We start from the raw sequence: 56511 nt of genomic DNA, 5'->3' as shown, positions 1-56511 counted from the left end.
GAGGGTACCGCGGATCAGTTGCACGTCACCGGCCATCGTCGGCGCAGCGCTCGTGCCGCCGACGGTGAAGTTCGCCTTCCATTCGGATTCGAGCCCCATGCCCGAAACGTAGAGCTTTTCGGGTGCCCGCATGCGCAAGTCGAGACGCAGGCTTGAGAACATGGATGAGATCGGCTCGGCGGGCTCGTCGCCAGTGATGCGTTCCGGGCCGCGCCGCGGCTTGAAGCGCACGCCGGTCAGCCGCGGCACTTCGGCCGATCCTTCGCGCACGATCTGGTAGCGTGTTTCGGGAAGGCGCAGGTCGCCGGAAAGCAGTGCATCCTCACCGTCCTGCTTGCTCAGGCGCAAGGAGCCCGTGGCGCTGGCGTAGATCGAATTGCTGCGGGCCAGACGCGCCTGATCGAGCTCAACCGAAATGTCCATCGGATAGCCCTGATCGGCGGCCAGGCTGGCATAGCCGTTGGCGCTCAGGGTCCCTCCGCCCGCCTTCGCGGTGAGCGACTGCAGTTCCATCCGGCTCCCGTCGAACTTGCCTGCAAAATTGAGCTTGGATAGCCGCGTGCCGTACGTCTGGTTCTCGTAGACGAGGTCCTTGCCGCGAACGATGCCATTCAGGCACGGCTCGGAGAGCTTGCACGAGAAGTCGGCAGCCAGCCCCATCGGACCGCTGAGGGTCTGTCCCGACATCCCCGCGAACGAGAACAGGGTCTCGGCCGGGCCGTTGTAGCGGATACCACCTCCCAGCGGCGCATCGAGCAAGCGCTCGGTCCACGGACCACTACCGGGCGGCAGGGGGCGCAGGCTGGCGACCATGCGGCCGATGACGGAGCCGCTGCGCCGGAACACCGCCCTCGCCTCGCCGCCATCGGCCAGAAGCTTGCCGACGAAGTTGATGTCGACGGGCTGGCTGACGATGTCCGAACTGGTGCGGGTGAAGTTGTTGAGCGTCAGGCGTGCATCGGCGCGGGGAAACGCACCGGGATCGGCCTGCGCAAAATCGAGGCTGCCGCTTGCCGAGCCACCGAAGCCATATCCGGGCAGGAAGGCGTTAAGCATGGCCATGTCGATGTTCTCGAGGCGGCTCTGCAGTTTCATGCCGGTGCCAAAGGTACCCGCGATCCTTGCCGAACCGCCGCCGAAGGCCAGCTTGGTAGGCAGCAGTTCGTATCCGTCTTCCCGGGGCAGTATCCGCGCCGGTGCGGTCGTCTTCACACTCTGGCCGCGCACCTTGCCGTCGAGCGCGATGCGCCAGACCTCGGGTTGCAGGTCTCCGTTCAGCGCCAGCTTGAAGGGTACCCCGCTGTAGCCTTCGAGCATGGCCTTCGCCTTGCCCCGGCCGTTGCGGTAATCGATCAGCGCACGGGCCACGGCAATCCGGAGCGTGCCCAGGCGCGTCCCGGATATCTGCGCATCGGCCACCAGACTGGGCTTGTCGTAAAGCACCGCGCGCCCGTCGATGACGGCAGAACGGATCGTCAGGTTCGCAGGACCGGCGAAGGTCGAATCCTGCGCGCGCAGGTTGAAGTCTATGGCCTGGTACTTCTCCTCGGCCGATAGGGTGAGCACCCCGTTCACGCCGTTGCCGGAAGCGGTCAGTTCACCGGCAAACGGGCCGGTGCGCGTCTGGCCGAGCTTGCCCGCGAACGCGACGCCCGAAAGATTGGCGTCGTTGATCTGCAGGGACATGGCCTGCCCCATGCCGAGGGTGACATCGGCCTTGAGCGGGCCGTAGTCGGTGTCACCGGTCAGGGCGAGATTGTAGCCGCCCTTTGCCCCGGTCACCCGCGCGTCGAGCTTGGCCAGACCGATGCCGAAATCGGGCCTGTCCGCAGTGATGTGGGCGTCGGGATCGGCAATCGATCCCGCCACGCGAACGCCGATCATGCCATAACGATCCGAGGTACCGTCGGCGACGAGGGAAATGCGCCCGTCGGGCGACCAGAAGCCGCGACCGCCGCGAACCTTCAGGTCCGGTGCGGTCATCTGCAGGTTCGAGAAACGCACCACGCCATCGGTGCCGTAGTTTACGCGGGAAGAGGCTGCGAAGTTACCGCCGAGATAGCTTTCCAGGCTGTCGTTCAGCAGACGGGTCGACTGCGCCCGCACCGTGCCTTCGAGCGCAAAGCCGTTCCCCTTGCCCTTGAGGTCCATGTTGGTGCGGATGTTGAAGATGCCGACACTGGCGAGGCGGTAGTTGTCGATCTTGCCGTCGATGGCGCCGGTATAGAGCCCCTCGCTGACGTCGGCGACGAGGATCAGCCCGGCGTCGATGCGGTCGGACCGCAGGCGCATGTTGTCGGACAGAATGCGCGGCCCGTCGATGGCGAGATCGCCGTTGAGGCGAACATTGGGCAATGTCCCGCCGGCCACCGTATCGAGGCCGGTGATCCGCTCGACCCGCGCTGAAACCGGGATCATGATCTTGCCGGCGTCCACTCGCGCGGCGCCCTCGGCAAGCAAGCCCTGCAGCCCCATGTCGTTCATCACCAGCCGGTTCGCGCTGATCCGATAGCCCACCTTGGGGGTCGTAAATGCCCCGTCCAGCGTCAGGATGGCGCGCAAGCCTGCACCGCTCAGGTTCTCGGCCAGCGCGGAAGGCTTGAGCAGCACGAAAGCCAGCTTGAAGCCCTCGAAACTGTTGTCGGACAGATCGACGAGGCCGTTTGGCACAAGATTGAAGGCATCGCTGGAAATCATGCCCGTCACGGTCGCGCGCCTGTCAGCCAGCGCCGCGGTCACGTCGATTTTGGTGACCGGACCGAGCAGGTTTGCTGTCGGCCCGCTGAACATTCGCGCAAAGCGGGTCGGCCCCTTGATCGCGAAAGTTCCGTCGCGCGCCGTCAGGTCCAGCCGGGCCAGATCGCCCGCACCATAGTTCGCGGCGAGCTTGCCGTTCCAGGCGGACCATGTGCCCTTGCCGTTGACCTTGAGTGTCAGCGGCTGCGTCAGACCACCGAGAGAGGCGATCACGCCTCCCGTCGGCGCGTCAAGATCGAGGTCGATACCCAGCCGGTTCTGCCGAGGAACGGCATCGAGCATCAGATTAAAGCGGTCGCCCCCTTCCTTCCCGGCGATGGCGATCGTCCCGCCCTTTGCGTCCACTTGCGCGCGGCCGTCGGCGATGTGCACCTTGCCGGCAAACGACATGATCCGCCGCTCGCCCGATACCGCCGGCTCGAAGACGAAATTGTCCACCCGCATCGCGCCGACGTCGATATCGAGATCCGGCAGGAGCGGCGCATCGCTGGGCGGCGTTTCCCGGAAATGCGGCGCCCGGCGCAGGATCATACGCTCCGCCGTCGCGCTGCGCACATTCACGTGATTGCTGAAATAGTCGAAGGGACTCCAGTCCACGTGGATTTCGGGAGAAAACAGAAATTCGCCTTCGGGATCGCGCACCGACAGGTCGTGCAGGGTCATCTTGCCGTAGAGCGATCCCTCGATCCGCCCGACCGAGATCTTCATCCCGTTCTCGAATTGGAGAGCCGCGATCTGGTCGGCCACGAAGCGCCGTCCCGGCCCGGTGTCGATGCCGAATATGACGAGGACCGCAAGAGCGACGATGCCGATGCCGATGAGCGCAACGGTCTTGAGCGCGCGCACCTTGGCACGCTGCAGCAACGAAGGCCGTTCGATCACGACGGTTTCTTCCGGCTTCGGCTCGGACGTCCCGGCGGGAATGTCTTCGTTCTCCGCCATCAGAATGCCTGCCCGATCGAAACGTAAATGTTGATCCGTGCTTCTCCGGAACGGCGCGCCAGCGGCGTGGCGACGTCGAGGCGGAGCGGACCGAAGTTCGTATAGAAGCGGCCGCCGATACCGACGCCGTACCGCAAGTCGGAGAACTGGGGCATTGTCTCGCGATAAGCCTGCCCGGCATCGACGAAACCGACAATGCCGTAATTGCCGAAACGGTAGCGCAGTTCGGCAGATGCCTCATTCAGGCTGCGCCCGCCGACCGGATCTCCGTCCGGCGCCAGTTCACCCAGCTTCTGGTACGCAAAGCCGCGTACCGAACCGCCGCCGCCTGCATAGAGGCGCCGCGAAGGTGCAATGTCAAAAAGACCGACACCCTGAATGGTACCGAGACGCATGCGCCCGGCAAGGACCAACTGGTCCGAAATCGGGTAATAGGCCGACGCATCGAGGCGCGCACGAACGTAAGGGTTGAAGCCCTTGTTCACGGTCGTCTCGGGCTGGACCAATGCGGTCAGGCGATAACCTTTGGTCGGATCGAGGAGGCTGTCGGTCTGGTCGAAACCGACCTGTCCATTGACCCCGGCGATGTAGAAGGTGCGGCGGGAACGATCGCCGGTCGCGTAGTCGAAATCGGTCTCCGCCGTGGCGAGAAGTTCGACGCCGAAGGCGTAGGTGTATTTCTTCTGCCAGATCGGCGTGGAATCGCGGCCGATCTTGGCGGCGAGACGGCCTGTATAGGCGCTGTATGCATCATAGTTGTTGTGGAAGGCTTCCGCGACGATTTCGAGTGTGCGGTCGCGCTTGCCAGCATTGGAACGGCGGAAGGTGACGCCAACGCCTTGCTGGCGCGTACCCGCGATGGCGTTGGCGATCAGTGCACCTTCCGGCGGGAAGAAATTGCGGTGGGTCCAACTCGCCTTGGCAGTTATGCCCTCGCCCGCCGCGAAACCGAGCGAGCCGGCGATGGTGCGCGGTGGGCCCGCATCCTGCTTCACATAGAGGTCAACGTACTCTGTGCCGTCCGGGGAAGCCTCGCCGGTCTTCTTCGGCTCTACCGAAACGGTCGAAAACAGGCTTGTCGCGACCAGCGCCTTGCGCAAATCGTCGACCTTGCGACTGTCGTAGAGATCCCCGCGCTTGAAGCGTCCTAGGACCTGGATGTGATCGGCATCGAAGGCCTGGTCGCCGTCGGTCGTGATCCCCCCGAAGCGCCCCCGCGGCCCGATATCGACGGGAAGTGTATAAACGCCTTCTCCAGTCTGCCGGTCGAGCAGGATGTCACGCTCTCCCACTTCCGCGAAGGGATAGCCGTTTTCGGGCAGGGCCACGGCAATCTGGGCCTCTGAGCCCTGAACGCGTTCGGCCACGATCGGCTCACCCGGCTTGAGCGCGACATTGTCCTCGATCAGGTTCGGCGGCACGGTCGGGTCCGCCCTGATAACGATGTCGGAGAAGACGTAGCGCTTGCCCGGACGAACCGTCAGGACAGCCTGGAGCGGCTGTCCGTCGCCCTGCGCCCCGCGATCGATGCGCGTGCGTACGCGGGCCGAATACCAGCCCTCGGCCGCGAGAATGGCCTGCAGAAGTTCACTGTCCTCGGTCAGTCGCGCCGAGACCATCGCAATATTGGCTGCCTTGCCATCGCCCTTCCTGAGCGCGGAAAGACCGTTGAACTGGCTCTTGAGATTGACAGCTGTCTGGTCGTCCGCCGCCTCGAGACCCTCGATACTGACCTTGTAGGCAACCTCGACGTCCTGCCTGTCCTCCTCGGCCGACTGCTCGAACTCGACTGGCGTCACTTCGAACTGGTCAAGCGGCGGCAGCGGCGCGGCCAGTTCGGCATCGCGCACAGGCGCGTCGCCGATTTCCTCGGTCCGATCCCGATCGCCAAGGGCCGGGTCGCCCAGCGGGGGTTCCTGTCCTTCCTTCGGTTCGGCGTCGGCTTCGTCCGCAGCCAGACGGCGTTCGAAAGCCTCGATCGATTCCAGCGGCTTGTCGAGTTCCGGATCGTCGCTCTCGTCAAGTTCGGGGATCGCGGAATTGAACTCGTCGTTGCTGATCACCGCATCGAGCTGGGGCAAGATGGCATCGGCAGGAGGCGCCGGAACGGGAACCTTTCCGGCTTCCAGATCGATATCGGCTTCGGAGGCGCGCGCTTCGGCAGGTTGCGCAGGGGCCTGACCTGCACCCGGTGCGGCCTGTGCATGCGCGACGCCCGTCGCCATGACCAGCGCCACCGAGAGGGTTCCAAGGCTCGGCGCGGAAAGGAAACGTCGATCGCGCAGCCGCCGGGAACAAGGCGAATTGCGATCCATTAGCCAAGGCATGAACTTTACGACGAATCTTCCCCTCTTGAAGCCGGATCGGACGGCTTTTCCTGAAATTCCCTATCGCATTGCAACAGGGAAAGTTCCCCGTAAGATTCGACAAGATCATGGAAACTAGCACGACGCCCCCTGCAACGCAGCCCGGAGCTGACGCAAACTCCCCCTGGGGGCTGCCGCTCTCGGCCTGGGGACGCGTGTTCAAGCGGGTCTGGATCATGAGCGGGTTTCACGAACTGGGCCTGCTCTCGGCGGGCCTGGCCTTCTATTCCTTCCTTGCCCTCACGCCGCTGATCGCGGCGACGGTCATGATCTATGGGCTGATCGGCGACGTCGAGACTGTGCAGGGCCAGATGGAACGCATTGCCCGGGTGGTCCCGCCGGAAGTCGCGCACGTTCTCGAGCAGCAGTTGCTGCAGATCGTCTCGACCAGTTCGGGCGTGACCGGGCTGGCCCTGTTCATCGCCCTGCTTTTCGCGATCTTCGGCGGCATGCGCGCGGCCAACGGCATGATCAGCGCGCTCAACATCATCAACGAAGAGCATGAAACGCGCGGCATCCTCACCACGATGCTGCGCGCCGCCTCGCTCACTTTCGCCGCGGTCCTGATCGCGCTGACCGGAATACTGGCCGGGGGCGTCTTCGCCTGGCTGCAGACCCAGACGAAAGTGTACCTCGGGGCATCCACGCAGATGCTGTTCAAGACCCTGACCTGGTCGGTCGCCGTGGCCCTTGGCAGCGCCGGCTTTGCCCTGATCATGCGCTATGGACCCGATCGGCGCCCGGCCAAGTGGCGCTGGCTGACACCGGGCGCCCTGCTGGCCACGCTTCTGTGGATCGCGGTGTCCTTCGGCTTCTCGCTCTATGTCGCGTACATCAGCGACTATAACGCGACATACGGATCGCTGTCGGCCATCGTCGTATTCCTGATGTGGCTGTTCCTGTCGGCACATGGAGCGCTGGTCGGTGCCTTGCTCAATGCCGAAATCGAACGGCAAACCTTTCGCGACACGACCATCGGACCGGACCGCCCGCCCGGTCAGCGCGGTGCAATTCTTGCCGACGTGATCGACAGCACCATTCCCTCTGTAAGCGAACTGGAAGGACGCAAGCGCCGACGCGGCGATATCGCCCGCCATCAGGCCGACTGATTTGTCCTGATGGAGATCGGATGACGCTGTTCGTCCATCTGAATGACCAAGTCCGCGCGCGCCGGCATTTCCTGCAGGATGTAGCGGGTCAGCCGCTCGTAGTGGCTGATGAACCGCGCGATCCCCGCTTCGTCCATGACTGCGGCTCCGGACGCCGCACTCCGTGCCAGATCGCGCTCCTGTTCCAGACGCCAGCCGTGCACGACCTCGAACCCCGGGGCCGCGAGCAGGACAAGGCGATCGAGCCTTGCGAACAGTGCCGCATAACTGCCCGCCAAGGCAGCGTTGACATAACGGCGCCAGCGTCCGTCTCCGTCCTCGCGTTCCTCCAGAGCGTTCACCGGCGCAGCCAGATCCGCTTCGCTCTGAGGGACCGCGCCGACGCACCAGCCCTCGAATATCAGCACCTCGCATCCTTCGGGCGCTCGCGGCCAATCGGCTCTTGCCGCCCGGTCGTCCTGCGCCTTGTCGAATCGCGGCAATGCCGCAGCCTCGCCCCTCGCCAGTGCATCCATGACCTCTTGGCCGAGCGTCACGTCATGCGTCCCGGGGACGCCCCGCGTTGCAAGCAGCGGATGAACGGTGCGCGCAAGCTCTTCGCGCGCTCCCCGCGTCAGATAGATGTCATCGATGGAAAACCCGGCACAGCGCAGTCCCTCTCCCGTACAGGTCGCGATCACGGCCTCGGCCAGCGTGGTCTTCCCGCTGCCTTGCGCCCCGCACAGGCCGATAACGACCGGGCGATGCTCCACCGCAAGCAAAGCCGCATGGACCTGATCCATTACTGCGCCGACCAGGCTTGGATTTGCCTTGCTCATGGAACGAATGTCGCCGCTTGCCCCTGAACGCACCCTTGCGCATCGATCAGGTTCCAGACCACCGCCGGACCGATCCGAAAGCGCTTTCCTGTCGCCGTGATGCGCACGCCGGCATAGTCATCGATAAAGCCTTGCGTCTTCACCCGGTCGAGCAGGGCCTGCCGCTCCTCGCGCAACGGGGCCTCGGCAGAAAGGCGCGAAGGCATGGCGGTAAAACTGGCAACATCACTTTCAAAGACGGCGATGGCGCAGGCATTGCCGAAAAAGAAGACAGGATCCGGTTCGGTCCCGTGCGCCAAGAGGGCGAAACGTGCATTCCACAGGCCGGCAACGATATCGTCGCACTGCGGGATCAACGGCTTGCCGATCAGGCGATGGTAGCTCGATGCCAGCAGCGCGATCCGTTCCGCCCGCGCGGGTTCGCGAAAGAGCGCGGGCACTTCATCCGTCTTCGACACTGACACTTTGAACTTCCCGATCTTTCCTGCCACCGTCCGGTCTGGCAGAGCAAGCATGACGGCGATGGTCATGCAACCCTCTCCGACAGCCATGCCAACGATCACGGCATCGCACATCATAATCACACTTGAATTACGATGTGAAAAGTTCATATCATCCGCACATCATAATGTGACAAACGGTGATTCCCATGTCTGGCAACATAATCGAACAAGTCCGCAAGCTCGTGACGGAGGGCGGAATGAGCAAGGCCGGTCTCGCCCGTGCCGCCGGCCTCCACGCAAATACCCTGCGCGATTGCACCGAGCCGGACTGGAACCCCACCGCCGACACCCTCGGCAAGCTCGAACGCGCCCTTTTCTCGAACGACGACCGCCAGGTCCTCGTATCGATCGAGGAAATCATCGAAGAAGCGCGCAACGGCCGCATGTTCATCCTCGTCGACAATGAGGACCGCGAGAATGAAGGCGATCTCGTCATTCCCGCGCAAATGGCAACTCCGTCAGCGATCAACTTCATGGCCACCCATGGCCGCGGCCTGATCTGCCTTTCGCTCACCAGCGAACGCGTCTCCCAGCTCGGCCTCAACCTGATGAGCCAGAACAACGGCACCCGTCACGAGACCGCATTCACCACCTCGATCGAGGCGCGCGAAGGCGTCACCACCGGTATTTCCGCCGGCGACCGCGCCCGCACCATCAGCGTTGCCATCGACGGCACCAAGACCAAGGACGATATCGTCACCCCCGGCCATGTCTTCCCGCTGCGCGCCCGCGATGGCGGCGTTCTCGTACGCGCCGGCCACACCGAGGCAGCCGTCGACATCTCGCGCCTTGCCGGTCTCAACCCCTCGGGTGTGATTTGCGAGATAATGCGCGACGACGGGACGATGGCGCGCATGGATGACCTCATGACCTTCGCGCGCATGCACGATCTCAAGATCGGCACGATCCGCGACCTCATCGCCTATCGCCGCAAGCATGACCGCCTTGTCGAAACCAAGAACGAAGTGACGTTCGAAAGCCGCTACGGCGGACACTGGATCGCGCGCAGCTACAACAACAAGGCAACCGGCGATGAAACCATCGCCCTGATCAAGGGCCGCATCGACCCCACCAAGCCGACGCTCGTGCGCATGCACACGCTCTCGGTCTTCTCCGATGTCCTTGGCGAGACTTCGGAGGAACGCGGAGAGCTGCTGCACCGCTCGATGGAAATGATTGCCGAGGAAGGTGCCGGCGTTATCGTCATCATCAACCGTCCGATGAACCGCCTGATGTCGCGCATCATGGAAATCAGGAAGCAGGCGCACGCCGGACAGACGCCGGACCTCGAGGAACTGCGCGACTACGGCGTAGGCGCACAGATCCTTGCCGAACTCGGCATCCACGACATGATCCTGCTTACCAACACCCACCATTCGCTCGTCGCGCTGGAAGGCTATGGCCTCAACATCGTGAGCGAACGCGCCATTCCTGCGCATGCAACCGAAGGAGCGAAGTGAAATGGCCCGTTTCCTGATCGTCGAAGCCCGCTTTTACGACCACCTCAACGACATGCTCGTCGCCGGCGCCAGCGAGGCGCTCAAGGCGGCCGGGCACAAGGCCGACGTCATCACCGTCCCCGGCGCGCTGGAAATCCCCGGCGCGATCTCGCTGGCAGATGCCGCGGGCGACTATGACGGCTACGTTGCGATCGGCGTCGTCATCCGCGGCGAAACCTACCACTTCGAAATCGTCGCCGGCGAAAGCGCGCGCGGCATCATGGCACTGACGATGGACGGCATTGCCATCGGCAACGGCATCCTGACTGTAGAGAACGAGGAGCAGGCGCTGGTCAGAGCCGACCCGGCACAGAAGGACAAGGGCGGCGAAGCGGCCAAGGCTGCCATTGCCCTGCTCGAACTGCGCGAGCGTTTCGGCAGCTGATCTTGCAGGCGAAGTTCCGACGCCGTCCTCAGGCGTCGGAACTTCGTCAAACGCTTCACCTGCCCCCAAATGCCATTCCCGCCAGACTCAGCGTCTATTGACTGGTGTTTTCACTTATAAAAAAACAATACCGAGAGAACATCCAAGCGAATTTATCGCAAATTTGAGGTCAATAGGGAAACAGACCTACCTCTTACAATCTGTTCACTAATGGAACATTGCAATATATACTGTTTCAACTTGGATGGTTTGCTGTAGTCGACCCGAAGATCACGATGAATTAAGATCCTGATCGGAGCCATCTGGCAAAGGAGTCGAACCACGCGGAAAAGCGCCTCGACTGTCCGCCCTTCGGCGTCGTTCAGGTCTGCGAGGCAAGTGCCTTGTTCCACGGAGGTCGCTGAGTTGAACAGGAAAACTTGCGCTGCAGGACTCATCCCCGCGCTGGAAGACATGCTTGTCGAACTGGACCAGTTGGACGTCCCGGTCGCCGCAGCCCATCTCGATACAGCCATCGCGCTGCTCGCCAGATCCTTCAATATCGAAAGAAGTCCGTCCAAATTGGACGAAGCTGCGCGAGACGATCTCGCCACGGCGTGACATTGATCACCCCGGGTTGCGGCACCGAGAAAGAAAACCGAGCCGGAACAAGTTTTTGGCACGGCTGATCCTGGGTTCCGCAAACGTGGGTTCAATCGCCGCGGATCACGGTATCGCAAGGACCATTGGCTCCTTGCGCGATCCCGGCAGGCAATGGGTGATCGCCGTCGATGGACATGTCAGACCAGCTGATGCGCAATCGCGCCAAGGCCATTCGACTGATCGGCATAGCCAACGAACTCCTGGCCATGGCGCGCGAACTGGAAATCGGGCAGCCGATAGCCGGGGATCCTTTCGCGACGGACAGCCTGGAGGGCGCGCCCGGGCGCTTCAGGGAAGTCGCCAGCAAGGACCACCCCATCTGGGTGGAACTTGCCCGACAGGCCTATGAAGACAGGCGGCGCAGATCGAAGATCTTCCAGGCGGACGCTCTCTTCGGAGAACCGGCGTGGGACATACTGCTCGACCTGTTCATCGCCGCAAAGGAACGCCGCCGCGTCTCGGTGACAAGCGCCTGCATCGGCTCCGCCGTCCCATCGACCACGGCCCTGCGCTGGATCACCATTCTTGAAAAGCACCAGCTCCTGCAGCGCGAAGCCGATCCCGGCGATGCGCGCAGGGTATACGTCCGCCTCAGCGCCCGCGGTTATGCGGCCATGCTGGAGTATTTTGCAGCTTCATCACGCTCGGTCGTGCTGCTGGACGATCCGAGCCCCCACTTCGCTGCCGCGCGATAGAAAAAGCAGGCACCCCCGCCCTTTCCGCCCCCCTTGGAAGGGAGAACCTGTACGCGCCCGGCAGCGCCGGGCGACTGCTCCAGCCCATGTGGAGCAGTCGCCCGGACCTACCTTATCCGCCTATCAGAAGTTCAGGCGACCGAATGCAGCGGCACCGGCATAGCGGGCCGCATTACCCAGCTCTTCCTCGATGCGGATGAGCTGGTTGTACTTGGCAAGCCGGTCAGAACGGGCCAGCGAACCGGTCTTGATCTGACCGCAGTTGGTGGCAACCGCGAGATCGGCAATGGTCGAATCCTCGGTCTCGCCCGAACGGTGCGACATGACCGCGGTGTAACCTGCGCGGTTCGCGATCGACACGGCTTCAAGCGTCTCGGTCAGCGAGCCGATCTGGTTCACCTTGACCAGCAGCGAGTTGGCAAGGCCCTGCTCGATACCCATGCTCAGCCGCTTGGGGTTGGTCACGAAAAGGTCGTCACCGACGAGCTGGACCTTGTGGCCGACCTTTTCGGTCAAGGCCTTCCAGCCTTCGAAATCGTCCTCGCTCATGCCGTCCTCGACCGAGATGATCGGGTAGGCGTCGCACAGGTCGGCCAGGTAGTCCGCAAAGGCGACCGGGTCGAGCGAGAGGCCCTCGCCGCTGATCTCGTACTTGCCGTTCTTGAAGAACTCGGTCGAAGCGCAGTCCAACGCGAGCTGGATGTCGGTGCCGGGCTTGAAGCCGGCCTTCTCGATCGAGGCCATCACGAAGTCGAGCGCGTCGCGGGTGCTGGCAAGGTTGGGCGCGAAACCGCCTTCATCGCCGACCGCCGTGGCGAGGCCCTTTTCCGAAAGGCCTTTCTTGAGCGTGTGGAACACCTCTGCGCCCCAGCGCACGGCCTCGGCGATCGAGTCCGCGCCGACCGGCATGATCATGAATTCCTGGAAGTCGATCGGGTTGTCGGCATGTTCGCCGCCATTGATGATGTTCATCATCGGCACCGGCAGGACATGCGCCGACACGCCGCCGACATAGGAATAGAGCGGCAGGCCGCGGGCGTTGGCGGCGGCCTTGGCAGCGGCAAGGCTGGTCCCGAGGATGGCGTTGGCGCCAAGGCGGGCCTTGTTCTCGGTGCCGTCGAGAGCGATCATCGTCAGGTCGAGATCGCGCTGGTCTTCGGCATCGAGACCGACGAGCGCTTCGGCGATTTCGCCATTCACCGCATCAACGGCCTTGAGCACGCCCTTGCCGAGGTAACGGCCCTTGTCGCCGTCGCGCAGTTCGACCGCTTCGTGGGCACCGGTCGACGCGCCCGAAGGTACCGCCGCGCGGCCGAAGCTGCCGTCTTCGAGCAGGACGTCGACTTCCACGGTCGGATTGCCGCGGCTGTCCAGGATTTCACGGCCATGAATATCGATGATCGCGGTCATTTGAGCTGAACTCCTCCTTGTGGCGCCTCACTGCGCCTTTGGCCGGCGTCTTAGCAGGGGAACTCCGCCTGACAAGTTGCGTTGGGGATGTATAGGCAAGATGTGTTACTCTGTATGCGCACCGCCTATATGGGGATAGTCCCGGCGAACGGGAAACGAAGGAAGGATAGACGTATGGCCGAACCTACCGCTACCACCGGAAACGAAGCCGAATCCGCCAGGAATCACTTTGCCAAGGCCATGGAAGAGGCCAAGGCCGGCGCACAGGCTCTCGGCAAGGAAGCCCAGGCGCGCGCCGAGGAATATCGCGGAAAGCTGACCCAGGCGACGAATGAATGGTCAAGCGAGGCAAAGACGCGTTCGGACGAAGCGCGGACCAAGGCCAATGACTATGCCGCCGAAGCACGCGAGAAAGCCAGCGCCTATGCCGCTGACGCAAAGGTCAAGGCCGCCGACCTTGCCAATGAAGGCAAGGCCCGCACCAGCCAGGCCATGGTCGGCCTGTCGAAGATGATCGACGAGAACGTCCACCTGATCGACGAGAAAGTCGGCCCCAAGTATGGTGACTATGCCCGCACCGCTTCGAAGTCGATGCAGGATGCCGCCACGAAGCTCGATGAAAAGTCGCTCGACGACCTGGGTGAAGATGCCAAGGAATTCGTGCGCACCAGCCCGGGACTTGCCGTTGGCATGGCCGTGGCCGCCGGTTTCCTGTTCGGGCGCATGTTCAAGAAGAGCAAGTGACGGCGCCGGGCAAGACTGACTGATCAGAATGGCCGAAGCCCAATCCGAACTCGTTGCTCCACCCGATGAGGTGGAGACGGTGACACTTACCGAAGATCTGCGCCAACTGGCGCAGGATGCCCGGATGCTGGCCGAGGCGGAATTCGCCTTCCAGAAGACCCGCGCAGCCTATGCCAGTTCCGAGGCCAAGGGTATCGCCCTGCTAGGCTTGATCGCGCTCGTGTTGCTGTTCTTTGCGGTCATGGCCCTGGTCGTTGGCGCTGTGATTGCCCTCGGGCCAGTTCTGGGTCCGTGGGGCGCCATGGTGGCGGTCACCGGAGCACTGGTGCTGATCTCCGCCATCTGCGCACTTTCCGCCAAGGCGCGGCTCAGGAACATGCTGACCGCCATTTCCGACAGCAGGGGATAGACTGATGGGCAACCTAGCCCGCAAGCTTGAGGCGGACAGGGCCGTCCGCGATGCCGCGCGCGCAACATTCGATGCACGCTACGGTGCGATCAAGGCCGACATGGAGGAGCGCGGCATCGCCGGGCGCGTGATCGATGAGACGCTCGAGCAAGCCAGGGACATGTTCGACGAAGCGGTCGACGTGGCCGAGAGCAATCCGGGCGTAGTCGGGGGAACCTTGGCCGCCCTCATGCTTTGGTTTTTGAGGAACCCGATCAAGGCCTGGTTCGACACCCTGCTCGGCCCGGAAGCGAAATGGAAGAAGGAAGCGGACAATGACTGACAGCGATCCCAACACCCCGGAGATCCCGACCAGTGCAACTGGTGCGAACAACGTCGTTCCGCTTACTCCGGCAAAGGCAGATCCCAGTCCGCGTGAGAAGGTCGTGGGCTTCGTCAAGAAGCACCCGGTAATCACCGTGGCTGGCGGCCTTGCCCTGGGCGTAGCTGCAAGCGCCCTGCTGCCCCGCAAGGCAGGCCGCAAACTTGTGGGCCGCGCCGCAAAGCTCGCCGAAGCAGCCGGAGCCGCGACGGTCATGTTCGGTCGGGATACCTCGGAAAAGGCACAGGAACTGGGCGCCGACGCCAGGGAAACCGCGGGCAAGCTGGCAAGCACTGCAGAAATGGCGACCAGCGCCACGGCCGCGAGCATCGAAAAGTTTGCACTTGCCGCCATCGCGGCCGCCAGCGCATTCGGCCGCGCCACGGCAAAGAAGGCCGGGAAGGTTGGCGAGGCTGCGGCTGAAAAGGGGCACGAGATTGTCGACCGGGCCGGCGAACTTAAAAAGCGGGCCAAGCGCTGACTTCTGCGTTATTGCTAACGCTTCGCAACTGCAAAGATAGCGCGATCAGCGATGTGATGAAGCCTTGCCCTTGCTCCTGTCCAAAATTATAGGAACGCTCACTCCCAACAGGAAAGCGGTCCTCTCCCATGCAGAAGCTTCACCTTGTCATGGGCGGCCGGGTTTCGGACCCGCGCAGCCTTGAATTCTCCGATCTCAAGAACGTCGACCTCGTCGGCGTCTATCCCGACTATGCCTCGGCCGAGGAAGCCTGGCGCTCGAATGCCCAGCGCACTGTCGACGATGCGGAAATGAAGTACGTGATCGTACACCTGCACCGTCTGCTCGAGCCGAACCTGCCCGAAGGCTGATCCCCTTCGAGCAAAGCTCAAACGAACAAAGGCCGGCGATTTCGCCGGCCTTTTTCGTATCCGTTAGCGGCCGGGACGCTACCGTCCCTGCCCTCAGATGAATTCGATTTTCTGCACGAGGTAGAACTTGTCGCCCGAAGGGACGGTCACTTCCACTTCATCTTCGACCTGACGCCCGATCAGTGCCTTGCCGAGCGGCGAGTTGTAGCTGATGCGCCCGATCTTCGCGTCTGCCTCGTAAGGGCCGACGATCTGGTACTTTACCGGCTTCTCGTCATCGTCGAGCAGGGTCACGGTCGCGCCGAAGATCACCTTGGAGCCCGAGAGGCTCTTGGGATCGACGATCTGCGCGCGGCTGACCTTGTCTTCCAGATCGGCAATGGTCGCCTCGACCTGGCCCTGACGTTCCTTGGCCGCGTGATACTCTGCATTTTCGGAAAGATCGCCATGCGCACGCGCTTCCTCGATGGCATCGACGATCCGCGGACGTTCCTCGCGCAGGGCCTTCAGCTCTGCGGTCAGCCTCTCATACCCTTCGGCGAGCATGGGCAGCTTTTCTATACTGGCCATCAATAATTCCTCCTGTTGCCTCCCTTGCCGCAGACTACTCGCCTGTCCCGTCCCTTCAGGCACGGGGGCCGATCTGCAGCGATGTGGGGAGGCAAGATCGATTTCAGTTATAATAATCCTGCAACGAACGCACTTCAAGCTGGCTCCCGCGAATCGTCGCAATTGCTTCGCTTGCAGCCACGCTTGCAGCAGCCGTGGTGAAGATCGAAACCTTCGCCGTCAGCGCCGATGCGCGGATCGACTGCGAGTCCTTCAGGCTCTGCCAACCTTCGGTGGTGTTGAAGATCAGCGAGATTTCACCATCGATGATCTTGTCGACGATGTGCGGACGACCTTCGGCCACCTTGTTCACCATCTCGACCGGAATACCCGCATCGGCGAGGTACTTTTGCGTGCCGGAGGTAGCGATAATGCGGAAGCCCTCGTCCACCAGTTTGCGCACGGCCGGAAGGATATGCGGCTTGTCGCTGTTCTTCACCGAAACGAAGGCAGTGCCTTCGGTCGGCAGACGCATGCCAGCGCCGAGCTGTGCCTTGGCGAATGCGGTCGGATAATCGGTATCGATACCCATAACTTCGCCGGTCGACTTCATTTCCGGGCTCAGCACGGGGTCGACGCCAGGGAAGCGCGCGAAGGGGAACACCGCTTCCTTCACCGCGACATAGTCCAGCTTGCGCTTGAACGGCGGGAAGTCGGCGAGCTTTTCGCCCGCCATTACGCGCGCGGCGATCTTGGCGACCGGCTGGCCGATGGCCTTGGCGACGAAAGGCACGGTACGCGAAGCACGCGGGTTCACCTCGATCAGGTAGACCTCGCCGTCCTTGACCGCGAACTGCACGTTCATCAGACCGCGCACACCAAGTCCATTGGCAAGAGCCTCGGCCTGGCGCTCCATCTCCTCGATGATCTCGTCGGGCAGACTGTAGGGCGGGATCGTGCAGGCGCTGTCGCCCGAGTGGATGCCCGCTTCCTCGATGTGCTGCATGACGCCGGCAACGACGACCTGGTCACCGTCGCACAGGGCATCGACGTCGCACTCGATCGCGTCGCGCAGGTACTGGTCGATCAGCACCGGGCTATCGCCAGAGACCTGCACGGCCGTGGCGATGTAGTCGTCGAGCTGCTGTTCGCTGTCGACGATCTCCATGGCGCGGCCGCCCAGCACGTAGCTGGGACGGGTCAGGACCGGGTAGCCGATGCGGTTGGCGACTGCCACGGCCTCGTCTCGGCTGCGGGCGATGCCGTTGGCCGGCTGCTTGAGCCCGAGCCTCTCGACCAGAGCGGCGAAACGCTCACGGTCTTCGGCAAGGTCGATCGCATCGGGCGACGTGCCCAGGATCGGAATGCCAGCCTTCTCGAGCGCATCGGCGAGCTTGAGCGGAGTCTGACCGCCGAACTGCACGATGACGCCGACGAGTTCGCCATTCTGCTGCTCGACGCGCAGGATTTCCAGCACGTCCTCAGCCGTCAGCGGCTCGAAATAGAGGCGATCGGAGGTGTCGTAGTCGGTCGAGACGGTCTCGGGATTGCAGTTGACCATGATCGTCTCGAAGCCGGCTTCGGCAAGCGCGAAGCAGGCGTGAACGCAGCAGTAGTCGAACTCGATGCCCTGGCCGATGCGGTTGGGACCGCCGCCGAGAATGACGATCTTCCTGCGATCGGACGGCATTGCCTCGTCCTCGGGCTTACCGAAGAACGGAGCCTCATAGGTCGAGTACATGTAAGGCGTGATCGCCTCGAACTCGGCCGCGCACGAGTCGATGCGCTTGAAGACCGGGTGGACGCCGAGCTTGGTGCGCAGCTGGCGCACTTCGTCCTCGCTGGTCGCACCGGCCATGGCGCGCAGGGCATCGTGAAGCAGGCCCGAACGCTTCGCCTGGGTTTCTCCAAGACCGCCCGCGACATGGACCGAGCGCACCGCAAGGGTGGCAAGGCGCTTGTCCGAGAAGCCCATGGCCTTGAGGTTGCGCAGCCCGGCCGCATCGATCGGCAGGCCGTCCTTCATGATCTTCGCTTCTTCCGCGACGATCTCTTCGATGTGGCGCAGGAACCACTTGTCGTAGAAGGTGATCGCGTGGATCTCTTCCACGGTGAAACCTTCGCGCATCGCCTGGGCAACGTTGAGCAGACGGTCCGGCGTCGCCTTCGAGAGCGCTGCAGTGATCGTGTCGCGCCCGGCGCCTTCAAGCTCCGGCACGCGGTTGAAGCCATCAAGGCCGGTTTCGAGGCCGCGCAGGGCCTTCTGCATCGATTCCTTGATGTTGCGGCCGATCGCCATGACCTCACCGACCGACTTCATCGCCGTGGTCAGTTCGGGCTTGGAGCCCTTGAACTTCTCGAAGGCGAAGCGCGGGATCTTGGTGACGACGTAGTCGATGGTCGGCTCGAACGAAGCCGGTGTGGCGCCGGTGATCTCGTTCATGATCTCGTCGAGCGTATAGCCTACTGCCAGCTTGGCCGCGACGCGCGCGATCGGGAAGCCGGTCGCCTTCGAAGCGAGGGCCGAAGAGCGCGAGACGCGCGGGTTCATCTCGATGACGATGAGGCGGCCGTCCTTCGGGTTCACTGCGAACTGCACGTTCGAGCCGCCGGTTTCGACGCCGATCTCGCGCAGCACCTCGATAGAGGCGGTGCGCATGATCTGGTATTCCTTGTCGGTCAGCGTCAGCGCCGGGGCGACGGTGATCGAGTCGCCTGTGTGGACGCCCATCGGGTCGACGTTCTCGATGGAGCAGATGATGATGCAGTTGTCGTGCCTGTCGCGCACGACCTCCATCTCGTACTCCTTCCAGCCCAGCAGCGATTCCTCGATGAGTACTTCGGTGGTCGGCGAAGCATCGAGGCCCGAACGGACGATCGCTTCGAACTCGGCCTTGTTGTAGGCGACGCCGCCGCCGGTACCGCCGAGCGTGAAGCTGGGGCGGATGATCGAAGGCAGACCGGTGCGCTCCAGAACCGCAAAGGCTTCCTCAAGCGTATGGGCAACGCCCGAGCGCGCGGATTCGAGGCCGATCTTGTCCATCGCCTCGCGGAACCGCTGGCGGTCCTCAGCCTTGTCGATGGCATCGGCGTCGGCGCCGATCATCCTGACGCCGAACTTCTCGAGCGTACCGTCATTGAACAGGGCCAACGCGCAGTTGAGCGCGGTCTGCCCGCCCATCGTCGGCAGCACCGCATCGGGGCGCTCCTTCTCGATGATCTTCGCGACGATCTCGGGCGTGATCGGCTCGACGTAGGTCGCATCGGCCATGTCCGGGTCGGTCATGATCGTGGCGGGGTTCGAGTTCACGAGGATGACTCGGTAGCCCTCTTCCTTGAGCGCCTTGATCGCCTGCGTGCCCGAATAATCGAACTCACACGCCTGGCCGATGATGATGGGACCGGCGCCAATGACGAGGATCGAGGAGATATCTGTGCGCTTGGGCATGGGTTTCCTGCCTTGGAAGTGTGCTTACAGTTAAAGCCGCCCTGAGGCGACCGGGTTGCCGGATGCCGGGACCTGCCAAAGCAGGTCTTCGGCTCCGACCTTGTTTCTTATTCTTGCGACAGCCGGACCGCTTGCCTGTCCGTCATCGCAAGAAATGATCGATTGCGAAACGCCGAGCTTCACGAGATCACTCCGGCAGCCCGGCCGCACCGATCGAGAGGGGCACGCCGGCCTTCAAGCCAGCGAGCCCACGAACTTCTCGAAGAGGTAGAAGCTGTCCTGCGGCCCCGGGCTTGCTTCGGGGTGATACTGGACGCCGAACGCCTTCTTGCCCTTGATCGCGATGCCGCAGTTCGAGCCGTCGAAAAGCGAGACGTGAGTCTCTTCGATGGTGTCGGGCAGCGTCGCATTGTCGACCGCGAAGCCGTGGTTCATCGAGGTGATCTCGACGACGTCGTCGGCAAGGCGCTTGACCGGGTGGTTCGCACCGCGGTGACCCTGGTGCATCTTCGAGGTCTTGGCACCGGCGGCCAGCGCCAGCATCTGGTGACCGAGGCAAATGCCGAAGATCGGCACGTCGCGCTCAAGCAGGCCCTGGATGACGGGAACGGCGTACTTGCCGGTCGCCGCCGGGTCGCCCGGGCCGTTGGAAAGGAACACGCCTTCGGGCTTCAGCTCGAGCACCTGCTCCAGCGTTGCCTCGGCGGGAACCACCGTCACGCGTGCACCGGCCTTCACCAGGTTGCGGAAGATGTTGTCCTTGGCGCCGAAGTCCATGGCCACGACATGCGGGCGCGCGTCACGCGGCGATCGGCCGTAGCCCTGCCCGAGCGTCCAGGTCGAGCCTTCCCAGCCCTCCTGGATTTCGCGGCTGACGATCTTGGCGAGATCCATGCCTTCGAGGCCGGGCCATTCCTGCGCCTTCTTGATCAGAGCAGGGATATCGAACTCGCCCTTGGGATCATGCGCGATCACGGCGTTCGACGCACCCGACAGGCGGATGCGGCGGGTCAGTGCGCGGGTATCGACACCGGCGAGGCCGATCTTGCCCTTGGCTGCGAGCCAGTCGCCAAACTCGCCTTCCGCGCGGAAGTTGGAAGAGGGCGTGACGTCCTCGCGAACGACGCAACCGACGGCGCCGTCGACCTTGGACTCAAGGTCCTCGTCGTTGACGCCGACGTTGCCGATGTGGGGGAACGTGAAAGTGACGATCTGTCCGGCATAGGAAGGATCGGTCATCACTTCCTGGTAACCGGTCATCGAGGTATTGAAGCAAACTTCGCCGACGGCATTGCCGACGGCGCCGAAGCCACGACCCCAGATGACGTGCCCGTCACTCAGTACAAGCACGCCTGTCGCCCCTTCCGGTTTGGGCGCAAGCGAAAATGCGGCGTCGGCCATGGTGGGTCGCTCCGTTTACGGCGTTTCTAACGTTTAGTGCTAAGGCCCACGCGCTAGAGACGCTTGTGCAGCGCGTCAAGGCAGCGGGTGCAAATTGCCGCGCGTCTTGCTAGTTTTATACGCGAAACTAATCGCCAACCTCAGGACAAAAGAAAAACAATGCTTCGTGATTCGATCAAGGCCGCGCAGATTTCCGCGATGAAAGCCGGCGACAAGCCGCGCCTTGCCGCCGTGCGACTCATCCTTGCCAAGATCAAGGACCGCGACATCGAGCTTCGCACCGTCGACAAGAAACCGGACGACGACGACCTCGTGATCGAGGTGCTGCAGAAAATGGTGAAGCAGCGCCGCGAATCGATTCAGCTCTTCGAGGAAGGTGGCCGCCCCGAACGCGCCGCCGACGAACGTGCCGAAATGGTCGTGATCGAAGAGTTCCTTCCCGCCCAGATGTCGGAAGAAGAAACGAAGGCCGCGATCGAATCGATCAAGGCCGAAACCGGAGCGGCAGGCATGAAGGACATGGGCAAGGTCATGGCCGAACTGAAGGCGCGCCACGGCAACCAGCTCGACATGGGCAAGGCCAGCGGCTGGGTGAAGGCGGCGCTGAGCTGACGGTCTTCACAGGAAACGGCGGCACGCTCCGTGCTCACACCGCAATGGCTCGACCAGCTCAGGTCCCGGACGACGCTCTCGGCGTTGATCGGCCGTTCCGTGCGCCTGCAGAAGGCAGGCCGCGAGCACAAGGCGTGCTGCCCGTTCCATAACGAGAAGTCGCCCAGCTTCACCGTCAACGATGAAAAGGGCTTCTATCACTGCTTCGGCTGCGGTGCGCATGGCGATGCGATTCGCTGGATGACCGACCATCAGGGCCTCGCCTTCATGGATGCCGTGAAGGAACTCGCAGCCGAAGCGGGCATGGACGTGCCAGCCCCCGATCCGCGCGCCGCCAAGGCGGCTGAAAAGCGCGACACGCTTCATGACGTGATGCATGCAGCACAGGACTGGTTCGTGCAGAACCTGTCCTCCCCACAGGGCGGGGAAGCCCGCACGTACCTCGCCACGCGCGGGTTCGACGCCCACACCGTCGCCCGCTTCGGCTTCGGCTATGCCCCCGAGGGGCGGCAGGCGATGAAGGAGGCGCTCGGCAAGTTCCCCGAGCCCATGCTGATCGAGGCGGGCCTGCGCATCGCCGTGGAGAACCGCGATCCCTACGATCGCTTCCGCGGGCGCCTGATGCTTCCGATCGAGGACGCGCGCGGCCGGGTCATCGCCTTTGGCGGACGCATTCTCACCAAGGAGAAGACGGACGCCCCCAAGTACCTCAATTCTCCCGACACACCGCTCTTCGACAAGGGCCGCACGCTCTACAACCTGCACCGCGCCGCCCCTGCCGCACGCCAGAGCGGCAGGATGATCGTGGTCGAAGGTTACATGGACGTCATCGCCCTGGCAGCCGCGGGCATCGGCGAATGCGTCGCCCCGCTCGGCACGGCGCTCACCGAACACCAGATCGAAATGCTGTGGCGGCAGGTCGAGACCCCGATCCTGTGCTTCGACGGGGACACCGCAGGCCAGCGTGCGGCCATGCGGGCGATTTCGCGCGCCTTGCCCCTGCTGCGTCCTGCCCATTCCCTGCGCATCGTGCGGCTTCCCGAGGGTCTCGACCCTGACGACCTGATCAAGGCCCGTGGGGTGAAGGCGCTGGAAGAGATTCTCGACAGCGCCCGCAGTCTCGTCGAAGTGCTCTGGGAATTCGAGCGCGATTCGCATCCTCTGGTGACCCCGGAGGACAAGGCGGGCCTGAAGGCACGCCTGATCGAGCATGTCGACGCGATCCAGCACCCCGACATCGCCAGCCTATATCGGCGCGAATTGCTCGACCGCTATTCCGAATTCGCATTCCCCCGCCGCGACAATCGCTGGCAGGGTGGCGGGCAGAAAGGCGGCGGGTTCAACGCCGGCGGATTCAACCGCGGCGGACCGCGCGGCAAATGGAACGAGCGCCCGGCCCCGGCCCCATCCAGCCCCGAATCGATTGAACGGCTCAGACGCCGTTTCGACGCCGGCGCAGGCGGCGGGGCACGCGATGCACTGTCTGCTGCCGTGCTTGCGGGCCTGATCCGCTGGCCCTCGCAGCTGGCCCGCCACGCCGAAGCCCTGGCCCGTACGCCCGGCCTCGACCCCCGGTTCGAGGCCCTGCTTGATTGCTGCGACGCCAAAGACGCGCTTGAAAGCGGCGAGCTTGGCACCATATTGACGGAAAATGGTTTGCAGCCGCCCGGAATCGCGGAATATTCAGGCCTTCGTTTCAGCTTTCTCCATGCAGAAGCAAACGAACAGCAGGCGGTATCCGATCTGGCCCAGGCCATTGATCTCTTGGTAGAGCGTCCGGTTCTGGAGGCGGCTCTGGCTAAAGCAACGGCGCGCTTCGAAAGCGAGTTGTCCGACGAAGCCTTTGCCGAGCAGCAGCGCCTGCTCAAGAGAAAGCTGGAATTTGACAGTCGCCTCAGGCAAATGGCGACAAGACAGGCGGACTCCTGATTGTATAATCGTAGGTGTTCGGCACGAATTAACGGCGGTGGAATGAGCAGAAACGACGACAACAGCGGCGACAAGAACGACGGCACGGACGCCCCGCTGATCGATCTCAACGAGGCTTCGATCAAGAAGCTGATCGCGCGTGCTAAGCGCCGCGGCGTCATCACCTATGACGAATTGAACGAGGCCCTGCCCCAGGACCAGATGTCTTCCGAACAGATCGAGGACATCATGGCCGCCATCTCCGAGATGGGCGTCAACATCGTCGAGAGCGACGAAGACGCCCAGAGCGACGACGACAACGATAACGACAACGATGTCGACGAAGTCGATTCGGACGATTCGGCACCCAAGATGGTCGCCGAGACGAAGAAGAAGGAAACGATCGAGCGCACCGACGACCCGGTGCGCATGTACCTGCGCGAGATGGGCGCGGTCGAACTGCTCAGCCGCGAAGGCGAAATCGCGATCGCCAAGCGCATCGAAGCCGGGCGCGACATGATGATCCTGGGCCTGTGCGAAAGCCCGATCACCTTCCACGCGATCATCCAGTGGTCCGAAGCGCTCAACAACGGTGAAATGCAGCTGCGCGAGATCCTCGATCTCGACGCCATGCTCTCGAAGGAGCCCGCGCCCGAAAGCCTCAACGAGGACGGCGAGAGCGACGACGACGGCGAAATCAGCGAAGCCACCGCAGGTCCCTCGTACAAGGAAGACGACGACGAGGAAGAAGAGTCGGCCGAAGGCGAGGAAGGCGAGGACGGCGAAGGCCGCAGCGAGCGCCAGCGGGACGACGACGAAGAAGACAACACCCTCAGCCTTGCGCAGATGGAAGCTGCCCTCAAGCCCGAAGCGCTTGAGAAGTTCGCGCGAATCACCGAACTGTTCCAGGCTTTCGAGAAGCTGCAGTCGGAGCGTCTCGACGCCCTGGCGCTTGGCATCGACTTCCCGACCGCCAAGGAAGACCACTACCAGCAGTTGCGCGAGGAGCTGACCGCGCAAGTGGAATCGGTACAGTTCCACGCGACCAAGATCGAATACCTGGTCGACAACCTTTACGCCTTCAATCGTCGCCTGACGACGCTGGGCGGCCAGATGCTGCGCCTTGCGGAGCGTCACAAGGTCAAGCGTGCCGACTTCCTGAACACCTACGTCGGCCGCGAACTGGACGACACCTGGCTTCCGGAAATGTCCAAGAAGGACAAGAAGTGGGCCGCCTTCGCCGAGAACGAGGCCGATTCGGTCGAGCGCATCCGTTCGGAAGTTTCGGACATCGCCGCTGCCACCGGCATGGCGCTCCCCGAATTCCGCCGCATCGTCAACATGGTCCAGAAGGGTGAGCGCGAGGCGCGTATCGCCAAGAAGGAAATGGTCGAGGCGAACCTGCGCCTGGTGATCTCGATCGCCAAGAAGTACACGAACCGCGGCCTGCAGTTCCTCGACCTCATCCAGGAAGGCAACATCGGCCTGATGAAGGCGGTCGACAAGTTCGAGTACCGCCGCGGCTACAAGTTCTCGACTTACGCCACGTGGTGGATCCGCCAGGCGATCACGCGCTCGATCGCCGACCAGGCCCGCACGATCCGTATCCCGGTCCACATGATCGAAACGATCAACAAGCTGGTCCGCACCTCGCGCCAGTTCCTCCACGAGCAGGGCCGCGAGCCGACGCCGGAAGAAATGGCCGAGCGTCTCTCGATGCCGCTCGAGAAGGTCCGCAAGGTGATGAAGATCGCCAAGGAACCGATCTCTCTCGAAACGCCGATCGGCGACGAGGAAGATTCGCACCTGGGCGATTTCATCGAGGACAAGAACGCGATCATCCCGGTCGACGCTGCGATCCAGGCGAACCTCAAGGAAACGGTCACCCGTGTTCTTGCCTCGCTCACCCCGCGCGAGGAACGCGTGCTGCGCATGCGCTTCGGCATCGGCATGAACACCGATCACACGCTGGAAGAAGTCGGCCAGCAGTTCTCGGTTACCCGCGAACGTATCCGCCAGATCGAGGCGAAGGCACTGAGGAAACTCAAGCACCCGAGCCGCAGCCGCAAGATGCGCTCGTTCCTCGACCAGTAATGACGGAAAGCCCCGCTTCGGCGGGGTTTTCTTTGTCCGGCATCCAAGACAGACCGGCAGCAGCGGTGCGACGCGATATGGCCGAAGCGCAAGCTTGGCGCTAACCCTTGCCGATGACCGTCTCTGCCAGCCCATCCGCCCTGACACTGCGTCTGACAAAGGCACAGGTTGCAGCGTTCCTTGACGATACCTTTCCGGAAAGCTCCCGACCGCTTCTCGGCCAAGTCGAAAGCCTCGCGCTCAACCACTTGCGCATGCGGCTCGATCCCGATCCGTCCATGCGGCGACCGGGAAACATCGTTTCGGGGCCTTCGCTCATGGCGCTGGTCGACGTGGCCGCCTACGCGGTGATCGCCGCGCACAACGGGCCCGAGGCGATGGCCGTCACCAACGCCCTGTCGATCTCGTTCCTGCGCGCCTGCCAGTTCGAACCAATCTACGCCGATGCGCGCATCCTCAAGCTGGGCAGGCGCCTGGCCAGCGTCGACGTGCGGATCTGGCAGCGCAGCGAGGATCGGCTGGTCGCCCAGTCGACTGTCGGGTATGCGCTGCCCTGAACGAAAAAGCCCCGCCGAAGCGGGGCCTTCCCTTGTTCCGGACGATGTAGGTGCCGACTATTCGGCGGGCTCTTGCTCTGCGATCGCTTCGGCCGAAGCCATTCCCGGCGCCTCGGAATTGCCACCCAGCTTCGCGCGCACGCCCTTTTCGACCCTTTCGCCGGTATCCGCGTCGATCGCCTTCCAATAATCGAACGCACGCCGGAGGATTTTCTCCGATACGCCATCGCAAAGGTGGCCGACGATGTTCGTCACGAGCCTTTCGCGCGCGGCATCGTCCATCACGTCTCGGATGAGCGCGCGCGGCTGGCTGACGTCATCGTCATCCTCGCGAGGGGTATAGGCGGAGCGCACCATCTCCCCGTCGGCGTACCACAGGCCCGCTTCTCCCGAGAGGTCGGGCTGCGCCGCCGGCCCGCCGTAGCTGTTGGGCGCATAGACCGGGTCGGACACGTTTTCGGTCCGTCCGGCACCGTCCTTCGAATAACTGAAGACCGGGCATTGCGGCTTGTTCACCGGGATCTGCCTGTAGTTCACGCCAAGACGCGCGCGATGGGCATCGGCATAGGCAAAGCCGCGTGCGAGCAGCATCTTGTCGGGCGACAGGCCGATGCCGGGCACCATGTTGCTGGGCTCGAAAGCAGCCTGTTCGATCTCGGTATGGAAATCGGTCGGATTGCGGTCGAGCGTGAGCTTGCCGACCTCGATCAGCGGATAGTCCGAGTGCGGCCAGACCTTGGTGAGATCGAAGGGGTTGATACGATAGGTCTTGGCATCCTCGAACGGCATGACCTGCCAGTAGAGCGTCCAGCTCGGATGGTCGCCGCGCGCAATCGCATCGAACAGGTCGCGCCGGTGGAAGTCGCCGTCCTTGCCAGCCATCTCGTCGGCCTCGTCCTGCGAAAGGTAGGCATTGCCGTCGCCAAGATCGGTCTTGAAGTGAAACTTCACCCAGAACTTCTCGCCCGAGGCATTGATCAGGGAGTAAGTGTGGCTGGAATAGCCGTTCATCTCCCGCCACGTCTTCGGCACACCGCGGTCGCCCATCAGGTAGGTCACCTGATGGGCGCTCTCCGGCGACAGGGTCCAGAAATCCCACTGCATGTCGTGATCGCGAAGGCCATTGTCGGCGCGGCGCTTCTGGCTGCGGATGAAGTGCTGGAACTTCATCGGATCGCGAATGAAGAAAATCGGCGTGTTGTTGCCGACCATGTCGAAATTGCCGTCCTCGGTGTAGAACTTCACGGCAAAGCCGCGCGGATCGCGCCAGGTATCGGGGCTGCCACGCTCGCCTGCCACGGTCGAAAAACGGGCCAGGGTCCCCACTTTCGCGCCGGGCTGGAAGACTTTCGCCTTGGTATAGCGCGAGACGTCGTTGGTGACCTCGAAATGCCCGAAGGCACCGCTGCCCTTGGCATGGGGCTGGCGCTCGGGAATGCGCTCCCGATTGAAATTCGCCATCTGCTCAAGAAGATAATGATCGTTGAGAACGATAGGCCCGTCGCGGCCCACGGTCAGGGAATGCTCGTCACTCTGGACGCGGATGCCGGCATCGGTCGTCGTGGGGGGATTGTTTCGTCGGCCAAGGTCGTATCCTCCGGACTGGGTTTGCAGTACCCTTACCCAACACGCCGAACCTGCCGTCAGTTCCGGAGCCGATCCGCAGGAGTACTCATCCCGCCCCGTTCTTGCCAATTGCTGACGCACGCACCATGTCACCGGCGAGGTCTTATTGCGGTGGCCTTCCGAGGCGTATCGCACTAAGGCGCGTTGCGAACCCGATTCCCGGAACTGCCACGGAACGAACATGCGCATCGCTATCGCATCCGACCACGCCGCCGTCGACCTCAAGGCGACGCTGCGCGAGTATCTCATCAATCTTGGCCACGAAGTCGCCGACCTTGGCCCCGAAACAGCCGACCGCGTCGACTATCCCGACTACGGCTACAAGCTTGCCTCGGTCGTTGCCGACGGCACCGCCGAATATGGCGTCGCGCTTTGCGGTTCGGGCATCGGCATCTCGATTGCCGTCAACCGCGACCCCGCGTGCCGCTGCGCACTTGTCTCTGAGCCGCTATCGGCCGCCCTCGCGCGTGAGCACAACAATGCCAACGTCATCGCCATGGGCGCACGCCTGACCGGCGAGGACATGGCCAAGGCCTGCCTAGATGCATTTCTTTCGACCGAGTTCGGCGGTGGTCGCCACGCCGGGCGCGTCGAGAAACTCTCCAACCCCACAAGCTGATCCGAAGAGGTCCAACGAACATGACCGTCGAAACTGCCATCCGTTCCCCCGGCTTCTTCACCGACACGATCGCCCAGAGCGATCCTGCCGTCGCCAAGGCCATCGGCAAGGAACTCAAGCGCGAGCGCAAGCAGATCGAGCTGATCGCCTCGGAGAACATCGTCTCCAAGGCCGTGCTCGAAGCGCAGGGTTCGGTGCTGACGAACAAGTACGCCGAAGGCTATCCGGGCAAGCGCTACTACCAAGGCTGCGAGCCTTCGGACGAAGTCGAAACGCTGGCCATCGAACGCGCCAAGCAGCTGTTCGACTGCGGTTTCGCCAACGTCCAGCCTCACTCGGGCGCACAGGCCAACGGTGCAGTCCTGCTCGCGACGGTCAAGCCGGGCGACACGGTAATGGGCATGAGCCTCGATGCCGGCGGCCACCTCACCCACGGCGCGCGCGCCGCGCTTTCGGGCAAGTGGTTCAACGCGGTCCAGTATGGCGTGACCAAGGACACCCACCTGATCGACTACGACCAGGTCGAAGCCCTTGCCAAGGAGCACCAGCCCAAGCTGATCATCGCAGGCGGCTCGGCCTATCCGCGCGTGATCGACTTCAAGCGCATGCGCGAGATCGCCGACAGCGTGGGCGCGCTGTTCCAGGTCGACATGGCGCACTTCGCCGGCCTCGTGGCTGCTGGCGTGCACCCCTCGCCGTTCCCCTACGCGCACATTGCCACCACCACCACGCACAAGACCCTGCGCGGTCCGCGCGGCGGCATGATCCTCACCAATGACGAGGCGCTGGCCAAGAAGATCAACTCGGCCGTGTTCCCCGGCCTGCAGGGCGGTCCGCTGATGCATGTCATCGCCGCCAAGGCCGTTGCCTTCGGTGAAGCCCTGCGTCCCGAATTCAAGGACTACAGCAAGAAGGTGGTCGAGAACGCCAAGGCCCTTGCCGAAACGCTCAAGGCGCGCGGCGCCGAGATCGTCTCGGGCGGCACCGACACACACCTCGCCCTGATCGACCTCTCGCCGCTCGGCGTGACCGGCAAGGACGCCGACGAAGCGCTCGAACGCGCCGGCATCACCTGCAACAAGAACGGCATTCCGTTCGACCCGCTGCCGCCGATGAAGACCAGCGGCATCCGCGTCGGTTCGCCTGCCGGCACCACCCGCGGCTTCGGGGTCGAGGAATTCCGCGAGATCGGCAACATGGTCGCCGACGTACTCGACGGTCTGGCCAAATGCGGCGAGGAAGGTGACGCGCAAGTGGAACAGAATGTCCGCGCGCGCGTAGAAGCCTTGTGTGACCGCTTCCCGATCTACGAGGACTGATACGATGACCGACCCCCGTCGCCCCCAGGACAATGGCAGCTTCGTCAGCGATGCGCGCCATGAGCTTGCCGGAATGCTCCAGGATGGCCTTGGCCATCCTTCGACCAAGCCGGTACTTGTCTGGGGGGCGATGGGTGCGGTTGCAGGTGCGATGCTGCCTTTCGTATCGATCGGCCTCGGCCTTGCCGCAGGCGCCGGATACAAGTTCTACAAGCGCGTTCGCCCCGACTGAACGCGCCTTTTCCCAAGGAAAGCCCCCTCGTAAATGCGCTGTCCGTTCTGCGCCCACGACGATTCCCAGGTCAAGGACAGCCGCCCGACCGAGGACAACACCGCGATCCGCCGTCGCCGCCAGTGCTCGAGCTGCGGCGCGCGCTTCACGACGTTCGAACGCGTCCAGCTTCGCGAGATCACCGTGGTCAAGACCGGCGGCGATAACGAGGAGCCCCGGCGCGAACCTTTCGACCGCTCGAAGATCGAGCAGTCGGTCACGCTGGCCTGCCGCAAGCGCGGCATCGACCGCGAGAAGATCGACCAGCTCGTTTCCGGCGTCCAACGCCAGATCGAAACCGCGGGCGAGGCGGAAGTGGCCTCCCGCGAAATCGGCGAAATGGTGATGGACGGGCTGCGCCAGCTCGACTCGGTTGCCTACATCCGCTTCGCCTCGGTCTATCGTGCCTTCAACGAGGCCAGGGACTTCGAGGAGTTCGCCGGAACCGTGCGCGATGTTGCCGATGATGAAGGAACTTCCACCAATGGCTGACACCCAGCCCGTCATCGTGCTCGTGCGCCCGCAACTGGGCGAGAATATCGGCAAGGCTGCACGGGCCATGCTGAACTTCGGACTTACCGAAATGCGCCTCGTCTCGCCGCGCGACGGCTGGCCGAACCCTTCTGCTGGGCCTGCCGCCGCCGGGGCCGACCAGGTGCTCGATGGCGCGCAGGTCTATGAGACGCTGGCCGAAGCGGTCGCCGACTGCGCCAATGTCTATGCCACGACGGTGCGCAAGCGCGGCGTCACCAAGCCCGTGGTCACCCCCGAACAGGCCGCGCGCGAAATCCATACCGCCCCGGGCCGCTCCGCCTATGTCTTCGGACCGGAACGCTCTGGCCTGGAAACCGAAGACGTTGCGCTGGCCCGCGCGATCCTGACCGTGCCGATCAATCCGGAATTCGCCTCGCTCAATCTTGCGCAAGCCGTGATCCTTTGCGCCTACGAATGGTCGAAAGGCGCCGATCTTGCGCAGCCGACCGCCGAAGAACTGCTCCCCCCTGCCCCGCAAGACGAACTGGAAGGGCTGATCGGCCATTTCGAGCGGTTCCTGGAGACGAAGAACTACTTCTGGCCCGAGACGCGCGCGGCGGCCAATCGCCTGACCTTGCGCAACCTGCTGACCAAGCCCGGCTGGAATCACCTCGAGGTGCGCACCCTGCGCGGCATTCTCAGCACGCTGGAGGACGCACGGCGCAAGCGCGATTGAGCCGGTTTCAAGACCGAATGCCTCAGCGCGCTTGACATTCCCTGACAACCCCGTAAGGGCCACGCCTTCACATGGCGCCTGCCTGTTTCGGCAGATCCGTCCATTCGGCCCCGCACCCCGGTGAAGCGGCGGCCGCAACCAGCGAAGTACGGCTGGTTGGTGCGCCCCGGGACAACACGGATCGCTGGCCAAGGTGGCCTGGCGACAAGCAGAACGGAGACGACATATGTCGAAGCGCAAGAGCGCCAAGTACAAACTCGACCGCCGCATGGGCGAGAACATCTGGGGTCGCCCCAAGAGCTCGGTTAACCGCCGCAGCTACGGCCCGGGCCAGCACGGCCAGCGCCGCAAGGGCAAGCTTTCGGACTACGGCATCCAGCTGCGCGCCAAGCAGAAGCTCAAGGGCTACTACGGCGACGTGACCGAGAAGCAGTTCAAGCGTACCTACCAGGAAGCCGCCAAGATGAAGGGCGACACCGGTCAGAACCTGATCGGCCTGCTCGAGCAGCGCCTCGACATGATCGTCTACCGCGCCAAGTTCGCGCCGACGATCTTCGCGGCCCGCCAGATCGTTTCGCACGGCCACATCCGCGTCAACGGCGTGAAGTGCAACATCGCCTCGCGTCGCGTGCGCGTCGGTGACGTCATCAGCCTCGGCAACAAGGCCAAGGAAATGGCGCTGATCATCGAAGCGCAGAGCCTGCCCGAGCGCGAAGTTCCCGACTACGTCGCCGCCGACGGCACCGACAAGGTCACCTTCGTTCGCGTCCCGACGCTCGACGAAGTGCCCTACCCGGTGAAGATGGAACCGAACCTGGTCGTCGAGTTCTACTCGCGCTAAGTCACGGTTTTCCGGAGACGGAATTCAGCAAGAGGGCGGTCCTTCCGGGGCCGCCCTTTTCGCATGGGCAAACACCCTCAAAAATACACGATTCGAAGCCCTTGTCAGGAAACTGAAGCAGACTTCGCGCATTTGACCATCGTCATGCAGCGATACCGTTTCATCACCCCCCACCGCACCGGCAAATGGTACCCCGATCTCGATACCGCAAAGCGCTTCGCCTGCGAGATCGGGGCCGGCTTTCTCGATTCCCGCACCGGCCGCTTCGTGGCCTACGTCGGCACCCGGCTCGAGGTCATGAAGCCGCGCAGCGCGAAACCCGGCCACCCCGCCGACCTCCAGAAGGCTCCAGCCTGAAAGGGGCGCAAGAAGCGCCGCGTTTCATTTCAGAGTGATATGGCCCGACGCCCATTTCCACAGGGCGTCGACTTCGCCGGCGGCCTTGCCATCCGGCTCGATCTCACCGGCCACTTCGCCAGTTCCTGACGAGCGGTGGAAGGCAGCCCTTTCGCCGAACTGGACGGGGCAGACCTGCAGGCCCAGCGCCTCGGCCGATTTCGTGGCTTCCTCGATCATGCGGCTGGCCCGCGCCGGAACGGCGTTGAATACGACAAAGGCCGGTTTGCGCGCAAAGGTCATCAGCCCCGCCGTCGCTTCCAGCGCATGAAGGTCGAAGGCACGGGCGCGGGTCGGGATCAGGACGAGATCGGCCACGCGCACCGCTTCACGCGATGCCGTGTCTCCGTGCGGCGGAGTATCGATGACGACCAGTTCGGCGCCGCCACGCCGCGCTTTCTCGATCGTGCTGAACAGGCGTACCGGCGGGCAGGTCATGACTTCCGGCTTGAAATCGCCCCGCCAGTCTCCCCAGGTCGCGGACGTCGCTTGCGGATCCGTGTCGATGACGCAGGTTTCCCGGCCGGCATAGACCGCGCTGGTGGCCAGATGGAGCGCCATGGTCGTCTTGCCCGAGCCGCCCTTCTGGCTGACGATCGCGATGGTCGGCATGAACAACACCCCCTGTCCTGCTGTTCCGGCACCGGAAAATCCGATTCGCTTGGGAAATGCCGGTCAGGGGAATGTCCGGGTGATGCAGCCGCTTGTCCATAGCCGCACGACTTTGTCCCGTGAAACCTGCTCGGGATCGGTCGAAAGCCAATGCGAAAGATCGGTCCCGGTCTGCACCGGGGCCGATCACTTCTTCAGGTAATCACGGCGGAAATCGGCGGCGAAGGCCGCAAAGCGGCTTTCGGCTATGGCATCGCGCATGGCCTGCATGAGCTGCTGGTAGAACGAGACGTTGTGCTCGGTCAGCAACATGGCGCCCAGGATTTCGCCCGAACGGATCAGGTGATGGAGATAGGCGCGGCTGTACGTGCCGCAGGTCGGGCATTTGCAACGCTCATCGATGGGGCCGTTATCTTCGGCATGGCGCGCATTGCGCATGTTGAGAGGACCATTCCAGGTGAAGGCCTGCCCATTACGGCCCGAGCGCGTCGGCAGCACGCAGTCGAACATGTCGACCCCGCGCTCAACCGCGCCAACGAGATCGTCGGGCTTGCCCACGCCCATCAGATAGCGCGGACGGTCGACTGGCAACTGACCGGGGGCAAACTCGAGCGTGGCGAACATCGCTTCCTGTCCTTCACCCACGGCGAGGCCGCCGATCGCATAGCCATCGAAGCCGATATCGACGAGAGCATCGGCGCTGGCCTTGCGCAGACCTTCGTCGAGTGCGCCCTGCTGGATGCCGAAGAGCGCGGAGTTGGCTGCATGTTCGCCGCCGCTGTCAAATCCGTCGCGGCTGCGTTTGGCCCAGCGCATCGACATTTCCATCGACCGGGCAATGACGTCGCGCGGCTGGTCGATCTTCGGGCATTCATCGAAGCACATGACGATGTCCGAGCCGAGCAGACGCTGGATCTCCATCGAGCGTTCGGGGCTGAGCATGTGCCGCGAGCCGTCGAGGTGGCTGGCAAAAGTCACCCCTTCCTCGGTGATCTTGCGCAGGTCCGAAAGGCTCATGACCTGATAGCCGCCGCTGTCGGTAAGGATCGGGCGATCCCAGTTCATGAACTTGTGCAGCCCGCCAAGGCGCGCAACGCGCTCGGCACCGGGGCGCAGCATCAGGTGGTAGGTATTGCCCAGGATGATGTCGGCGCCGGTCGCGCGCACGCATTCGGGCTTCATCGCCTTGACCGTTGCGGCAGTACCCACCGGCATGAAAGCGGGGGTGCGGATTTCGCCGCGACGCATCTTGATGACGCCGGTGCGCGCCTTGCCGTCGGTGGCGTGGATGGAGAATTCGAAACGCGGGTTCATGGCCGCGTCCGTTAGACCGGTCAGAAGCCGTAGACCAGTGAGAACCGCGAAATCGTATCGGTCTTGAGCGAACCGGCCGGCGGCGCGGTTTCATGCTCGATGGAATAGGACAGCTTGGCCTTGAGGCCCTTGGCCATCCCCGCCTCGATCCCGGTGAGCGAGGTGAAGGTGCTGTTGTCGGACCCGATGTAGCTCGAGGCGTCCTGGCTCAGTGCAAGCGTTCCGTTGAGCTTCCAGTCGAAATCGAGCGAAGTCAGGGCGGACCAGGTCGTTTCGGAGGGATCGTCGATGTAGTTCGTGCGGCGAACGGCCGGGCCTGCCTCGACCGAAAGCGTCATGTTGCGGCGCTTAACAAGGCGATAACCCAAACCGCCCGAGAAAGAGAAACGGTCGCGATAGCCCTGGATCTCGTCCTTTTCATACTGGAGGCGACCGTAAGTGAAGACACCATCGTTGATGGTGTAGCGCGGCTGGTAACTGGCCCCGTACTTCTCCCGCGTGACGGTGCCGGAATCCTTCTGGTAATCGGCCGTCGCAAGGATCATGTGCTCCCAGTCGATCCCCTTGCGGTCGAGCTTGAGCGCGCCGGTGAAGCCGAAATTCGTGGTGTTGCCCGTGCTGTGGAAGGCCCCGAGTTCGATCTGGCCCTTCCACAGTTCCAGCACCCCCGATTCGCGAATACGCCGGGTTTCTGCTTCGGTCTTGGCAGCAAGGCGCGCTGCCTTGTCATCGAGATAGGCGCGGTGCATCGCCTTGATCTCGTCCTTGTCGTAAGGCTGCGTCTCGATCGCCATCTTCACGACGGCCGCGACCGTTTCGGATTCGTCGGTCCTGACCGCAGCCTCGATCATCGCCTTGACGTTCTTGGGCAGACTCGGCGGCGGAACTTCGATGAACGGCGTCGGCCAGGGATAGTCCGGCAAGGCCAGACGCAGCGGTTCGGGCGCAAGATCGACAAGCCCTTCGTCGACCGAAAGCCGTGCCTCTTCGAAAGGCTGGGCTTGGGCCGGAACGGCGAGCAATAGCGACGGGAGGGCGACCGGGAGGAACGTCTTCAAAGCCATGACCGAATCGAATCTATGAAATCAGGACCGCAGGCGCCAGCCCGTCTTGAAGATCCATGCGATGAAGGCCACGCAAATCGCGAGGAACGCCAGAGTCATCCCCAGCGAAGTGGCAATCGGGAAGTCCGAACTGCCGTAGAAGCACCAGCGCAGTCCGTTGACGAGATAGACGACCGGGTTGGCCATGGCCACCGAACGCCACGGTTCGGGCAGGACGTCGATCGAATAGAACGTGCCGCCCAGGAAAGTCAGCGGGACGATAAACAGGACCGGCACGATGCCCAGCTTCTCGAAGCTGTCGGCCCAGATCCCGAGGATGAAGCCGAAGAGCGAGAAGCTTGCCGAGACCAGCAGGATGAAGCCGAGCGTGTAGAACGGGTGCAGGATCGTATAGTCGACAAAGAAAGTCGCGGTCCCGAGAATAATAGCGGCCAGGATCAGCGACTTGGTCGCCGCCGCCCCGACGAAGCCAACCAGCGTCTCGGCCGTGCCGACGGGCGCGGAAAGCAGTTCATAGATCGCGCCGGTGAAGCGCGGCATGTAGATGCCGAAGCTGCCGTTGGACGTGCTTTCGCTCAGCAAGGTGAGCAGGAGCAGCCCAGGCACGATGAAGGCACCGTAATTGACCCCGTCCATCGTCTCCATCCGACCGCCGATAGCCGCGCCGAAGACGACAAAATAGAGAACGGTGGTCAGCACCGGACCAAGGATCGACTGCATGGCCGTGCGCAACGCGCGTGCGACTTCGCGCTTGTAAATGGTCCAGGCGCTGCGGGCGTTGAAAGCGATCACTGCGCCTCTCCTTCAAGCAGATTGACGAAGATCTCTTCGAGGCTCGATTCGCGAATGTCGATCGACGTGTAGTCGATTCCGGCCGCGACCAGCGTCTTGGTCAGCTCGGCCACTTCGGCCTTGCCGCCCCCTGCGCCGTCTCCGCCGCGGTAGCAAAGCTCCGCGCCGCCATCGCCAAGCGTGACCGCGAAACGGTCCAGCATCGTGGGTATATCCGCAAGCGGCTGGGCCAGCCTGATATGCGCTTCGGTACGGCCAAGCTGCTTCATCATAACCGAGGTCTGCTCGACCATGCGGATTCGCCCGGCCTGGATGATGCCGACGCGGTCGGCCATTTCCTCGGCCTCTTCGATGTAGTGCGTCGTCAGGATGACCGTGGTGCCAAGGTCGCGCAACTTGGCGATCTGCTGCCACATGTCGCGCCGCAGTTCGACGTCGACGCCCGCCGTCGGCTCGTCGAGGAACAGCAGTTGCGGTTCATGCGCCAGCGCCTTGGCGATCAGCACACGGCGCTTCATCCCCCCTGACAGCGCGCGAATCTGCTCGTTGCGCTTGTCCCAGAGGCTGAGCGCCTTGAGGATCTCCTCGATCTTGCCCGCGTCCGGCGCCAGGCCGAAAAGCCCGCGCGAATAGTTCACGGTGTGCATGACCGTTTCGAACATGTCGGTCGCGAGCTCCTGCGGGACCAATCCGATCCGGGCGCGCAAGCTGCGCCAGTGCGAGCCAAGGTCTTCACCGAAGACTCGGATCGTGCCGGAACTGGGACGCACCAGTCCGCACACGGCACCGATCAGGGTCGTCTTGCCTGCACCATTGGGACCGAGCAAGGCGAAGATCTCGCCCTTGCGAATGTCGAGGTCGACGCCATGAAGCGCCGTGAAGCCGCCCACGTAAGTCTTCGTAAGACCGCGGATTTCGAGAATGGATTCCATCTTGCCTTGATGGGGCATGACGATGGCAGTTCCAAGACCTGGACCGTGAGATTGCGACGCAATTCCCACAAGTTGGTCCAGCTCTGCCGAATCAGGGCAGCAGCAGGCTCGAATCTCCATAGGAATAGAAGCGGTATTCCTCGGCAATGGCGTGGGCATAGACTGCCTGCATCTTCTCCAGCCCCATCAGCGCGCTGACGAGCATGAACAGCGTAGACTTGGGCAGGTGGAAGTTGGTCATCAGGCCGTCGATCGCCTTGAAGCGATAGCCCGGGGTGATGAAGATCGAGGTATCGCCTTCGAACGGCCGGATCACGTTGTCGTCACCCGCCGCACTTTCCAGCAGGCGCAGGCTGGTCGTGCCAACGGCGATCAGGCGGCCACCGGCCATGCGCGCGGCATTGAGACGATCCGCGGTGGCCTGGTCGATGCGTCCCCATTCGGCGTGCATCTTGTGGTCGGCAGTGTCGTCGGCCTTCACCGGCAGGAAAGTCCCCGCCCCGACATGAAGCGTCAGCGTCTCGCGGGCAATACCGGCTTCGTCGAGCCGGTCGACGAGTTCAGGCGTAAAGTGCAGCGCCGCAGTGGGAGCGGCAACCGCGCCCTTCTCGCGCGCGAACATGGTCTGGTAGTCCGAGCGGTCGGCCTCGTCGGTCTCGCGCTTGCCGGCGATGTAGGGCGGCAGCGGCATGCGCCCTGCCCGCTCGAGCAGCACTTCGACCGGCTCGTCGCCCTCAAAGGCTAGCGTCCAGCTGCCGTCGTCGTGCCGTGCCTCGGCAATCGCCGTCACTTCGGCCGGGAATTCGATCCGGTCGCCCACTTTGAGCCGCTTGGCATTGCGCACGAAGGCCTGCCAGCGGCGCAGGTCGATGCGCTTGTGCAAGGTCGCACCGATCCGGGCCTCTCCGCGGCGACCTTCCAGCTGGGCCGGGATCACGCGGGTATCGTTGAAGACCAGCACGTCGCCCTTGCGCAGCCTCTGCGGCAGGTCGCGTACATGGCGGTCGGAGAACGGTGCATCGCCCTCCACCACCAGCATGCGCGCGGCATCGCGCGGCTTGGCCGGACGAAGCGCTATGCGTTCGGTGGGAAGGTCGAAATCGAAGAGGTCAACGCGCATGGCCGCGCGCTAGAGCAGCGCGCGGACTTCGACAAGATCGGGCGTTGCAATAGGGCCCTTTGCGCAGCTCAGTCGGATGTCGAATTGCTGAGCTGGTCCGCGGTAATCGGGGCCGCCGTGGCCGAAGCTGCGACAGTACCCGGTGCAGGCGGCGCCTTGTGATCGGAGGCGAGCGACGCCTGAACGATGCGCGTCGGGTTCTGCGGCGGTTCGCCGCGCTGGATCGCATCGACATACTGCATGCCCGAAATCACGCGGCCGAACACGGTATACTTGTGGTCGAGCGAGAAGCGCGGATAGAACACGATGAAGAACTGGCTGTTCGCGCTGTTCGGATCGTTGGTGCGCGCCATCGAGACGGTCCCGCGCAAGTGCGGCAGCGAATTGAACTCGGCCTGCAGGTCAGGCAGTTGCGAGCCGCCCTGACCGGTTCCCGTCGGGTCGCCGGTCTGCGCCATAAAGCCGTCGATCACGCGGTGGAAGATGACACCGTTGTAGAAGCCTTGCTCGGCAAGCGACTTGATCCGCTCCACGTGGTGGGGCGCCCATTCCGGCATCAGGCGGATCGCCACGCGGCCGCCGTCCGAAAGATCGAGCAACAGGATGTTCTGCGGATCGTGCGACATGTCCGTGTCGACGACCGACGAAAGCGCCGGCGCAGCCGGAGCGGGTACATCCTTTTTCTTCGCCAGGGCCGGTGCAGCCACCAGCGCAAGCCCGATCATCGTCGCGGTGAGAGGAAGGCGAAATTTCATCGATTACTCACAAGCTGAAGCCAGTCATCGTGGGGGCGATAGAGCGCCGGCGATGACGTGACAATGAACGAAACGGACCGATCTGTTCAGTAGTCGCCCTTGAGACCCGTCGCGGCAATGCGATCGACGACGTCGTCGCGCACTGCGGGGCTGACGAACTTGGTGATATCGCCGCCGAACATCGCGATTTCCTTCACGAGCTTGGACGCGATCGGCTGCAGGCTGACATCGGCCATGAGGAAGACGGTCTCGATGTTCGAGTTAAGCTGCTGGTTCATGCCAGCCATCTGGTACTCGTACTCGAAGTCAGCCACGGCGCGCAGGCCGCGCACGATCACCGTTGCGCCCTGCTTTTCGGCGAATTTCATCAGCAGTGCGTTGAAACCCACCACCGAGACGTTCTCGATGCCCAGGCTCGCCACTTCACGCTCCACCATCGCTATACGCTCGTCTGGCGTGAAAAGCGGGTTCTTCGACATGTTGGTGGTGACGCCGATGATCAACCGATCGACCAGCTTGGCCCCGCGCCGGATGATGTCGGCATGACCGCGCGTGATCGGATCGAAAGTACCGGGATAAACGCCGACACGTTCGCCAGCAGACTTCAAGGCCGTCATCAATGATCCCTCTCGATGATGTAGCGCGCCACGGCACGCAGCAGGTCCGCTTCCTTGCCGTAGTGCGCAAGGTACGAGATCGCCTGGTCAACCAGCAGCCGCGCCTGCTCACGCGCGCGTTCGGGCCCGAGCAGCGAAACGAAGGTTTCCTTGCCCGCGCCGGCATCCTTGCCCACGGCCTTGCCCGCCGTGGCGGCATCGCCTTCATAGTCGATCAGGTCGTCGGCGATCTGGAATGCGAGACCGATGTCGCGCGCATAGCCGCGAAGGTGTGTACGCCCTTCCGGCGAAACCCGGCCCAGGATGGCGCCCATCTCGACCGCCGCGCCAAGCAGCGCCCCGGTCTTGAGCTGCTGCAGGCGCGTGACGGTCTGCAGGTCGAACTCGCTCGTCTCGGCGACGAGGTCCATCATCTGGCCGCCGGCCATACCTTGAGCGCCGCTCGCGTGGCCAAGCGCCTGGACCAGTTCGATCCGGGTGAACGGATCGGCACAGGTCGCCGGATCGGCAAGCACCTCGAAAGCGAAAACGTGCAGCGAATCCCCGGCCAGAACCGCCGTCGCCTCGTCGAAAGCGATGTGAACGGTCGGCTTGCCGTGACGCAGGGCGTCATCGTCCATGCACGGCAGATCGTCATGGATAAGGGAATAGACGTGGATCGCCTCGATCGCGACGGCGGCCCGCACTGCGGCCCCGCGGTCGACTCCGTACAATTCGGCGACCGAAGTCAGCAACAGCGGACGCAGCCGCTTGCCGCCGCCGATCGCGGCATAACGCATGGCTTCCACCAGTCGCGCGCGCGCATCTTCGGGTACCGGCAGGAGTGCATCGAATGCGCCGTCGATCTCGGACGCGATGCGCACAAGACCCTCTGCGAGCAGCGAGTCGGCTACGCCCTGGGCCACGACTCAGCGATCCGCAGTATCGAAAGGCTGGGTGCCGGACGGCACTCCATCGGGTCCGGCGACGATCTTCTCGATCCGCGCCTGGGCCGCATCGAGGCGCTTCTGGCAATGCTTGCGCAGTTCTTCACCACGTTCGTAAAGCGTGATCGAATCCTCAAGCGGCACATCGCCGCTTTCCAGCTTGCGCACCACGTCTTCCAGCGCGCGCAGCGCATCCTCAAAGCTCAAGGCGTCGATGTTCGGGGTCTCTCCGTTCATGCCGCAGCAATGGCCGTCTCGTGTCGGACGGTCAAGGTGGGAACCGGAGAAACGCGTTTTGCCATGTTCTTGAGGCCCGGAACGCCGCTTCAGGGCACGATGCGGACCATTCAGCGCGTGAAGCGGACTAGCGCGCGCGCGTTGACATGGCTAAGGCGCGTCGCATGAGCGGAATCACCCCTGAAGTCGTCGAGGCCCACGGCCTCAGCCCCGAGGAATACGAGCGCGTCCTTCATGCGCTCGGCCGAGAGCCGAACCTTGTGGAACTCGGCATCTTTTCGGTCATGTGGTCGGAGCATTGCTCGTACAAGTCGAGTCGCTTCCACCTCAAGAAGTTGCCGACCGAGGCGCCCTGGGTCATCCAAGGCCCCGGCGAGAACGCCGGCGTCATTGACATCGGCGACGGCCAGGCGGCCATCTTCAAGATGGAGAGCCACAACCACCCCAGCTACATCGAGCCCTACCAGGGCGCGGCGACGGGCGTCGGCGGCATCCTGCGCGACGTGTTCACGATGGGCGCGCGCCCGGTCGCGAACATGAACGCGCTGCGTTTCGGCCGCCCCGAGCACCCGAAGATGAAGCATCTCGTCCAGGGCGTGGTCGCGGGAATCGGCGGCTACGGCAACTGCGTGGGCGTCCCCACCGTCGGCGGCGAGACAAACTTCCACAAGGCGTACGACGGCAACATCCTCGTCAACGCGATGACCGTGGGCGTGGCCGAAACCGACAAGATCTTCTACTGCGCCGCCACCGGCCTCGGCAACCCGATCGTCTACGTCGGCTCGAAGACCGGCCGTGATGGCATCCACGGCGCCACCATGGCCTCGGCCGACTTCGACGAGAATTCGGACGAGAAGCGCCCGACCGTGCAGGTCGGCGACCCCTTCACCGAAAAGCTGCTGATCGAGGCCTGCCTCGAGCTGATGGCCACCGACGCGATCGTCGCGATCCAGGACATGGGCGCGGCCGGCCTCACCTCCTCCTCGGTCGAGATGGCCAGCAAGGGCGGCGCCGGCATCCGGCTCGACATGAACAAGGTGCCGTGCCGCGAAGAGGCGATGACGCCTTACGAGATGATGCTTTCGGAGAGCCAGGAGCGCATGCTCATGGTCCTCAAGCCGGGCAAGGAAGCCATGGCCGAAGCGATCTTCAAGAAGTGGGAACTCGACTTCGCGGTGATCGGCGAAGTGACCGACACCGGTCACATGGTCCTCGAATTCGACGGCGAAGTGGTCTGCGACATTCCGCTCGGCCCGCTCGCCGACGATGCGCCGGAATACGAGCGTCCTTACGTCAGCCCCGAAGAATACAAGGCTTGGGCCCAGGTGCCTGCGCTGGTTGACGTGCCGGAAACCACCGATCCGGGAGCCGACCTGCTGAGGCTCATGGGCGGCGCGGACCTCGCCTCGCGCAAGTGGATCTGGGAACAGTACGACAGCCAGGTCGGCGCCGACACCATGCAGAAGTCCGGCGGCGACGCCGCGGTCGTGCGTGTCCACGGCACGCAGAAGGCACTGGCGATCAGCACCGACTGCAGCCCGCGCTACTGCTATGCCGACCCCTATGAGGGCGGCAAGCAGGCTGTCGCCGAGACTTACCGCAACATCTGCGCGGTCGGCGGTCTGCCGCTGGCGATCACCAACTGCCTCAACTTCGCGAACCCGCAGCGTCCGCAGATCATGGCGCAGATCGTTGGCTGCCTTAACGGCATGGGCGATGCCTGCCGCGCGCTCGACTATCCGATCGTGTCCGGCAACGTCTCGCTCTACAACGAATCGAAGGCCACCGGCGGCGGATCGGCCATCCTGCCGACCCCGGCGATCGGCGGCGTCGGCCTGCTCGTCGACCACGACAAGATGGCCACGATCGCCTTCAAGAACGAAGGCGACGCCATCTTCGTGCTGGGCGGTTCGGGCACGCACCTCGGCCAGTCGCTGTGGCTGCGCGAGATTGCCGGCCAGGAAGCGGGCGAAGCGCCGAAGGTCGACCTCGAAGCCGAACGCGCCAACGGCGCAACCGTGCGTGAGTGGATCGGTCAGGACAAGGTTACCGCCGTCCACGACGTCAGCGACGGCGGCCTGCTCGTCGCGCTGGCCGAAATGGCCCTTGCGAGCGGCAAGGGCTGCACGCTCGACACCGACCTCACCACCGCCGAAGCCTTCGGTGAAGACCAGGGCCGTTACGTCGTGACCGCCCCGGCCGGAACCGATCTGCCCGGCGCGGTCAAGATCGGCACCGTCGGCGGAAGCAAGGTCGCCGGCGTCGAAATCGCCGATCTTCGCGAAGCCAACGAGGCATTCTTCCGGGACTGGATGGAGGCGTAAAACGCTCCGCCAGCCTGCGGTTGGCTTCGCTCCCCCGATCATCGCGATGGGGAGGATTTCATTCTGGAAACTCCTCCCTGTCTTGCATGGCAAAATGGGAAGGTGGCGGTCGCGAAATCGACTGACGCAGGGGCAATCTCAGCGCTTCGAGCAAGCGCCTGGGATTGCTTACCCGAATCCCTCTTCGGCGCTACCGCTGGATCAGCAACGACCTCCCCTCATCCTCCCCGCCACTACGCAACATCGAGGATGAGGGCCAGGTCAGGTCATCGCATCAATCGCGAACCCAGTCCTTCTCGGGAATGCCGAGCAGGCGCAAAACCGAAGTCAGGTCACCGCGGTTGATCCAGCCATTGGCGGCAGCGCGCGCCTTGGGCTTGGCGTGATAGGCGATGCCGTACGTGGCCGCTTCAAGCATCGGAATATCGTTGGCGCCATCGCCGGTGGCGAGACTGGTCGCGCCTTCCGCCAGTTCGGCCATGATCGATTGCAGCGTGCCCTTCTTGACCGAGCTGTCGACGATGCCGCCGACAAGGCCACCGGTCAGCTTGCGATCCGCGACCTCCAGGCGATTGCCCACGACCTCTTCGAAGCCCAGCCACTCGGCGACCGGATCGGCAAAGTGGTGGAAGCCACCCGTCACCAGAACGGTACGGCAACCCAACTTCTTGAGCGTCTGCACCAGGACCTTCGATCCCGGCATGGGCTGGATGCGACCGGCAAGGCACTGGTCGATCGCTTCGATCGACAGACCCTCGAGCAGTCCAACGCGTTCACGCAGGGCCTGTTCGAAGTCCAGCTCGCCCTGCATGGCGCGCTCGGTAATGTCGGCAATGCGGTCCTTGAGGCCAGCGAAGTCGGCCAGTTCGTCAATGCATTCCTGCCCGATCATGGTCGAATCCATGTCGGAAATGAACAGCGCGGGCACTTGCGGCTCGCTCTCGCAAACGAGGCCGTCGGTCTCCTCGAAATGGGCATCGAGCGAGGCGCGCATGGCCGAAGCATCGCTGTCGGGCGACTCGATCTGCATCGTCTGTCCGCAGAAATCGAGCATGGAAGCCTCGGCGAGGCGCACACCCCGTTTTTCCATATCGGCCCGGGCCGCGTCGATTCTTGCGGAGAGATGATCCGGTTCTGCTATCAGCCGGGCAATGAGCACTGCGAATATCCTTGATGCATCGTTGAATATTGCAACCGGAGACCGGCCACCGCTGGCGCTCATCGCAGGGCCGACCGCCAGCGGCAAGAGCGATTGTGCGGTCATGCTGGCACAGGAACTCGAGAGGCACGGCCGTCGCTGCGTCGTCGTCAATGCCGACAGCTCGCAGGTCTACGCCGACCTGCAGGTTCTCAGCGCACGGCCGACGCCTGAGGAAATGGGGGGAATCGAGCACCGCCTGTTCGGAGACTGGGACGGGGCGCAAAGCTGCTCGGCAGCAGACTGGGCCGATGCCGCGCGCCGCACGATCAGCCAGATCCACGCCGACGGCGCCCTGCCCATCCTCGTTGGCGGTACCGGCCTATATATAAGGACACTGCTGGAAGGCATCGCGCCGGTACCTGCTATCGAGCCCGGAATTCGCGAGGCGGTTCGCGCGCTGCCCGTCGAAGATGCCTATGCCGCGCTCCGGCAGGAGGACCCGGAACGCGCCGCCCGCCTCGCCCCCGCCGACGCCGCCCGCATCGCCCGCGCACTCGAAGTCGTCAGGTCGAGCGGGAAGACGCTGGCACAATGGCAAACCGAAACCACAGGCGGCATCGCCGATACCGTCACCGTGTTTCCCGCAATTCTCCTGCCCGAACGGCAGGCGCTCTACCGGCGCTGCGATCTGCGCTTCGAGCGAATGATCGAGCGCGGCGCACTTGCCGAAGTCGAGGCGCTCCTTGCCCGCGATCTCGATCCCACCCTGCCTGTCATGCGCGCCATCGGCGTGCCTGAGCTTGCCGGAGTCGTGCGCGGCGAATGGACGCTCGGGGAAGCCACAGCCCGCGGCAGCCAGGCAACCCGCAATTACGCCAAACGACAGTTCACATGGCTGCGGCACCAACCCCCGGAAGATTGGCCAAGATTGCCGTTTGAAAATTTTGATTCCAATGCAATGCGTGAAATTTTATTTCGAATTTTTCATTTGACGTAACATTTACGGTCCCGTAGAGGCCACCAGCACCTGCTGATGGAAGTTATGCAGGGAGGAGAGGATGACCCGGCGCGACGATTGTCGTGTCGGGTCGGTTTCATTAGAGAGCGCGTGGCCTGCGGAAATGCTTGTTTCCGGGGCCGATCCTCCTATGGAAGCGGGCTTTCTGAAGCGGCCTTTCGGGGGCCGTGCACCGGAATACGAAGAGGAATGTGTTGTGAGTGAAGAGCGCAGCGGCGCGAACATCCTGGTTGAAAGCCTGGTCCGTCAGGGAGTCGAGTTCGTATTCGGCTATCCCGGTGGTGCCGTGCTTCCGATCTACGATGCTCTCTTCGGCGACGAACGGCTTCGCCACATCCTCGTGCGCCATGAAGCCGGCGCGGCCCATGCGGCCGAAGGCTACGCCCGTTCGACCGGCAAGCCCGGTGTCGTCCTGGTCACTTCGGGCCCGGGCGCGACCAATGCCGTCACCGGCATCGCCGATGCCTTCCTCGATTCGATTCCGCTCGTCGTCATCACCGGCCAGGTTCCGACCGCGCTGATCGGCTCGGACGCGTTCCAGGAAGCCGATACCGTTGGCATCTCGCGCCACTGCACCAAGCACAACTACCTCGTGAAGGACCCGGCCGACCTTGCCGCGACCATAGACGAGGCGTTCCAGATCGCGACGACCGGCCGCCCCGGCCCGGTCCTGATCGACATCCCCAAGGACGTTCAGATCGCCACCGCGCCCTGGACTGACGCTCCGGCGCAGCGCCGCAACCGTTACTCGCCCCCGACGCTGGGCGGGGCGGACGAGATCGCGCAGGCCATCGACATGATCGCCTCGGCCAAGGCTCCGGTCCTCTATACCGGCGGCGGCATCATCAATTCGGGTCTGCGCGCCACGCAGCTCCTGCGCGAACTGCAGGAAAAGACCGGCGCGCCGGTCACCTCGACCCTGATGGGTCTTGGTGCCTTCCCGGCCGACCACGCCGACTGGCTGGGCATGCTGGGTATGCACGGCACCTACGAAGCGAACCTGGCGATGAACCAGGCGGACCTGATCGTCTGCCTCGGCGCGCGCTTCGACGACCGCGTCACCGGTCGCCTCGACGCCTTCGCGCCGAACTCGAAGAAGATCCACGTCGACATCGACCGTTCGTCGATCAACAAGACGGTGCAGGTCGACCTGCCGATCGTCGGCGACTGTGCTTCGGTGATCGAGCAGATCCTCGAAGGCTGGGGCAGCCGCAAGCCGCAGGACCTGTCCGCGTGGAAGGCCCGCATCGACGGCTGGCGCGAGAAGAAGAGCCTGTCGTTCCCGCTCAGCAAGGAGGCGATCATGCCCCAGCTGGCGATACAGCGGCTGTTCGAGCTGACCAGGGACAAGGACCCGGTGATTTCCACCGAAGTGGGCCAGCACCAGATGTGGGCGGCGCAACACTTCCACTTCTTCGGTCCGAACAAGTGGCTGACCTCGGGCGGTCTGGGCACCATGGGTTACGGCCTGCCCGCCGCGATCGGCGCGCAGTGCGGCAACCCGGACAGCCTCGTCATCGACATCGCCGGCGACGCCTCGATTCAGATGAACATCCAGGAGATGGGCACCGCCACGCAGTATCGCCTGCCGGTCAAGGTCTTCATCCTCAACAACGAGTGGATGGGCATGGTCCGTCAGTGGCAGGAACTCACTTACGAGAGCCGCTATTCGAACTCCTATTCGGACAGCCTGCCCGACTTTGTGAAGCTCGCCGAAGCCTATGGCTGGAAGGGCATCCGCATCGAGAACGAAAGCCAGCTCGACGCCGGTATCAAGGCCATGATCGAGCATGACGGCCCGGTGATCGTCGATTGCCTGGTCGCCAAGGAATCGAACTGCTTCCCGATGATTCCCTCGGGCGCCTCGCACACCGAGATGATCCTCTACGGAGACACCGTGGCCGGCACCATGGACGACGAAGCCAAGGCACTCGTCTGAGCCGGTCCCGAAGGAAAACATGATGATGCATATCAAGCACGAGGCCGAGGAACGGCACGTCCTGACCGTCACGGTCGACAACGAGGCCGGTATCCTCGCCAAGATCGCGGGCCTGTTTACCGCGCGCGGCTACAACATCGACAGCCTGACCGTGGCCGACATCACCGAGAACCATTCGGTGAGCCGGATCACGATCGTCACGCACGGCCCGCCGAGCCAGATCGACCAGATCCACGCCCAGCTCGAGCGTCTGGTTCCGGTCCACAAGGTCGTCGACCTGACCGAAGTCGGCCCTTACGTGCAGCGCGAACTGGCGCTGGTAAAGGTGGCCGGCGTTGGCGAGAAGCGCGTCGAGGCGCTGCGCATCGCCGACGTGTTCCGGGCCAAGCCGGTCGACACGACCACCGGCAGCTTCATCTTCGAACTGACCGGTGCGCCGGACAAGATCGACACTTTCGTCACGCTGATGCGCGAACTCGGCCTCGTCGAGGTCGGACGAACGGGTATCGTGGCGATGATCCGCGGGGCGGAAGAAGCCTGATTTTTTTGAGTTTGCGTCGTCCCGAACCGAATTTCGGGATCTCCGTCCCGAGCGGCGGCGCATGATCGACAGCGATCCCGGCCAGTGTCGGGATGACGGAAGGAAAGACCAATGAAAGTCTATTACGACGCCGATTGCGACATCAACCTGATCACCGGCAAGAAGATCGCCATTCTCGGCTACGGCAGCCAGGGCCATGCCCACGCGCAGAACCTGCGCGACAGCGGCGTGAAGGACGTGGCCATCGCGCTGCGCGAAGGTTCGGCAACTGCCAAGAAGGCCGAAGCCGCCGGCTTCAAGGTCCTGACGAACAAGGAAGCAGCCGCATGGGCCGACGTGCTCATGATCCTGGCGCCCGACGAGCACCAGGCCGCGATCTACGCCGCCGACATCCATGAGAACCTGAAGCCCGGCGCGGCGCTTGCCTTCGCCCACGGCCTCAATGTCCACTTCGGCCTGATCGAACCCCGCGCCGACATCGATGTGTTCCTGATCGCGCCGAAGGGCCCGGGCCACACCGTGCGTTCGGAATACCAGCGCGGTGGCGGCGTGCCCTGCCTCATCGCGATCCATCAGGACGTGACCGGCAATGCGCAGGATATCGCCCTCGCCTACGCTTCGGGCGTCGGTGGCGGCCGCTCGGGCATCATCGAAACCAACTTCCGTGAAGAGTGCGAAACCGACCTGTTCGGTGAGCAGGCCGTTCTGTGCGGCGGTGCGACCGCGCTCGTCCAGGCTGGTTTCGAAACCCTCGTCGAAGCCGGCTACGCTCCCGAGATGGCCTACTTCGAATGCCTTCACGAGCTGAAGCTGATCGTCGACCTGATGTATGAAGGCGGCATTGCCAACATGCGCTACTCGATCTCGAACACCGCCGAATACGGCGACATCAAGACCGGTCCGCGCATCATCACCGAAGAGACCAAGAAGGAAATGAAGCGCGTTCTGGAAGACATCCAGTCGGGCCGATTCGTCAAGGACTTCGTGATGGACAACCGCGCCGGCCAGCCCGAGCTGAAGGCTTCGCGCAAGGCTGCCCTGCGTCACCCGATCGAGGAAACCGGCGCCAAGCTGCGCGCCATGATGCCCTGGATCGGTGCCAACGCACTGGTCGACAAGACCAAGAACTAATTCAAAACAGACGGAAAAGACGAACGGCTTGCGTCGTTCGTCTTTTCGGAACAAACTCCCGGCCGGGCCGTTCGCAACAGAACGTAACGACCGGGAGGACTTCCTGATGAACCGACTGCTCGGCGCTGTCTGCGCGCTTCCGCCCGCAATTGCCTTTGCAGCTGCTTTCGCGCTTTCCACGCCGCTCCCTGCGCAGGAAGCGGAAGCCGACCCCGCACCTGCTGCGCCACCCTCCGCTTTCGGCAAACCCGATCCATCGTTGGTCAGCGGTGGGCACTACGAGGCCGATCCGCACCACACGCTCGTCGAATGGAGCGTCGATCACCTCGGCTTCACGCCCTATTTCGGGATCTTCGGCGACGTCGCCGGAACGCTGGACATCGATCCCAAACGCCCCGAACAGGCGCGCGTCGCCATGAGCATTCCCGTGGCAAGCGTCACCGTTGCCAGCGCCGGGTTGAAGAGCCACCTGCTCAAGGCCCCCGCCAGCGAAGGCGGGAAGCCCGACTTCTTCGGCCCCAAGCCGGAAGACGCGCGCTTCGTCTCCACCTTGGTCAGGATCACCGGAGACCAGCAGGCAGAGATGACCGGCAATCTAACTCTGAACGGGATCACCAAGCCCGTCACCCTGCAGGTGCTCTTCCACGGCGCCGGGACGATGCCGCCACAGATGGGCGGCGGCGAGGGTCTTGGCTTCGATGCGACGGGTACGCTCAAGCGCAGCGACTTCGGGCTCGATTTCGGAATTCCGATGGTTTCCGACGAGGTCGAACTCAAGATCGCTGCCGCCTTCATGAAAGCTGCCGCGGACAAACCGGGGTCCTGAACGCGGCCTGATACTCCAGGTCACTATCTGTACAGGTGCATTGCTCCAGCGCACGAATTCATTCAGGACAACCTCTTGAAATCGAGTACGAAAATATGACCGCACCGCGTTCGCTGATGCTTGCTGGCGTACTGGGCGCCAGTGTCCTGGCATTGAGCGCCTGTACCGGGGACCAGACTGCGCCCGAAACCGCACCGCCGCCGCCGATCGCCGAAAGTTGCGGCGCCGAACAGCTCGGCGCCTATGTCGGGCAGCCAGCCAATGAGGAAGTGCTGGGCCTGATCCGGCAATGGCGCGGCGACAACCCGATCCGTGTACTCAAGCCCGGCTCGGCCATGACCATGGATTACCGCCCGAACCGCCTCAACGTGTTCCTCGACGACAAGGGCATGATCGAAAAGTTCGGGTGCAACTGACACCCTGATCCCACGCCCGCGCGCGCTTATCGGCGACATCCCCAGACGCTGCGCAGCGCGCGGGCCTGACCGCGTTTCCCCCTTTACATCTCCTCCGGCTGTCCCCATAGGCACTGTCATGACTCTCCGGCTTGGCCTTCTTCTGCGACTTACCCGCCCTTGGGCGTGAGGTGACGCGTCGTCCGGTCGGCGCGCTCGGCGCTCAAGGGACCTGATAAGACGACACGCAAAGCGCAGACTTTCCCGAGCGAGACACTACCCATGACTATGCTGAAAGACCCTTCGGTCAAATATCGCCCTTTCCCGCAGATCCAGCTGCAGGATCGCCAGTGGCCCTCGCAGGTCATCACCAAGGCACCGCGCTGGCTCTCCACCGATCTGCGTGACGGCAACCAGGCGCTCATCGACCCGATGAGCTCGGAAAAGAAGACCCGCTTCTTCGACCTGCTGGTCAAGGTGGGCCTGAAGGAGATCGAAGTCGGCTTCCCCAGCTCGGGCGCGACCGACTACGACTTCATCCGCGGTCTGGTCGACACCGGACGTATCCCCGAGGACGTACTGGTGCAGGTGCTGACCCAGTCGCGGCAGGACCTGATCGAAAAGTCGTTCGAAAGCCTGGCCGGCGTTCATGCCGCCATCGTCCACCTCTACAACGCAGTCTCGCCGCTGTGGCGTCAGGTCGTTTTCGGGATGGACCAGTCCGAAGTGCGCCAGATCGCGGTCAACGGCGCCAAGGTCATGCGTGACCAGGCGGCGAAGTACCCACAGACCAAGTGGCACTTCGAGTACTCGCCCGAGACGTTCTCGACCGCGGAACTCGATTTCTCGATCGAGTGCTGCGAAGCGGTGATGGAAGTGCTCCAGCCCACGCCTGAGCATCCGATCATCCTCAACCTGCCGGCGACGGTCGAGGCGGCAACGCCGAACATCTACGCCGACCAGATCGAATACTTCTGCCGCAACCTGCCCAACCGCGAGAGCGCGGTAATCAGCCTGCACACGCACAACGACCGCGGCACCGGCGTGGCTGCTGCCGAGCTGGGGCTGATGGCCGGCGCCGACCGCGTCGAGGGCTGCCTGTTCGGCAATGGCGAGCGCACCGGCAACTGCTGCCTGGTGACAGTCGCTCTCAACATGTACACGCAAGGTGTTGATCCGGAGCTGGATTTCTCGGACATCGACGAAGTCATCCAGACCGTCGAGTACTGCAACCAGCTCAAGGTCCCCGAACGCCATCCCTATGGCGGCGAACTGGTCTTCACCGCCTTCTCCGGCTCGCACCAGGATGCGATCAAGAAGGGCTTTGCCGCGCGCGAGAAGCGCAACGACGAGACCTGGGCCGTTCCCTACCTGCCGATCGATCCGGCGGATCTGGGCCGCAACTACGAGGCGGTCATCCGCGTCAACTCGCAGTCGGGCAAGGGCGGCTTTGCCTGGGTGATCGAGCAGGATCAGGGTCTCAAGCTGCCCAAGCGCATGCAGGCGCACTTCTCCAAGCACGTGCAGGACCTGGCAGACGAACTGGGCCGCGAACTGCAGGCCGGCGATATCTGGGACGTGTTCCGCAAGGTCTATCGCATCGATGAACCGCAGCACTTCCAGCTCATCGACTGGGACGAGAAGCGCGCATCCGACGGGACCCGCGTCTTTGCCGGCAAGATCGGCGTCGACGGCAAGGAACAGACCGTATCGGGTCGTGGCAACGGCCTGATCTCTTCGGTCACGGCGACCCTGGCCGAAAGCTTTGGCGTCACCCTCGAAGTGCGCGACTACGCCGAACACTCGATGGGCTCCAGTTCGGACGCGCGCGCGGCAGCCTACGTCGAGTGCGTGACGAGCGATGGCCGCACGATCTGGGGCGTGGGCATCGATGAGGACGTCGCGACCGCCAGCGTTAGGGCCGTGCTCAGCGCGGCCAATGCTGCCAGCAACGCCGCCTGATCCGACCGATCAAGACAAGGGGCTTGCCGGATGGCAGGCCCCTTTCGCTTTTGACGCCCCCGGCTTTCCCTTGCCGGATCGGTTTATGCAGCCTCTCGACAGCGCTGCCGGACCGCATTAGCCTGCCGTTTAATTGATCGATTAAACGGAACTGAAATGGCCCTGCCCGCACTCTTCGACAATCTGCGCCTCCCGGTCATCGGCTCGCCGATGTTCATCGTTTCCAATCCGGACCTCGTCATGGCTCAAGTGCGCTCGGGAATTGTCGGCAGCTTTCCCGCCCTCAATGCGCGCCCCGCCAGCCAACTCGACGAATGGCTGCACCGGATCAACGAGGAAACCGCCGATTGCGGCGTGCCCTTCGCCGTCAATCTCATCGTTCACCGCTCCAACAACCGGTTGGAAGAGGATCTGGCGATGTGTGCGAAGTGGAAAGTGCCGCTTGTCATCACCTCGCTGGGCGCACGCGAAGACATCAATGCCGCGGTTCACGGCTGGGGCGGGCTCGTCCTACATGACGTCATCGACAACCGTTTTGCACGCAAGGCGATGGAAAAGGGCGCGGACGGCCTGATCGCAGTGGCTGCGGGAGCCGGCGGTCATGCGGGCACGCAATCGCCCTTCGCGCTGGTACAGGAAATCCGCGAGTGGTTCGACGGCCCGCTCGCCCTCTCGGGCGCCATCGCTTGCGGTCGCTCGATTCTCGCAGCCCAGGCTTTGGGCGCCGACTTCGCCTATATCGGCTCGCCCTGGATCGCGACGCCGGAGGCGAATGCCGTCGAAGGGTACAAGCAGTCGATCGTCGACAGCCACGCCGCCGACATCGTAAATTCCAGCCTCTTCACCGGTGTCCACGGCAATTACCTGCGCCCCTCGATCGAGGCAGCGGGCATGGACCCCGACAATCTGCCAGAGGGCGACAAGAGCCAGATGGATTTCGGTTCGGGCGGCAAGATGGAAGCCAAGGCCTGGAAGGACATCTGGGGCGCAGGGCAAGGCATCGGCGCGATCAAGGCAATCGAACCGGTTGCCGACCGCGTCGCCAAGCTCCATGCCGAGTACGAGGCTGCCAAGGCAGACCTGCGGGCCCGCACCGGAGGAACTTGACCGGCAAAGCCTAGCGCTTGCGCCAGACCCAGACCCGATCCTCATATTGCGAGGGCTCGGCCAGCAATCCGGTGCCGGCAATGGTAAACTCCCGCGGGGCCAGCAGGCGCCCCTGGCGAACCAGTTGATCGACCACGCCAACGGCGAGCCGTATCGCCGTCGCCTCGACCTCGCCCTCCGCACCGACAAGGTACATTTCCTGTCCGGTGAAGTGAACCAGCCCTTCGCTGGCGATGCTGCCGTCCGACTTGACCGTCAGGGAGGTCAGGCACTGCGCCGGAAAAGGTCCCCCGGCCAGCCAGTTGAGTGCCGCGCGTGAGAACTCCTGCGGTTGTGCGACGGTCCCCGCCATGTCCCAGGCGATCGCTGCGACGGGCAAGTGAAGCGCCAGGTTGGCGACGAGCCCCGCGAGCGCCCTGACGACCGGGAGCAAGGTCACGCCAGCGGCAACATGCTCGCCGGGCTCGATCCGGATGACCTGTCCGTCCGGCGCTGGACCATCCGCGAAGCGCAGGTCGAATGCCAGACCGCCAGCAAGCGCCTCGATCCCATTTCCGGTGAGATGGGATCGATTGGCGACAACGGAACCGATCCCCAGCATCGCCGGTGAATCGAATAGGGACGCAAGAGCGCAGGCTGTTGGCCGCGCACCTTCCGCGAAGACGAGCGTAGCACCGGGATTGGAATTTTCGACAGGGCTGTCCGGGGGCGACATGGAACTTACTTTCAGAGACTTAGGCGTTAAATCGGGATTCTTCCGCTTGTTCCCGAAACCGTCGAGCCGGTTGCCGAAACTTAATCCCGATGGCCGCCGTCTCAGAAGATGCCGAGCGAAAGCCCCTCGCCCATCGCCGCGCCGAGATCGCGGCATTCCTGCAGACGCTCGCGAGGGACAGTCTTTTCGGCAAGAATTTCCTCGGGCGTCTGCGCCTGCAGATTGACGATCATCGGGTCAGCCACCCGCTTGAGACGCCAGCCCGTGGCAATGCGATCGATCTGGGCCTGCGCGCCCGATCCATCCGATCCCGCGGCGATGACCGTGGCATAGGCCCTGCCCTCGATCCGACCGAGCACCGGGTAATAGCAGCGGTCGAACATCTCCTTCATCATGCCCGACACCGTCGCGAGGTTTTCGGGGCAGACGAAGACGTAGCCCCCCGCAGCCAGCAAATCCTCCGGCACGACATCGGCGGCCGCAATCAGGCGAGCGCGGCTTCCAGCTCCCTCTGCCACTTGCGCCGCCATCGCCCGCGAGGCGCCGGTCCGGGAATGCCAGATCACGACAAGGACAGGCTCGCTCACGGCAAGTCAGGGCCGATGGGCCGCATTGCGGGCGTGGAACGGGGCGCTGCCATCCGTCAAAACTAGTCGCGTTAGTGGCCTGCTGTCACGCCTTGTGCTGTTGAAAGGGCATGAACCTGTGGGCTCAAGCCTTCCCGCTGGTCACGCGCTCGTATAATCGTAAAGGCATGGCTTCTCGATCTGCTTCGCTCTTCGGCATCGACAAATCCCTCACCGGCAAGGCCTGGCGCTGGCGCGGCGGCAACATGGATCTCTCGGACGGTCCCGGCGGGCTGGAAAACGACATCGTCACCCAGCTCCTGCTTTCGCGCGGCGTTCCGCGTGAGGACCTGGACCGGCATCGCACCCCTTCGCTGCGCGCCTTCCTGCCCGATCCGTCCGAATTCCGTGACATGGACGCGGCCGCCGAACGGCTGGCGCAGGCGATCATGACCGGCGAGGCCGTGACGGTCTACGGGGACTACGACGTCGACGGCGCAACGAGTGCGGCCCTGCTGATCCTGCTCATGCGCTCGCTGGGCCACGATGCCCGCTATTACATTCCCGACCGGCTGCTCGAAGGCTACGGCCCCTCGGGCGAAGCGCTCGTGCGCATTGCCGGGGAAGGCTCCAGTCTGATCGTCACCGTCGACTGCGGTGCGATGGCCCATGAAGCGTTGGAAATGGCACATGGCGCGGGTGTCGACGTGATCGTCGTGGACCATCACAAGTGCTCACCGGAACTGCCGCGCGCCGCCGCTCTGGTCAATCCGAACCGCCTCGACGAGAGCGCCACAGGCGCAGATCACGGCCATCTTGCCGCTGTTGGCGTCGCTTTCCTGCTCGCCGTCGCCACCGTGCGCACCCTGCGTCGTCAGGGCTTCTTCACCGAACGCCGCGAGCCTGACCTGTTCGCCCTTCTCGACCTCGTGGCACTGGGCACCGTGGCCGACGTTGCCGCGCTTCATGGCCTCAACCGTGCGCTCGTCGCCCAGGGGCTCAAGGTCATGGCCCGGCGCGACAACATCGGCATGTCGGCCCTGATCGACGCAAGCCGCCTCAACCGCGCGCCCACCTGCAGCGACCTCGGCTTCGCGCTCGGCCCGCGCATCAATGCCGGGGGCCGCGTGGGCGAATCGACTCTGGGCGTCCGCCTGCTGACCACTACCGATCCGGACGAAGCGCGCGACATCGCCGCCCAGCTCTCGCGCCTCAACGACGAAAGGCGTGCGATCGAGCAGGCGGTTCAGGAAGCGGCCGAAGCGCAGATCGATCGCCAGCACAACCGCGCGGTCCTCGTACTTGCCGGCGCCGGATGGCACCCGGGCGTCATCGGTATCGTGGCCGGACGGATCAAGGAAAAGACCGGCAAGCCCACGCTCGTCATCGCGCTCGACGCGGACGAAGCGGGCAATGGCAAGGGATCGGGACGCTCGATCACCGGGGTCGATCTTGGTGCAGCGATCATTGCCGCACGCGAGACGGGCCTCTTGGTGGCGGGCGGCGGCCATGCCATGGCAGCGGGCCTCACGATCGCGCCCGACAAGCTCGAAGCCCTGTCCGAATGGCTCGATTCGCGTCTTGCCACCGACGTTTCACACGCCAGCGCAAATCAGGCGATGCTGCTCGATCTCGCGCTCGCGCCGGGCGGATTGACGCCTACGCTGGTCGAAACCCTGGAAAGCGCCGGCCCCTACGGCATGGGCTGGCCGGGACCGCGCGTGGCGGTCGGCCCGGTGCGGATCGTCAAGGCCGACGTCGTGGGCGCAGACCACGTCCGGCTGATCGTCGGCGGCACGGATGGCGGCCGTTTCAAGGCCATGGCCTTCCGTTCTGCCGAAACCGAGATGGGCCAGGCCCTGCTCCATGCCTCGCAGGGTCGCCGCCTCTGGCTTGCCGGACGGGCGAAAATCGACGACTGGGGCAGCCGCCCTCAGGCTGAATTGCACATCGACGACGCCGCATTCGCGGACTGAAATCAGCCTGCCTCAATGGCGTGCCACAAAGAGTGCAATTTATCTGCGATCAGGGGGTTGACCCCCCCGCAACCCACCGCTAGAGGGCCGGTCCTGCCTCCGGCGCAGCTCGGAATGGCCCCTTCGTCTAGCGGTCTAGGACGCGGCCCTTTCACGGCTGAAACACGGGTTCGAGTCCC

At 63.6% G+C, this 56511-nt stretch carries 53 protein-coding genes (1 of these 53 only partly in view); 31 read left to right on the top strand and 22 right to left on the bottom strand.

Translation table 11 applies throughout. The features are described from left to right. On the bottom strand, positions 1–3699 hold the 5' portion of the coding sequence (locus SPHV1_RS11760; protein WP_054946229.1) for a translocation/assembly module TamB domain-containing protein. 561 nt of this gene lie to the left of the window's left edge; only the first 3699 of its 4260 coding nucleotides appear in the window; its start codon is at positions 3697–3699; its stop codon lies beyond the left edge, outside the window. After that, entirely contained in the window at positions 3699–5924 is a 2226-nt protein-coding gene (locus SPHV1_RS11755) for a BamA/TamA family outer membrane protein (RefSeq protein WP_082430973.1), read from the bottom strand. Before SPHV1_RS11755 ends, SPHV1_RS11760 begins: the two co-directional genes overlap by 1 nt. Before the next feature lie 209 nt (positions 5925–6133). On the opposite strand from SPHV1_RS11755, the gene SPHV1_RS11750 reads away from it, so the two are divergent. Next, positions 6134–7174, top strand: coding sequence for a YihY/virulence factor BrkB family protein (locus SPHV1_RS11750; protein WP_054946242.1), 1041 nt, complete (start codon positions 6134–6136; stop codon positions 7172–7174). Here the strand turns inward: SPHV1_RS11750 and SPHV1_RS11745 are convergent. Together SPHV1_RS11745 and SPHV1_RS11740 are read right to left on the bottom strand one after the other, a co-directional pair. After that, complete coding sequence (locus SPHV1_RS11745) at positions 7162–7992, bottom strand: kinase (RefSeq protein ID WP_082430971.1); 831 nt, start codon at positions 7990–7992, stop codon at positions 7162–7164. The two genes, SPHV1_RS11750 and SPHV1_RS11745, sit on opposite strands and share 13 nt — an antisense overlap. Then, positions 7989–8522, bottom strand: a complete 534-nt coding sequence (locus SPHV1_RS11740) for an MEKHLA domain-containing protein (RefSeq protein WP_231634644.1) — start codon at positions 8520–8522, stop codon at positions 7989–7991. Before SPHV1_RS11740 ends, SPHV1_RS11745 begins: the two co-directional genes overlap by 4 nt. A gap of 119 nt (positions 8523–8641) precedes the next feature. Here SPHV1_RS11740 and ribB point away from each other — a divergent pair, with 119 nt between their 5' ends. The 4 genes from ribB (at position 8642) to SPHV1_RS11725 (ending at position 11716) form a co-directional block, all read left to right on the top strand. Next, positions 8642–9955, top strand: a complete 1314-nt coding sequence (ribB, locus tag SPHV1_RS11735; protein WP_054946227.1) for a 3,4-dihydroxy-2-butanone-4-phosphate synthase — start codon at positions 8642–8644, stop codon at positions 9953–9955. A gap of 1 nt (position 9956) precedes the next feature. After that, a complete protein-coding gene (ribH, locus tag SPHV1_RS11730; protein ID WP_054946226.1) occupies positions 9957–10379 on the top strand; it encodes a 6,7-dimethyl-8-ribityllumazine synthase in 423 nt (140 codons plus the stop codon). Positions 10380–10784: 405 nt separating this feature from the next. Then, on the top strand, positions 10785–10979 hold the full coding sequence (locus SPHV1_RS24990) for a hypothetical protein (protein WP_139383893.1): 195 nt from the start codon (positions 10785–10787) through the stop codon (positions 10977–10979). Positions 10980–11149: 170 nt separating this feature from the next. Next, positions 11150–11716 (top strand): MarR family transcriptional regulator, encoded by a 567-nt coding sequence (locus SPHV1_RS11725; RefSeq protein ID WP_054946225.1) that lies wholly within the window; start codon positions 11150–11152, stop codon positions 11714–11716. Positions 11717–11839: 123 nt separating this feature from the next. Here SPHV1_RS11725 and eno read toward each other — a convergent pair whose 3' ends face one another. Beyond that, a complete protein-coding gene (gene eno / locus SPHV1_RS11720; protein ID WP_054946224.1) occupies positions 11840–13126 on the bottom strand; it encodes a phosphopyruvate hydratase in 1287 nt (428 codons plus the stop codon). Positions 13127–13300: 174 nt separating this feature from the next. Here eno and SPHV1_RS11715 point away from each other — a divergent pair, with 174 nt between their 5' ends. From SPHV1_RS11715 to SPHV1_RS11695, 5 genes are all read left to right on the top strand, one after another. Further along, the gene (locus tag SPHV1_RS11715) at positions 13301–13870 is read left to right on the top strand and encodes a hypothetical protein (RefSeq protein ID WP_054946223.1); all 570 of its coding nucleotides are present in this window, start codon (positions 13301–13303) and stop codon (positions 13868–13870) included. 28 nt (positions 13871–13898) lie between these two features. Then, on the top strand, positions 13899–14279 hold the full coding sequence (locus SPHV1_RS11710) for a phage holin family protein (protein ID WP_054946222.1): 381 nt from the start codon (positions 13899–13901) through the stop codon (positions 14277–14279). 4 nt (positions 14280–14283) lie between these two features. Further along, positions 14284–14601: a hypothetical protein gene (locus SPHV1_RS11705; RefSeq protein WP_054946221.1), complete on the top strand. Its 318-nt coding sequence runs from the start codon at positions 14284–14286 to the stop codon at positions 14599–14601. Next, on the top strand, positions 14594–15121 hold the full coding sequence (locus SPHV1_RS11700; protein ID WP_054946220.1) for a hypothetical protein: 528 nt from the start codon (positions 14594–14596) through the stop codon (positions 15119–15121). Before SPHV1_RS11705 ends, SPHV1_RS11700 begins: the two co-directional genes overlap by 8 nt. 128 nt (positions 15122–15249) lie before the next feature. After that, positions 15250–15471 (top strand): DUF4170 domain-containing protein, encoded by a 222-nt coding sequence (locus SPHV1_RS11695; RefSeq protein WP_054946219.1) that lies wholly within the window; start codon positions 15250–15252, stop codon positions 15469–15471. Between the two features lie 93 nt (positions 15472–15564). Here SPHV1_RS11695 and greA read toward each other — a convergent pair whose 3' ends face one another. The 3 genes from greA to carA all read right to left on the bottom strand — a co-directional run bounded on the left by greA (position 15565) and on the right by carA (position 20869). After that, positions 15565–16041, bottom strand: coding sequence for a transcription elongation factor GreA (gene greA / locus SPHV1_RS11690; RefSeq protein WP_054946218.1), 477 nt, complete (start codon positions 16039–16041; stop codon positions 15565–15567). A gap of 103 nt (positions 16042–16144) precedes the next feature. After that, a complete protein-coding gene (gene carB, locus SPHV1_RS11685) occupies positions 16145–19468 on the bottom strand; it encodes a carbamoyl-phosphate synthase large subunit (protein ID WP_054946217.1) in 3324 nt (1107 codons plus the stop codon). Positions 19469–19702: 234 nt separating this feature from the next. Further along, positions 19703–20869: a glutamine-hydrolyzing carbamoyl-phosphate synthase small subunit gene (gene carA / locus SPHV1_RS11680; RefSeq protein WP_054946216.1), complete on the bottom strand. Its 1167-nt coding sequence runs from the start codon at positions 20867–20869 to the stop codon at positions 19703–19705. A gap of 159 nt (positions 20870–21028) precedes the next feature. Here carA and SPHV1_RS11675 point away from each other — a divergent pair, with 159 nt between their 5' ends. The 4 genes from SPHV1_RS11675 to SPHV1_RS11660 all read left to right on the top strand — a co-directional run bounded on the left by SPHV1_RS11675 (position 21029) and on the right by SPHV1_RS11660 (position 26040). Continuing rightward, complete coding sequence (locus SPHV1_RS11675; RefSeq protein ID WP_054946215.1) at positions 21029–21481, top strand: GatB/YqeY domain-containing protein; 453 nt, start codon at positions 21029–21031, stop codon at positions 21479–21481. Between the two features lie 30 nt (positions 21482–21511). After that, positions 21512–23410, top strand: a complete 1899-nt coding sequence (gene dnaG, locus SPHV1_RS11670) for a DNA primase (RefSeq protein ID WP_054946214.1) — start codon at positions 21512–21514, stop codon at positions 23408–23410. A 42-nt stretch (positions 23411–23452) separates the two neighbouring features. Continuing rightward, positions 23453–25483: an RNA polymerase sigma factor RpoD gene (rpoD, locus tag SPHV1_RS11665; protein WP_054946213.1), complete on the top strand. Its 2031-nt coding sequence runs from the start codon at positions 23453–23455 to the stop codon at positions 25481–25483. 113 nt (positions 25484–25596) lie between these two features. Further along, positions 25597–26040, top strand: coding sequence for a PaaI family thioesterase (locus tag SPHV1_RS11660; protein WP_054946212.1), 444 nt, complete (start codon positions 25597–25599; stop codon positions 26038–26040). A 57-nt stretch (positions 26041–26097) separates the two neighbouring features. Here the strand turns inward: SPHV1_RS11660 and SPHV1_RS11655 are convergent, their stop codons facing one another. Then, entirely contained in the window at positions 26098–27654 is a 1557-nt protein-coding gene (locus tag SPHV1_RS11655; RefSeq protein ID WP_054946239.1) for a catalase, read from the bottom strand. Positions 27655–27847: 193 nt separating this feature from the next. Here SPHV1_RS11655 and rpiB point away from each other — a divergent pair, with 193 nt between their 5' ends. From rpiB to SPHV1_RS11620, 7 genes are all read left to right on the top strand, one after another. After that, the gene (gene rpiB, locus SPHV1_RS11650) at positions 27848–28285 is read left to right on the top strand and encodes a ribose 5-phosphate isomerase B (RefSeq protein WP_054946211.1); all 438 of its coding nucleotides are present in this window, start codon (positions 27848–27850) and stop codon (positions 28283–28285) included. A 20-nt stretch (positions 28286–28305) separates the two neighbouring features. Further along, the gene (gene glyA, locus SPHV1_RS11645; protein ID WP_054946210.1) at positions 28306–29604 is read left to right on the top strand and encodes a serine hydroxymethyltransferase; all 1299 of its coding nucleotides are present in this window, start codon (positions 28306–28308) and stop codon (positions 29602–29604) included. A 4-nt stretch (positions 29605–29608) separates the two neighbouring features. Further along, positions 29609–29836, top strand: coding sequence for a hypothetical protein (locus SPHV1_RS11640; protein ID WP_054946209.1), 228 nt, complete (start codon positions 29609–29611; stop codon positions 29834–29836). A 33-nt stretch (positions 29837–29869) separates the two neighbouring features. Continuing rightward, positions 29870–30367 (top strand): transcriptional regulator NrdR, encoded by a 498-nt coding sequence (nrdR, locus tag SPHV1_RS11635; protein ID WP_054946208.1) that lies wholly within the window; start codon positions 29870–29872, stop codon positions 30365–30367. Next, positions 30360–31085, top strand: coding sequence for an RNA methyltransferase (locus tag SPHV1_RS11630; protein WP_054946207.1), 726 nt, complete (start codon positions 30360–30362; stop codon positions 31083–31085). The genes nrdR and SPHV1_RS11630 overlap by 8 nt, the downstream gene beginning before the upstream one ends. A 226-nt stretch (positions 31086–31311) precedes the next feature. Further along, positions 31312–31926, top strand: a complete 615-nt coding sequence (rpsD, locus tag SPHV1_RS11625) for a 30S ribosomal protein S4 (RefSeq protein WP_054946206.1) — start codon at positions 31312–31314, stop codon at positions 31924–31926. Between the two features lie 132 nt (positions 31927–32058). Then, positions 32059–32283, top strand: a complete 225-nt coding sequence (locus SPHV1_RS11620; RefSeq protein WP_231634643.1) for a hypothetical protein — start codon at positions 32059–32061, stop codon at positions 32281–32283. A 24-nt stretch (positions 32284–32307) separates the two neighbouring features. On the opposite strand, the gene SPHV1_RS11615 is transcribed toward SPHV1_RS11620, so the two are convergent. The 10 genes from SPHV1_RS11615 to SPHV1_RS11570 all read right to left on the bottom strand — a co-directional run bounded on the left by SPHV1_RS11615 (position 32308) and on the right by SPHV1_RS11570 (position 40691). Further along, complete coding sequence (locus SPHV1_RS11615; protein WP_054946238.1) at positions 32308–32934, bottom strand: ParA family protein; 627 nt, start codon at positions 32932–32934, stop codon at positions 32308–32310. A gap of 186 nt (positions 32935–33120) precedes the next feature. Continuing rightward, positions 33121–34248, bottom strand: a complete 1128-nt coding sequence (gene tgt, locus SPHV1_RS11610; RefSeq protein ID WP_054946204.1) for a tRNA guanosine(34) transglycosylase Tgt — start codon at positions 34246–34248, stop codon at positions 33121–33123. 20 nt (positions 34249–34268) lie between these two features. Beyond that, a complete protein-coding gene (locus SPHV1_RS11605) occupies positions 34269–35312 on the bottom strand; it encodes a YdiY family protein (RefSeq protein ID WP_054946203.1) in 1044 nt (347 codons plus the stop codon). A 21-nt stretch (positions 35313–35333) separates the two neighbouring features. Next, positions 35334–36104: an ABC transporter permease gene (locus tag SPHV1_RS11600; RefSeq protein WP_054946202.1), complete on the bottom strand. Its 771-nt coding sequence runs from the start codon at positions 36102–36104 to the stop codon at positions 35334–35336. Further along, positions 36101–37036, bottom strand: a complete 936-nt coding sequence (locus SPHV1_RS11595; protein WP_054946237.1) for an ABC transporter ATP-binding protein — start codon at positions 37034–37036, stop codon at positions 36101–36103. Before SPHV1_RS11595 ends, SPHV1_RS11600 begins: the two co-directional genes overlap by 4 nt. 91 nt (positions 37037–37127) lie before the next feature. Continuing rightward, on the bottom strand, positions 37128–38156 hold the full coding sequence (queA, locus tag SPHV1_RS11590; protein WP_054946201.1) for a tRNA preQ1(34) S-adenosylmethionine ribosyltransferase-isomerase QueA: 1029 nt from the start codon (positions 38154–38156) through the stop codon (positions 37128–37130). A 68-nt stretch (positions 38157–38224) separates the two neighbouring features. Next, positions 38225–38911 (bottom strand): peptidylprolyl isomerase, encoded by a 687-nt coding sequence (locus tag SPHV1_RS11585; protein ID WP_054946200.1) that lies wholly within the window; start codon positions 38909–38911, stop codon positions 38225–38227. A gap of 86 nt (positions 38912–38997) precedes the next feature. Then, entirely contained in the window at positions 38998–39528 is a 531-nt protein-coding gene (coaD, locus tag SPHV1_RS11580) for a pantetheine-phosphate adenylyltransferase (RefSeq protein ID WP_054946199.1), read from the bottom strand. After that, positions 39528–40433, bottom strand: coding sequence for a polyprenyl synthetase family protein (locus SPHV1_RS11575; RefSeq protein WP_054946198.1), 906 nt, complete (start codon positions 40431–40433; stop codon positions 39528–39530). The genes coaD and SPHV1_RS11575 overlap by 1 nt, the downstream gene beginning before the upstream one ends. 3 nt (positions 40434–40436) lie before the next feature. Further along, positions 40437–40691: an exodeoxyribonuclease VII small subunit gene (locus SPHV1_RS11570; protein ID WP_054946197.1), complete on the bottom strand. Its 255-nt coding sequence runs from the start codon at positions 40689–40691 to the stop codon at positions 40437–40439. A gap of 164 nt (positions 40692–40855) precedes the next feature. On the opposite strand from SPHV1_RS11570, the gene purL reads away from it, so the two are divergent. Further along, positions 40856–43015 (top strand): phosphoribosylformylglycinamidine synthase subunit PurL, encoded by a 2160-nt coding sequence (purL, locus tag SPHV1_RS11565; protein ID WP_054946196.1) that lies wholly within the window; start codon positions 40856–40858, stop codon positions 43013–43015. A 274-nt stretch (positions 43016–43289) separates the two neighbouring features. On the opposite strand, the gene serB is transcribed toward purL, so the two are convergent. Beyond that, positions 43290–44174, bottom strand: coding sequence for a phosphoserine phosphatase SerB (gene serB, locus SPHV1_RS11560; protein ID WP_054946236.1), 885 nt, complete (start codon positions 44172–44174; stop codon positions 43290–43292). Here serB and miaA point away from each other — a divergent pair. The 8 genes from miaA to SPHV1_RS11520 all read left to right on the top strand — a co-directional run bounded on the left by miaA (position 44167) and on the right by SPHV1_RS11520 (position 53075). Beyond that, on the top strand, positions 44167–45153 hold the full coding sequence (miaA, locus tag SPHV1_RS11555; RefSeq protein WP_054946235.1) for a tRNA (adenosine(37)-N6)-dimethylallyltransferase MiaA: 987 nt from the start codon (positions 44167–44169) through the stop codon (positions 45151–45153). The genes serB and miaA overlap by 8 nt on opposite strands. 217 nt (positions 45154–45370) lie before the next feature. After that, positions 45371–47113 carry a biosynthetic-type acetolactate synthase large subunit gene (gene ilvB, locus SPHV1_RS11550; protein ID WP_054946234.1) on the top strand — a complete coding sequence of 581 codons (1743 nt, stop codon included), beginning with the start codon at positions 45371–45373 and terminating at the stop codon, positions 47111–47113. A 22-nt stretch (positions 47114–47135) separates the two neighbouring features. Further along, positions 47136–47654, top strand: coding sequence for an acetolactate synthase small subunit (ilvN, locus tag SPHV1_RS11545; RefSeq protein WP_038576682.1), 519 nt, complete (start codon positions 47136–47138; stop codon positions 47652–47654). 111 nt (positions 47655–47765) lie between these two features. Then, complete coding sequence (gene ilvC / locus SPHV1_RS11540; protein ID WP_054946195.1) at positions 47766–48785, top strand: ketol-acid reductoisomerase; 1020 nt, start codon at positions 47766–47768, stop codon at positions 48783–48785. 106 nt (positions 48786–48891) lie between these two features. After that, positions 48892–49611, top strand: coding sequence for a YceI family protein (locus tag SPHV1_RS11535; protein ID WP_054946194.1), 720 nt, complete (start codon positions 48892–48894; stop codon positions 49609–49611). 95 nt (positions 49612–49706) lie between these two features. Then, positions 49707–50027: an I78 family peptidase inhibitor gene (locus SPHV1_RS11530; RefSeq protein WP_231634642.1), complete on the top strand. Its 321-nt coding sequence runs from the start codon at positions 49707–49709 to the stop codon at positions 50025–50027. A 261-nt stretch (positions 50028–50288) separates the two neighbouring features. Beyond that, complete coding sequence (gene leuA, locus SPHV1_RS11525) at positions 50289–51968, top strand: 2-isopropylmalate synthase (protein WP_054946193.1); 1680 nt, start codon at positions 50289–50291, stop codon at positions 51966–51968. A 156-nt stretch (positions 51969–52124) separates the two neighbouring features. Next, positions 52125–53075: a nitronate monooxygenase family protein gene (locus SPHV1_RS11520; RefSeq protein WP_054946192.1), complete on the top strand. Its 951-nt coding sequence runs from the start codon at positions 52125–52127 to the stop codon at positions 53073–53075. Between the two features lie 10 nt (positions 53076–53085). On the opposite strand, the gene SPHV1_RS11515 is transcribed toward SPHV1_RS11520, so the two are convergent. Then, positions 53086–53790, bottom strand: coding sequence for a hypothetical protein (locus SPHV1_RS11515; protein ID WP_054946191.1), 705 nt, complete (start codon positions 53788–53790; stop codon positions 53086–53088). 101 nt (positions 53791–53891) lie between these two features. Then, positions 53892–54377: a flavodoxin family protein gene (locus SPHV1_RS11510; RefSeq protein WP_054946190.1), complete on the bottom strand. Its 486-nt coding sequence runs from the start codon at positions 54375–54377 to the stop codon at positions 53892–53894. Positions 54378–54544: 167 nt separating this feature from the next. Between SPHV1_RS11510 and recJ the strand changes: the two genes are divergently transcribed. Then, positions 54545–56332: a single-stranded-DNA-specific exonuclease RecJ gene (recJ, locus tag SPHV1_RS11505; protein ID WP_054946189.1), complete on the top strand. Its 1788-nt coding sequence runs from the start codon at positions 54545–54547 to the stop codon at positions 56330–56332. Positions 56333–56511: the final 179 nt, after the last annotated feature.

It is taken from the genome of Novosphingobium sp. KN65.2, assembly GCF_001368935.1.
Classification (GTDB): Bacteria; Pseudomonadota; Alphaproteobacteria; order Sphingomonadales; family Sphingomonadaceae; genus Novosphingobium; species Novosphingobium mathurense.
The sequence above is the reverse complement of the archived record's forward strand: the minus strand, read 5'-3'. Positions and strand labels throughout refer to the sequence as shown.

Excerpts from the sequence above, each read along its gene's own strand:
- SPHV1_RS11755 (WP_082430973.1), bottom strand. The coding sequence starts at position 5,924 with ATGGCGACGGGCGTCGCGCATGCACAGGCCGCACCGGGTGCAGGTCAG.
- SPHV1_RS11750 (WP_054946242.1), top strand. The coding sequence starts at position 6,134 with ATGGAAACTAGCACGACGCCCCCTGCAACGCAGCCCGGAGCTGACGCA.
- SPHV1_RS11745 (WP_082430971.1), bottom strand. The coding sequence starts at position 7,992 with ATGAGCAAGGCAAATCCAAGCCTGGTCGGCGCAGTAATGGATCAGGTC.
- SPHV1_RS11740 (WP_231634644.1), bottom strand. The coding sequence starts at position 8,522 with ATGACCATCGCCGTCATGCTTGCTCTGCCAGACCGGACGGTGGCAGGA.
- ribB (WP_054946227.1), top strand. The coding sequence starts at position 8,642 with ATGTCTGGCAACATAATCGAACAAGTCCGCAAGCTCGTGACGGAGGGC.
- ribH (WP_054946226.1), top strand. The coding sequence starts at position 9,957 with ATGGCCCGTTTCCTGATCGTCGAAGCCCGCTTTTACGACCACCTCAAC.
- SPHV1_RS11725 (WP_054946225.1), top strand. The coding sequence starts at position 11,150 with ATGGACATGTCAGACCAGCTGATGCGCAATCGCGCCAAGGCCATTCGA.
- eno (WP_054946224.1), bottom strand. The coding sequence starts at position 13,126 with ATGACCGCGATCATCGATATTCATGGCCGTGAAATCCTGGACAGCCGC.
- SPHV1_RS11715 (WP_054946223.1), top strand. The coding sequence starts at position 13,301 with ATGGCCGAACCTACCGCTACCACCGGAAACGAAGCCGAATCCGCCAGG.
- SPHV1_RS11710 (WP_054946222.1), top strand. The coding sequence starts at position 13,899 with ATGGCCGAAGCCCAATCCGAACTCGTTGCTCCACCCGATGAGGTGGAG.
- SPHV1_RS11705 (WP_054946221.1), top strand. The coding sequence starts at position 14,284 with ATGGGCAACCTAGCCCGCAAGCTTGAGGCGGACAGGGCCGTCCGCGAT.
- SPHV1_RS11700 (WP_054946220.1), top strand. The coding sequence starts at position 14,594 with ATGACTGACAGCGATCCCAACACCCCGGAGATCCCGACCAGTGCAACT.
- SPHV1_RS11695 (WP_054946219.1), top strand. The coding sequence starts at position 15,250 with ATGCAGAAGCTTCACCTTGTCATGGGCGGCCGGGTTTCGGACCCGCGC.
- greA (WP_054946218.1), bottom strand. The coding sequence starts at position 16,041 with ATGGCCAGTATAGAAAAGCTGCCCATGCTCGCCGAAGGGTATGAGAGG.
- carB (WP_054946217.1), bottom strand. The coding sequence starts at position 19,468 with ATGCCCAAGCGCACAGATATCTCCTCGATCCTCGTCATTGGCGCCGGT.
- carA (WP_054946216.1), bottom strand. The coding sequence starts at position 20,869 with ATGGCCGACGCCGCATTTTCGCTTGCGCCCAAACCGGAAGGGGCGACA.
- SPHV1_RS11675 (WP_054946215.1), top strand. The coding sequence starts at position 21,029 with ATGCTTCGTGATTCGATCAAGGCCGCGCAGATTTCCGCGATGAAAGCC.
- rpoD (WP_054946213.1), top strand. The coding sequence starts at position 23,453 with ATGAGCAGAAACGACGACAACAGCGGCGACAAGAACGACGGCACGGAC.
- SPHV1_RS11660 (WP_054946212.1), top strand. The coding sequence starts at position 25,597 with ATGACCGTCTCTGCCAGCCCATCCGCCCTGACACTGCGTCTGACAAAG.
- rpiB (WP_054946211.1), top strand. The coding sequence starts at position 27,848 with ATGCGCATCGCTATCGCATCCGACCACGCCGCCGTCGACCTCAAGGCG.
- glyA (WP_054946210.1), top strand. The coding sequence starts at position 28,306 with ATGACCGTCGAAACTGCCATCCGTTCCCCCGGCTTCTTCACCGACACG.
- SPHV1_RS11640 (WP_054946209.1), top strand. The coding sequence starts at position 29,609 with ATGACCGACCCCCGTCGCCCCCAGGACAATGGCAGCTTCGTCAGCGAT.
- nrdR (WP_054946208.1), top strand. The coding sequence starts at position 29,870 with ATGCGCTGTCCGTTCTGCGCCCACGACGATTCCCAGGTCAAGGACAGC.
- SPHV1_RS11630 (WP_054946207.1), top strand. The coding sequence starts at position 30,360 with ATGGCTGACACCCAGCCCGTCATCGTGCTCGTGCGCCCGCAACTGGGC.
- rpsD (WP_054946206.1), top strand. The coding sequence starts at position 31,312 with ATGTCGAAGCGCAAGAGCGCCAAGTACAAACTCGACCGCCGCATGGGC.
- SPHV1_RS11615 (WP_054946238.1), bottom strand. The coding sequence starts at position 32,934 with ATGCCGACCATCGCGATCGTCAGCCAGAAGGGCGGCTCGGGCAAGACG.
- tgt (WP_054946204.1), bottom strand. The coding sequence starts at position 34,248 with ATGAACCCGCGTTTCGAATTCTCCATCCACGCCACCGACGGCAAGGCG.
- SPHV1_RS11605 (WP_054946203.1), bottom strand. The coding sequence starts at position 35,312 with ATGGCTTTGAAGACGTTCCTCCCGGTCGCCCTCCCGTCGCTATTGCTC.
- SPHV1_RS11595 (WP_054946237.1), bottom strand. The coding sequence starts at position 37,036 with ATGGAATCCATTCTCGAAATCCGCGGTCTTACGAAGACTTACGTGGGC.
- queA (WP_054946201.1), bottom strand. The coding sequence starts at position 38,156 with ATGCGCGTTGACCTCTTCGATTTCGACCTTCCCACCGAACGCATAGCG.
- SPHV1_RS11585 (WP_054946200.1), bottom strand. The coding sequence starts at position 38,911 with ATGAAATTTCGCCTTCCTCTCACCGCGACGATGATCGGGCTTGCGCTG.
- coaD (WP_054946199.1), bottom strand. The coding sequence starts at position 39,528 with ATGACGGCCTTGAAGTCTGCTGGCGAACGTGTCGGCGTTTATCCCGGT.
- SPHV1_RS11570 (WP_054946197.1), bottom strand. The coding sequence starts at position 40,691 with ATGAACGGAGAGACCCCGAACATCGACGCCTTGAGCTTTGAGGATGCG.
- purL (WP_054946196.1), top strand. The coding sequence starts at position 40,856 with ATGAGCGGAATCACCCCTGAAGTCGTCGAGGCCCACGGCCTCAGCCCC.
- miaA (WP_054946235.1), top strand. The coding sequence starts at position 44,167 with ATGAGCACTGCGAATATCCTTGATGCATCGTTGAATATTGCAACCGGA.
- ilvN (WP_038576682.1), top strand. The coding sequence starts at position 47,136 with ATGATGCATATCAAGCACGAGGCCGAGGAACGGCACGTCCTGACCGTC.
- ilvC (WP_054946195.1), top strand. The coding sequence starts at position 47,766 with ATGAAAGTCTATTACGACGCCGATTGCGACATCAACCTGATCACCGGC.
- SPHV1_RS11535 (WP_054946194.1), top strand. The coding sequence starts at position 48,892 with ATGAACCGACTGCTCGGCGCTGTCTGCGCGCTTCCGCCCGCAATTGCC.
- SPHV1_RS11530 (WP_231634642.1), top strand. The coding sequence starts at position 49,707 with ATGACCGCACCGCGTTCGCTGATGCTTGCTGGCGTACTGGGCGCCAGT.
- leuA (WP_054946193.1), top strand. The coding sequence starts at position 50,289 with ATGACTATGCTGAAAGACCCTTCGGTCAAATATCGCCCTTTCCCGCAG.
- SPHV1_RS11520 (WP_054946192.1), top strand. The coding sequence starts at position 52,125 with ATGGCCCTGCCCGCACTCTTCGACAATCTGCGCCTCCCGGTCATCGGC.
- SPHV1_RS11515 (WP_054946191.1), bottom strand. The coding sequence starts at position 53,790 with ATGTCGCCCCCGGACAGCCCTGTCGAAAATTCCAATCCCGGTGCTACG.
- recJ (WP_054946189.1), top strand. The coding sequence starts at position 54,545 with ATGGCTTCTCGATCTGCTTCGCTCTTCGGCATCGACAAATCCCTCACC.